Genomic DNA, 54,401 nt, shown 5'->3' on the forward strand with positions numbered 1-54,401 from the left:
GTCCACCTGGCTGCGGTGGCTGCCGCACGGGATCGTGTGGCTGGCCGCGTTCGGGGTGCTGGCCGGCGGGCTGCCGCAGCTCCAGGAAGCGGCCGGGCTGACCTTCGGGTACGCCTTCGCGGTCGTCCTCGGCCAGAGCGGCGCGATGGTCCTCGCCCTGTGGCGGCCGGTCCTGGCGTGCTGGCTGTCGCTGGTGGCGACCGTGCTGGGGGCGGTGGCCGTGCACCACCTGCTGGTGGGCACCGCTTCGGCGCAGGGGTTCAGCTGGCCCTGGACCGTGGCCGGGGCGGCCGCCCATCTGTTCGTCCTGCTGCTGCTCGCCCTGCGGGTGCCGGGCCGGGTCGCCGCCGAGGCGCTCGCCCTCACCGCGCTGGTCACCTACGTCCTCCAGGGCCTGTGGGGCGCCCAGGACTACCAGTCCACCGGCGTCCTCGCCCTCACCCTCTGCGCGGTCGCCGTGGTGCTCGGCACCGCCCTGCGCGGGCGCCGCGAGGCCCGTACCGCACTCGCCGAGCAGACCACCCTCACCGCCGAGGAACGCGCCCGCCGCACCGTCCTGGAGGAGCGCAGCCGGATCGCGCGCGAGCTGCACGACGTCGTCGCCCACCACATGTCCGTCATCTCCATCCAGGCGCAGGTCGCCCCGCACCTCGTCGAGAACCCGCCGGACGAGCTGGTGGAGAACCTCGCGGGCATACGGGAGAACGCGCTGGAGGCGCTCACCGAACTCCGCCGCGTCCTGGGCGTCCTGCGCTCCGAGCAGCCGGCCGGAGCGGAGTCGGCGCACGCCCCGCAGCCCACCCTCGACCGGCTGGACGCCCTGGTGGAGAACACCCGGGCCGCCGGCCTCACCGTCACCACCGAGCAGACCGGCGAACGCCGCCCGCTGCCGCCCGGCGTGGAACTGTCGGCGTACCGGATCGTGCAGGAGGCGCTGAGCAACGTACTGCGCCACGCGCCCGGCGCCCACGCCCGCGTCCACCTCGACCACCTCCCGCACGGCCTGCGCGTGGAGGTCGTCAACTCCCGCCCGGCGCACCCACCCGCGTCACCCTCCCCCGGCGCCGGGCACGGCCTGCTCGGCATGCGGGAGCGGGCGGCGATGCTCGGCGGCACCCTGACCGCGCACCGGCTGCCGGACGGCGGCTACGGGGTGACCGCCTTCCTGCCCGCCCACTCCACCACCACCCTCGAGGACGAGGCATGACCACCCCACCCATCCGCGTACTGATCGCCGACGACCAGCAGATGGTCCGCCAGGGCTTCACCGTGCTGCTCAACACCCAGCCCGACATCGAGGTGGTCGGCCAGGCGGTGGACGGCCTGGACGCGGTGGCCAGGGTCGCCGAACTCGCCCCGGACGTCGTCCTGATGGACATCCGCATGCCGGAACTGGGCGGCATCGAGGCCACCCGCCGCATCACGGCGGCGGACCCCGGCATCCGCGTCCTGGTGCTGACCACCTTCGACCTCGACGAGTACGTCTACGAGGCCCTGCACGCGGGCGCCTCCGGCTTCATGCTCAAGGACGCCTCCGCCGACCAACTGGCCGAGGCGGTCCGGGTGGTCGCCGCCGGGGACGCGCTGCTCGCCCCGAACATCACCCGGCGGCTGATCACCGAGTTCTCCCGGCTGCGCGAGCGGCCGCGCACCCCGCTGAAGGAGCGGGTCGGCGCCCTGACCGAGCGGGAGACGGAGGTGCTGGCGCTGATCGCGCAGGGCCTGTCCAACGCGGAGATCGCCGGCCGTCTGGTCGTCGCCGAGCAGACGGTGAAGACGCATGTGGGCCGCATCCTGGTGAAGCTGGGCCTGCGCGACCGCACCCAGGCGGCGGTGTTCGCGTACGAGACCGGACTGGTGCGGCCCTCGGGGTACTGACCCGGGTAGTACTTGAGGGGGACGGGCGAGGACCGTCCTCGCAGCGGACGACGGGAGGCCGGCCGTCCCCCTACGGTTCGGTGTGTGACCGAGACGCCCCAGACGACCCAGATACCGTCCGCGCCGGCGGGCAGCCCGGAGGTCCGGCTCGCCGCGAACGCGCTGCGCGGGCTGCGGCAGGATCTGATCCACGACGCCTTCGCCTACCGTCCGCTGCCCCGGACGGCCGCCGACGGCCCGCTCGCCCGCCGGCTGCCGGGGCGGCTGCGGGAGTACGCGGGGTGGACCCCGCACGCCGTGGTGGCGGCGGCCGGACTGCTGGCGATGGCGATCGCGTTCGGCGCGACGACCGGCGGCGGAGTCCTGGAACTGCTCTACGCCGGGCTCGCCCTGGTCCCCGTCCTGCTCACCCTGGCGCGGCCCGTGGGCGCGTTCTGGATCTCGCTGGCGGCGGCACCGGTCACCGTGCTGTTCGCCGAGGAGTGGGACGAGTGGCCCTGGTCGCCCGGCAGTTTCGCCTGCCACCTGACCGTGCTGACGGTGGTGGCGCTGCGCACCCGGCCCCGGACGGCGGCCTGGATGTGGCTGCTCACCGCCGGCTACAGCGTCGGCGCCGACACCCTGCTCGGCGCGAACTACTACAACTCCAACAGCGGCCCGCTGCTGGTCGTCACCGCACTGGTGCTGCTGGTGGTCGCCGTACGGCACGTACGCCGCGAGGCCGCGCAGGAGGTGACCGCGCAGCGGACGGTAACGGCCCACGAACGTTCCCGCCGCACCCTGCTGGAGGAGCGCACCACCATCGCCCGCGAGCTGCACGACGTGGTCGCCCACCACATGTCGGTGGTCGCCATCCAGGCGGAGGCGGCGCCGTACCGGGTGGAGAACCCGCCGCCGGAGCTGGAGCGGGCCTTCGCCACGATCCGCGAGAACGCGGTGGCGGCCCTCACGGAACTCCGCCGCGTCCTCGGTGTCGTCCGCGCCGAGGACTACGAGGCGCCCGACGCCCCGCAGCCCACCCTCGCCGACCTGGACGCGCTGCTGGCCAATGTGCGGGACGCGGGCCTGACGGTGGAGAAGGCGGTGACGGGCGCGGTGCGCGAACTGCCGCCGGGCGTCGAACTGTCGGCGTACCGGATCGTCCAGGAGGCGCTGAGCAACACGCTGCGGCACGCGCCGGGCGCTTCGGCCCGCGTCGAGGTCTCCTACGTCCTCGGCGGCCTGGGCCTGCGCGTGGTCAACACCCCGATCCCCGAACTGTCCCTGCTCAAACCGTCGCCGGGCGCCGGGCACGGGGTGACCGGTATGCGGGAACGGGTGCAGATGCTGAACGGCGAGATGACGGCCGGCCCGACCGGCGAGGGCGGCTACGAGGTGACGGTGTTCCTGCCGGTGCCCCTGGCGACCGAGGGCGAGTCATGACCATCCGGGTACTGATCGCCGACGACCAGATGATGGTGCGGGAGGGTTTCTCGGTCCTGCTGAACGCGATGCCGGACATCGAGGTGGCCGGCGAGGCGGTGAACGGCCGCGAGGCGGTCACGAAGGTGGCCGAACTCTCCCCCGACGTCGTCCTGATGGACATCCGCATGCCGGAGCTGAACGGTATCGAGGCGACGCGGGAGATCGTGGCGTCCGGTACGGCGTCGAAGGTCCTGGTGCTGACCACCTTCGACCTGGACGAGTACGTGTACCAGGCGCTGCGCGCGGGCGCCTCGGGCTTCCTCCTGAAAGACGCCTCGGCCCGCCAACTAGCCGATGGGGTACGGGTGGTGGCGTCCGGCGAGGCGCTCCTCGCCCCCTCCGTCACCCGCCGTCTGATCACCGAGTTCGCCAAACTCTCCGCGGCCCCGCGCGTGATGCCGGCCGCCCACGCGGCGTACGGCGACCTGACCGAACGGGAGACGGAGGTACTGGTCCTGATCGCGCAGGGCCTGTCGAACGCGGAGATCGCCGCGCGGCTGGTGGTGGCGGAGTCGACCATCAAGACCCATGTCAGCCGCGTCCTGGTGAAACTGGGCCTGCGCGACCGCACCCAGGCGGCGGTCTTCGCCTACGAGGCCCGGCTGGTGACGCCGGGGTGACGTGAGCATTCGGTGGGGGAGTGTCACTGGTGCGCTCGGGTGAGCGGGTTGATGACGTTCGGGGGTGGGGTGCTCAGGGCTTCGGGTTACTGGGCGAGCTCGCACCATACGTATTTTCCTCGATTGCCGAACCGGGAGAGCGGCTGCCAGCCCCAGAGGTCGGAGCACGCCTGCACGAGGGCGAGCCCTCTGCCGCCCTCTTTGTCGATCCCGGTCACGTCCGTCGCGGTGGGCGGCGGTTCGGGATCGGCATCCCACGCCCCGATCCGCAACACCCCACCCGCCCACCGCACCCGCAGCGCAGCGGGCCCCTTGGTGTGCAACACGGCGTTGGTGACCAGCTCAGTGGCCAGCAACTCCGCGACATCGACGAGCCCGATCAGCCCATGGACAGTCAGGATCAGCCGGAGCGTGCGCCGACTGACGGTGACGGCGCGATGGTCGTTGGGGATGTGGAGGGAGTACTCCCACGGCTCGGTTTCGGGCATGGCTGAGCTCCGTTCGGTCAGTCCGGTGGGTGGGAGGGGGCGGTGTCATTGCCGCAGCCGTCATGGCAGGACGGGGCGGTGCGCTTCCGGTACCCCGGCGTTCCGCAGCGTGTGCGGCGCGTCACTGACGGTACGTACTAGTTTTAGGAATGCGCAAGTGGGTCGCGTACTCTGAACCTGAACGGGTCACGTCCGCAGGAGGACTTCATGCCGCCGAGACGGCAAATGACGGCACGACAGATTCGCTTGGGTGCCGAGCTACGGAAACTGCGGGAGGCCGCAGGGTACAAGGCCCGCGAGGCCGCGCAGTTGTTGGGTGCCGACTCGGTTCAGATGAGTCAGATCGAGGGCGGAGTCGTCGGCGTGAGCGAGACGCGCGTGCGGCGGCTCGCTGCCCTTTACTCATGCACGGACCACGCGCTGATCGATGCCCTCGTGAAAATAGCGACCGACCGTACGCGGGGGTGGTGGGACGAGTACCGAGGAGTTCTTCCCCAGGTGAACCTGGACTTGGCCGAGGCGGAACACCATGCGACGTTCCTGCGTGAAGTGGTGATCACGCACGTACCCGGTCTGCTCCAGACACCGGACTACGCGCACGCGGTCTTCAGGTACATGCGTCCGGAACTGCCGGAGAGCGAGCGGGCTGCCCGCGTGGAGCACCGAATGAAGAGACGTGTGGTCATCGAGGGTGATGACCGGACCGAGTACGAAACGGTCATTCATGAGTTCGCCCTGCGCATCCGCGTCGCTGACCGGCGGACGGCCGTGTCACAGCTGCGACTCATCTTGGAGGAGATCGAGAGGGGGAACGTCGCAGTGCGGGTCATCCCGGTCGAACGCGATGGTTTCGGCGGTGCCGATGCGTCGATGATCTACACGGGTGGCCCGGTCCCGAAGCTCGACACCGGGATCCTCGATTCTCCGACGGGAACCTTGTTCATCGATGCGGACGCCCAGTTGAATCGGCTTCGAACGCTGTTCCGTACGGTGAAAGAATCATCATTGGACCCCTCGGAGTCCCGTGACTTCATTCACCGACTGACGAAGGACCTCTGATGACCTGGCGCAAGTCCACGTACTCCGGCGGCGGCGAGGGCAACAGCTGCGTCGAGATCGCAGTGCTGTCCACACGTATAGCCATCCGTGACTCCAAGACCCCGGCCCGAGCCACTCTCACCTTCCCTGCCCGCTCGTTCAGCGCCTTCATCGAGTCTGTCAAGCCGGGAAGAAACTTTGACGAACTGGCGTAAGTCCACGTACTCCGATGGCGGCGACGGCGACATGTGCGTCGAGATCGCAGAGTCCCCCACCCGCATGTCCGTCCGCGACTCCAAGGTCCCGGCCCGCGCCATCCTCTCTTTCCCTGCTACTGCCTTCACCGCCTTCATCGAGTTCGTGAAGCGAGAGAAGGAGCTTTGATGAACTGGCGTAAGTCCACGTACTCCGGGGGCGGCGAGGGCAACACCTGCGTCGAGATCGCCGCACTCCCCTCCCGGATAGCCATCCGTGACTCCAAGGCCCCGGCCCGAGCCACCCTCTCCTTCCCCGCCACTGCCTTCACCGCCTTCGTCGAGTCCGTGAAGCGTGGGGAGGGCGACCGGTAAATCGGTGGAGATGTCAGCCCGGGGGATCTATATTCGCCGGGTTCGAGATCCGTACGTCCCAGAAGAGGTGTGTTCGATGACGGTTCGCCGGCTGTCCCCCGTAACCGCTCTGACCTCATCGAACCCAAGGGACCCGCACCGTGGATCTGCCACGTATCTTCACTGTCCGCGAAAGTAGCCACCGCATCCACAACCCGTTCAGCCCCGGCAAGCTCGCCACCCTCGGCGAGGCGCTGCGACTGGCGCCCGGCACCCGGGTGCTGGACCTCGCCAGTGGGTCGGGCGAGATGCTGTGCACCTGGTCCCGGGACCACCGGGTCACCGGGACCGGCGTCGACATCAGCACGGTGTCCACCGAGCAGGCCCGCGCCCGCGCCGTCGAACTCGGCGTCGCCGACCGGGTCCGCTTCGCGCACGGCGACGCCGCCGGGTATGTCGCGGACGAGCCGGTCGATCTCGTCGCCTGCCTCGGGGCCTCCTGGATCGGCGACGGCCTGGCCGGCACCGTCGAGTTGCTGGGCCGCAGTCTCCGCGACGGCGGCCTGATGCTGGTCGGTGAGCCGTACTGGCGCCGGGAGGTGCCGGACGAGGAGGCGGCCAGGGCCTGCCACGCCCACCGCAAGGACGACTTCCTGCCGCTGCCGGAGCTGGTCGAGCGGTTCGGTGGCCTCGGGTACGACGTCGTGGAGATGGTGCTGGCCGACCAGGACAGCTGGGACCGGTACCGGGCGGCACAGTGGCTCAACCTGCGCCGCTGGCTGGACCAGAACCCCGGGGACGAACTGGCCGCCGAGGTACGGGAGGAACTCAGCACCGAGCCGGTCCGCTACACGCGGTACCAGCGGGAGTACCTCGGCTGGGGAGTCTTCGCCCTGATGCGTCGCTGATCAGGCCGCCGGGGCCAACAGGTCCGCCGGGATGCCGCCGAGGTCGGGGGCGTAGAAGTTCCTGATCTCGGCCTCCCAGGCGGCCACGCCGACGCGGTCGGCGCCGTCCGGGCCGAGCGCCTCGAAGAGCGCCTCGATGTTCGGCAGGTCGAAGCCGACGCCCCGCAGCATGCCGGTGAACACCGGCCGGCTGACGGTGCCGCTGCCGTCCAGGTCACCGAGCCGGGCGAAGCCGGCCGCGAACTCGGCGACCGCCTCGTCGAAGCGCTCCGGGGACAGGACGCACGCCTGGAACTCGTCGTAGCTGATCCGGCCGTCGCCGTCGGCGTCGAGTTCACCGACCAGGGCGTTCCAGTAGCGCGTGAAGCCGGCCCGCATGGCCTGCTGCTGGGCCTCGCCGGCGCCGGGCGCGGCCGCGGCGACCCGGTTGCTCATCAGGTCGAAGTCGGCGGACTCCAGCACCCCGTTGCCGTCGGCGTCGAACAGGGTGAACACGAGCCTCACACGGTTGACCGCTTCGTCACGCATGGATGCACAGCCTTTCGTCAGGATGGGACCAGGCCACTGTGGGGGTCGCGGGAACCGGTTGTCCCGGGGACGACCGGCGGGTCAGCGGAAAGGGTGAAAACAGTGCCGCCCCGGCATGGAACCGGCGCGCACGGCGCACTGGGCACGCCGGCAACGCCCCGTTCGGTCCCCGCGCGCCCTACCGGCGGTCACGGCCCCCCTCAATGATGAGCGGACCGCGAGAAATCCCAGGAGGTCACCGTGTTGCTGCTCATATCCCCGGACGGCGTCGAGGAGGCCCTCGACTGCGCGAAGGCGGCGGAGCATCTCGACATCGTGGACGTCAAGAAACCCGACGAGGGCTCGCTCGGCGCGAACTTCCCGTGGGTGATCCGGGAGATCCGCGACGCGGTCCCGGCGGACAAGCCGGTGTCCGCGACCGTGGGGGACGTGCCGTACAAGCCCGGCACGGTGGCCCAGGCGGCGCTCGGCGCGGTGGTGTCCGGCGCCACCTACATCAAGGTCGGGCTGTACGGCTGCACCACCCCCGACCAGGCCATTGACGTGATGCGCGGAGTCGTGCGGGCGGTGAAGGACCACCGGCCGGACGCCCTCGTCGTCGCCTCGGGATACGCCGACGCGCACCGGATCGGCTGCGTCAACCCGCTCGCCCTGCCCGACATCGCCCACCGCTCCGGCTGCGACGCGGCCATGCTGGACACCGCGGTCAAGGACGGGACCGGGCTGTTCGACCACGTACAGCCGGACGGCTGCGCGGAGTTCGTGCGGCGGGCCCACGACGCCGGCCTGCTCGCCGCCCTCGCCGGCAGCGTGAAGGTGGCCGACCTCGGCGCGCTGACCCGGATCGGCACGGACATCGTGGGAGTGCGGGGCGCGGTCTGCGACGGCGGTGACCGCAACGCCGGGCGGATCCGGCCGCACCTGGTGGCCGCGTTCCGCGCGGAGATGGACCGGCACGCCGGGGAGCGGGCGGCGGCCGCGGTCACCCCGGCATGACCGCGGGGCGGCCCCAAAACCGCAGCTTCGCCGTCGTCGACCCGGCCACCGGCGAGACCTTCGACGAGGCCCCCGACCAGCACCCCGACGACCTGGACGCCGTCGTCGCGCGGGCGCACGCGGCCTGGCGCGGCTGGCGGGCCGACCACGGCGCTCGGAGCGCCGCACTGCGTGCCGCCGCCGACGCGGTGGCGGCGGCCGGCGCGGAACTCGCCCCGCTGCTCACCCGGGAACAGGGCAAACCGCTGGCCGAGTCGTACCAGGAGGTCGCCCGTACGGCGGCCCGGCTGCGCTACTTCGCCGAACTGGCCCCGCGGCCGCGGACCATCACGGACGGCAGACCCGTGCACAGCGAGATCCGCTGGCGGCCGCTCGGGCCGGTCGCCGCGATCGTGCCGTGGAACTTCCCGCTCCAGCTCGCGTCCGCGAAGTTCGCGCCCGCCCTCGCGGCCGGCAACACGATGGTGCTCAAGCCGTCCCCGTACACACCGCTGGCCACCCGGCTGCTGGTGTCCGTCCTCGCCGGCGCCCTGCCCGAGGACGTCCTGACCGTCGTCACCGGCCGCGAACCGCTCGGCGCCCGGCTCGCCTCCCACCCGGGCATCCGGCACGTGACCTTCACCGGTTCCGGCCCCACCGGACGGGCCGTCGCGCGCGGCGCGGCGGACTCGCTGGCCCGCGTCACCCTGGAGCTGGGCGGCAACGACGCGGCCGTCCTGCTGGCGGACGTGGCGGTGGAGCGGATCGCGGACCGGTTGTTCTGGGCCGCGTTCCGCAACTGCGGGCAGGTCTGCATGGCCGTCAAACGCGTCTACGCACCGGCCGGGCGGTACGCCGAGGTGGTCGAGGCCCTCGCGGAGCGGGCGAAGCGCGTCGTGGTCGGGGCCGGCCTCGATCCGGGGACCGAACTGGGGCCGGTCAGCAACGCCGCCCAGCTGGCCCGGGTCGAGAGCCGTACGGCGCGGGCGCTGGCGGACGGCGCCCGTGCGGTGGCCGGCGGGCACCGGCTGGACCGGCCGGGTTACTTCTTCGCGCCGACCGTCCTCGCGGACGTACCCGCGCACAGCGCGGTGGTGACGCAGGAGCAGTTCGGACCGGTGCTGCCGGTACTGCCGTACACGGATCTCGACGCGGCCGTCGACGCGGCCAACGGCACCGGGTTCGGGCTGGGCGGCTCGGTGTGGGGGACCGACCTGGACCGGGCCGAGGAGGTCGCCGGGCGGCTGGAGTGCGGCACGGCGTGGATCAACCACCACGCCGAGCTGTCCCTCGCCCAGCCCTTCGCCGGCGTCAAGGAGAGCGGCGTCGGGGTGGCGGGCGGGCCGTGGGGGCTGTACGGCAACCTCCGGCCGTTCGTCGTGCACCGTCCCCGGCCGGAGGCGTGAGAGCGTGGCGATGCGGTTCGGCGCGGCGGTACTGCGCGCGTACGACGCCGAGTTCGGCGTCGAGGAGGTGCTGCTGCACTCGGGGCCGGCCGCCGACGAGGTGCTGGTCGAGATCGCCGGCTGCGGGATGTGCCGGACCGATCTCGCGGTCCGGCGTTCGGCGGGCCGCTCCCCGCTGCCGGCGGTGCTCGGGCACGAGGGCGCCGGGGTGGTGGTGGAGACCGGCGGGCCGGGCACCGGCCTGGGCGCCGGCGACCACGTGGTGCTGAGCTTCGACTCCTGCGGCCGCTGCCGCAGCTGTCTGAACGCCGCCCCCGCCTACTGCGACACCTTCGCCCCGCTCAATCTCTTCGGCGGGCGCGCGGAGCACGCCGCCCGGTTCACCGACGCGGCGGGTGGCGCGCTGGCGCCCCGGTGGTTCGGCCAGTCCTCGTTCGCCCGGTACGCGGTGGTGCCGGCCCGCAACGCCGTACGGGTCGACCCGGCGCTGCCGCTCGAACTGCTCGGGCCGCTCGGCTGCGGGTTCCTCACCGGCGCCGGCGCGGTCCTGCACTCCTTCGCTGCCGGACCCGGTGACACCCTCGTGGTGCTCGGCGCGGGCGCGGTCGGACTGGCGGCGGTGATGGCGGCGACCGCCGCGGGCGTGCTGAGCGTGGCCGTCGACCGGCACCCGGAACGGCTCGCCCTGGCCGAACGGTTCGGCGCGACCCCGCTGCCCGCCGCCGCGCCCGACCTGCCCGGCCGCATCCGGCGGCTGACCGACGGCGGCGCGTGCTACGCGCTGGACACCACCGCCGCCGCCCGGCTGATCAACGACGCGCTGCACGCGCTGCGCCCGACCGGCCACCTCGGTCTGGTGGCCCGGCTGGGCACCGCGCTGCCGCTGGAGCCGGGGGCGCTGGACCGGGGCCGGCGGATCTCCCACATCTGCGAGGGGGACGCGGTGCCGGGGCTGCTGATCCCGCGGCTGACCGGACTGTGGCGGGCCGGGCTGTTCCCGTTCGACGAGCTGATCCGGACGTATCCGCTGGCCGCCGTCAACGAGGCCGAACGCGACTGCGAAGCGGGCCGCGTGGTCAAACCCGTACTGATTCCGGACCCGTACTGATACCGGACCCGTACTGATACCGGAGGGGAAGAGCTGGTGAGCACAACGCGCGAGACACAGGAGGAGGGCGTGGACGGCGGGGTGGGGGTGACCGCGCTGCTGGTCGCCGCCGCCCGGGCGATCGAGACGCACCGCCCCGACGCCCTGGCCCGGGACGGCTACGCGGAGCACTTCGTGCGCGCCGCACCGGCCTGCGCCGGCTGGCCGGTCCGCCCGGACCAGGTCCCGGACGGGGACGCGGACCCGTTGTGGGGACGGTTCGCGCGGTACTTCGGGCTGCGCACGCGGGTCCTCGACGACTTCCTGCTCCGCTCCGTGCACACGAGCGGCGCCCGCCAAGTCGTGCTGCTCGGGGCGGGGCTGGACACCCGGGCCCTGCGGCTGGACTGGCCCGCCGGGTGCGTGGTCTTCGAGATCGACCGGGCCGGCGTACTGGCGTTCAAGCACCGGGTGCTCGACGGACTGGCGGCCACCCCGAGGGCCGCGCGGGTGCCCGTGCCGGTCGATCTGCGCGCCGACTGGGTCGGCGCGCTCGCCGGGGCCGGGTTCGACCCGGCCGCGCCGAGCGTCTGGCTGGCCGAGGGGCTGCTGTTCTACCTGTCGCCCGCCGCCGAGACGGGTCTCATCGACAGCGTGGACCGGCTGAGCGCCGCGGGGAGCGCGCTGGCGTACGAGGTCAAGCTCGACAAGGACCTGCTGGCCCACCGCGACAGCCCGCTCTACACCGCGACCGCCCGGCAGCTCGGCATCGACCTGCTCGGCCTGTTCGACCGGGAGCCGCGGCCCGACTCCTGCGGTGACCTGGTGGCCAGGGGCTGGTCCACCTCGGTGCACACCCCCTACGACTTCACCCGCCGGCACGGCCGCGGCCCGCTGCCGGAGGAGAACGACGCGCTGGGCGGCAACCGGTGGGTGTTCGCGGACAAGCCCTGACCGGGCCCCCGGCCGAACCCCTGGCCACCGTGTGACGGCCCGCCCTTACTTCAGATGCCGCCCGAAGAACCGGTCCCCGTCCTCCAGTTCGAACCACGGGGTGCCGGTGTGCCCGCCCAGGTTGGCGTGCAGCGTCTTCTCCTTGCTGCCGAAGGCGTCGAACAGGTCCAGGGCCCGCTGCCGGGGATTGCCCTCGTCGTCCCACTGGAGCAGGAACAGCAGCGGGACGGTGACCTGCCGGGCCTCGGCCCGCTGGGCGCGGGGCACGTAACCGCCGGCGAAGAAACCGGCGGCCGCGATCCGGGGATCGGTGACCGCCAGCCGGATGCCGAGGGCGGTCCAGCCCGAGTAGCCGACCGGGCCGGCGATGTCGGGCCGCGCGAGGAGGGCGTCCAGGGTGGTCCGCCACTCCGGGGCGGCCTGCTCGACCAGCGGGCCGACGAGGGACTCGAAGATCTCGTCGACCGGTTCGCCGGCCCGCATCGCCCGCCGCAGTTCGGCACGGGCCTGCTCGGCGGCGGCCGAACGCGGCCGGTCACCGCACCCGGCGGCGTCGATGGTGGCCACCGCGTAGCCGTGGGCGGCGCAGAACCGGGCCCGCGCCACCAGCCGGGCGTCCCGCTTGGGCAGGCCGTTGTTGTGGGCCATCAGGATCAGCGGGGCCGGCCCGGACGCGGCGGGCGTCCACAGGGTGCCGGGGATCTCGCCGAGGGTGAACTCGCGTTGCAGGACGCCGTCGTCGAGGCGTTGTTCGGAAGTGAAGCGCATGGTCGTGCCTTTCGGGAGAGCGCTGCGAACGGCGCTCCCGGACGACCTATCGCCCGACCGTGACCCCGGAGGGGAGCACCCACGTCGATACTGCGTCCACGGGTACCACCTCCTCGTCTCTCGCACGGCCACCGGAAAGGTAGCAGCGGGCGGGGCGGTCGGCCAACGGGTTTTCCGTTGCCCCCAGGCCACGCAGGCCGGCCCCGCTGGGCACCGCCCCCCTCGGCGCCGTATCGTCCGCCCATGACGGCACCATCCGACCTCGCGTTCGACCCGTGGGACCCGGCGTTCCTCGCCGACCCCTACCCCGCCTACGCCGAACTCCGCGCCCGGGGGCGGGTGCACCACTACGCGCCCACGAACCAGTGGCTCGTCCCGCACCACGCCGACGTGTCCGCGCTGCTGCGCGACCGCCGCCTGGGCCGCACGTACCGGCACCGCTTCTCGCACGAGGAGTTCGGCCGCACCCCGCCGCCGCCCGCGCACGAGCCGTTCCACACCCTCAACGACCACGGCATGCTCGACCTGGAGCCGCCGGACCACACCCGGATCCGGCGGCTGGTGTCGAAGGCGTTCACCCCGCGCACCGTCGAGCGGCTCCAGCCGTACGTGCGGAACCTGGCCGGCGACCTGGTGGCCCGGCTCGTCGCGGCCGGCGGCGGCGACCTGCTCACCGACGTCGCCGAACCCCTCCCGGTCGCCGTGATCGCCGAGATGCTGGGCATCCCGGAGGCGGACCGGGCCCCGCTGCGCCCCTGGTCCGCCGACATCTGCGGGATGTACGAGCTGAACCCGTCGCCGGAGACGGCGGCCCGCGCGGTGCGCGCCTCCGTCGAGTTCTCCGACTACCTGCGCGAGCTGATCGCGGCCCGCCGCGAGCACCCCGGCGACGACCTGGTCTCCGGTCTGGTCGCCGCCCACGACGAGGACGACGACCGGCTCACCGAGCAGGAGATGATCTCGACCTGCGTGCTGCTGCTGAACGCCGGTCACGAGGCCACCGTGAACGCCACCGTCAACGGGTGGCGGGCGCTGTTCCAGAACCCCGAACAGCTCGCCGCGCTCCGCGCCGACCACTCCCTGGTCCCCACCGCCGTGGAGGAGCTGATGCGCTACGACACCCCGCTCCAGCTCTTCGAACGGTGGGTTCTGGACGACATCGAGATCGACGGCACCGTGCTGCCCCGGGGCGCGGAGGTGGCGCTGCTCTTCGGGTCCGCCAACCACGACCCGGCGGTCTTCGCGGCGCCCGGCCGCCTCGACCTGACCCGCCGCGACAACCCGCACATCTCCTTCAGCGCCGGCCTGCACTACTGCATCGGCGCCCCGCTGGCCCGGATCGAACTGGCCGCGTCGATGACGGCCCTGCTCGAACAGGCCCCCACCCTCGCCCTCGCCGCCGAACCCGAACGCAAGCCGAACTTCGTCATCCGGGGGCTGGCGGGGCTCGAGGTGGAGGTCAGGTGACCACCGCGGCCGCCCCCGCTCAGCCCACCACCGCGTCCCGCCCGCGCAGTCCCGCCAGCCCCGCGCCCACCAGCAGCACCGCGATACCGAGGAGGACGGCGACCGGGCCCCAGGTCAGGGTCCCGCCCGGCAGCTTGGGAAGGTGGCCGTAGGGGGACAGGTCCAGGACGGGCCGCGGCAGGTTCAGCGCCGGGCCGATCCAGCCGAGCAGCAGCACCGCCCCGGCCACCCCCCAGGCGGCCGGCGCCGCCCGGGGCAGCAGACCGTGCAGCAGGACCGCCGTGCCGCCGACCACCCACACCGCCGGCACCTGCACCAGGCAGGCGGCCAGGACCGGCCCGGGGTCGTGGCGGTAACCGAGGGCGTAGCCGAGACCGGCGAGCAGCAGGACGAGCACCGTGCCGCCGAAGGCGATCACCAGGTGGCCGGCCGCCCACCGCAGCCGCCCCACGGCCCCGGCGAGCACGGGCTCCGCCCGCCCGGAGGTCTCCTCGGCGGACAGCCGCAGCACCGACGACACCACGTACAGCGCGGCGACCAGCCCCAGAATCCCGGTCATCGCGGCGACGAACGTGTCGGTCAGCGCGCCCGGCCCGCCCAGCCGGGCCAGGATCTCGCGGCTGCCCGCGTTGTCGGCGAGCAGCTTCGCCGCGCCCTCGGTCATCCCGCCGAAGACGGCCCCGGCCAGGAAGAAGCCCGCGCTCCAGCCCAGTACGCCGCCCCGCTGCAACCGCCAGGCCAGCGCACCCGCCGTACCGAGCCGGCCGCAGGCCGGTCCCGGCCGGGTCGGCAGGAAGCTCATGCCGACGTCCCGGCGGGCGGTCAGCCGGTACGCCACGGCCGCCTGGAGCAGCACCGCCGCGGCGATCGGCGCCAGCACCCACCAGCGCTCGCCGGCGAACGCGCGCAGGTGCTCCGGCCAGCCCAGCGGGGACACCCAGGTGAGGGGTGACGAGCCGTCGGTGCTCGCCGAGTCGCCGGCCGCGCGCAGCACGAAGGCCGCGCCCAGCACCGCCGCCGTCAAGCCCCGGGCCAGCCGGGCGCTCTCGGTGAGCTGCGCGGCGATCGCGGCCGTCGTGGCGAAGACCAGGCCGGTGCCCGCGGCGCCCAGCCCGAAGGCGACCGCGCCGGCTACGCCCTGCCCGGACAGTCCGACCGCCAGCAGCAGCGCGAGGACCGCGCCTGCGACCGCCGCCGCCAGCAGCGCGGCGGTGAGCGGGGCCAGACGGCCCACCATCCCGGCCCGGACCAGTTCGTCCCGGCCGCTCTCCTCCTCGTCCCGGGTGTGCCGGACGACGATCAGCAGGCTCATCACGGCCGCCGCGGCGGCCACGTACACGCCGACCCGCCAGGCCGTCAGCGCGCCCAGCGAGTCGCCGAGGAGCGGGCCGACCAGGGCGCGCAGGGAGGAGTTGGCGGCCACCTGCCGGACCAGGTCGGCGCGTGCGGCGGCGGTGCCGTACACGCTGTCGAGGGTGCTCGGCATGGAGAGCGCCAGCAGCGCGTTCACGCCGGCCCAGACCGGGATCAGCACCCGGTCCCGGCGCAGCGCGAAGCGCAGCAGGGTGCCGGTGCCGGCGAAGGCGGTCATCGGGTCGCCGCCTCGTCCTGGTAGTGCCGCAGGAACAGTTCCTCCAGCGTCGGCGGCGTCGAGGTCAGCGACCGCACCCCGGACTCGCCGAGCGAGCGGAGTACGGCGTCCAGGTGGGCGGTGTCGACCTGGAGGCGGACCCGGTGGCCCCGGATGTCGAGGTCGTGCACGCCGGGCAGCCGGGACAGCCCGTTCGGCTCGCCGGCCAGCTCGGCGGTGACACTGGTCCGGGTCAGATGCCGCAGCTCGGCCAGCGAACCGCTCTCCACCGTCCGGCCCTTGCGGACGATGCTGACCCGGTCGCACAGCTCCTCGACCTCGCCGAGGACGTGGGAGGAGAGCAGGACCGTGCGGCCCCGGTCGCGTTCCTCGCGCACACAGCGCCGGAACACCTCCTCCATCAGCGGGTCGAGGCCGCTGGTCGGCTCGTCCAGGATCAGCAGGTCGACGTCCGCGGCGAACGCGGCGACCAGGGCGACCTTCTGCCGGTTGCCCTTGGAGTAGGTACGGCCCTTCTTGGTCGGGTCCAGTTCGAAGCGTGCCATCAGCTCCGCGCGGCGCCGCGGGTCCAGACCGCCGCGCAGCCGGCCGTACAGGTCGATGACCTCGCCGCCGGAGAGGTTGCGCCACAGGGTCACGTCGCCGGGGACGTACGCGATGCGGCGGTGGGCCTCCACCGCGTCCGCCCAGGGGTCGCGGCCGAGGACGCGGGCGGCTCCCGAGTCGGGGCGCAGCAGGCCGAGCAGCACCCGGATGGTGGTGGACTTGCCGGCGCCGTTGGGACCGAGGAAGCCGTGCACCTCGCCGGTCTCGACGGCCAGGTCGAGGCCGTCCAGCGCGTGCGTGCGCCCGAAGGACTTGTGGAGCCCCGAGACGCTGATTGCCTTCGTCATGATTCGGAACGTACGCTGCATTCAGAAATTTGTGAAGTTAAGGAACCGTCAAGGTTGTGAGAGATGATCGAGAGATGATCGAAAGATGACGGAACCAACCGAGGAGACGACGGGCCGCGACCCGGAGGCCGTGTCACGGTTCGTGGAGGGCTTCGCCGCGCAGCTCGTCGAGGCCGGCATGCAGCGGATGCCGGCCCGGATCTTCGCCGCCCTGCTGGCCTCCGACGCGGGCACGCTGACCTCGGCGGAACTCGGCGAACAGCTCAAGGTCAGCCCGGCCGCCGTCTCGGGCGGCGTGCGCTACCTCGCGCAGCAGCACATGGTGGCGCGCGAACGCGAGCCCGGCTCGCGCCGGGAGCGGTACCGGGTGCACAGCGACCAGTGGTACGAGGCGCTCACCAGCCGGGAGGCCGTCCTCAAGCGCTGGGAGGCCGCCCTCGGGGAGGGCGTCACCAGCCTCGGCGCGGACACCCCGGCGGGCCGGCGGATGTCCGAGACGCTGGCCTTCTTCGAGTTCATCGACGGGGAGATCGCGGCGATGATGGAACGGTGGCGGGTGCACCGGGAGGAACGCTTCGGGTGACGGGCTGAGCAGCCCCCTCAGGCGCGGGTCCGCTCACCGCGCCGGCAGCGTCAGCCCCCAGGCCGATTCCCGTACCGTCCAGGTCCGGGTCCCCACCGGGCCCGACTCCACCGCGTCCGCCCGGTAGCGGAAGTGCGCTCCCGAGACGGTCACCGTCCGGCCGCGGGCCGTCAGCGGGGCCGCCGCCGCGCCGACCGACAGCGGCCGCACCTCCACCTCGGCCGTGCCCGGGGCACCCGGCGTCAGGGACACCCCCTGGACCGGCTGGTCCAGGTCGACCAGCGTCACCCCGTCCACCTCCACCCGCAGCCGGGCCGGACCGGGGGCCGGCGCCGCCGCGGACCGGGCCGCCGGACGCGGATGCGCCAGCGTCCGGACCAGGGACTGGCAGGTGCGCAGCCAGGGCCGGGCCGGCGGCTCGGTACCGGCGGTCCGGCCGTCCGCCGCCCCGCTCTCCCCGTAGGTTCCCCCGTACCGGGTCTCCCCGGGCCGGGCGTCCCCGTACCGGGCGGCCACCGGGGGAAGCGGCGGGATGCCCACCGCGCCCAGCACCACCCCGTCGCTGTCGTCGACCAGCAGGTCGAGCCGGTGTTCCGTGCCGTCCAGCACCGCCCGCGCCGCCGCCACCGCACCGGTCGGCACCCCGAGCGCGCGGGCCAGCGCCAGCTGCGAGCCGACCGGCACCAGCGACAGCGCGCATCCGGCCAGCTCCCGCCGGCGGTGCAGCAGGGCCACCGTGCGCAGCAGGGCCCGGTCGTCGCCGACCACCACCGGCCGCCGCGAACCGCGCCGCCCCAGCACCCGGGCGAACTCCTCCGGATCGTCCGGCAGACACACCTTGGTATGCGCCGCACCCGCTCTGAGCACGTCTTTCGCGATCCGGACGGACTCACCGTCCAGGCGCCGGGCGACCGGATCGACGACCACCAGAAGCTGATCGGGCGTCGCGGAACAGCTCGCGGAAGAGCTCGCGGAAGTCGCCACCTCGGCCATGCCTCGCTTCCTCGGGTAGCATCTTTGTGCAAGAGCCCCTTGCGCGATTGCGCCAGGGGCTTCGTCTATTCCGGGGCATCCGGTCCGACGGGTTGCGGCCGACGAAGGTCGCCGGTGTACGAGCCATGACTCGTGTGTACGAAGCACGAACCATGAAGCGTATGCCCTCGACCTTGGACATGCCCCGCCCGGAAGGGGTGTACGCGCGTGCCCGCACTTGTGCTGCTCGGTGCTCAGTGGGGTGACGAAGGCAAGGGAAAGGCGACGGACCTGCTCGGTGGCTCCGTCGACTATGTGGTGCGCTACCAGGGCGGCAACAACGCCGGCCACACGGTAGTCGTGGGCGATCAGAAGTACGCCCTCCACCTGCTCCCTTCCGGGATTCTCTCCCCCGGCTGCACGCCGGTCATCGGCAACGGAGTCGTCGTCGACCCGTCGGTCCTGCTCTCCGAGCTGAGCGGTCTGAACGAGCGTGGCGTCGACACGTCCAAGCTCCTGATCAGCGGCAACGCTCACATCATCACGCCGTACAACGTCACCGTCGACAAGGTGACGGAACGCTTCCTCGGCAAGCGGAAGATCGGTACCACCGGGCGCGGCATCGGCCCGACCTACGCCGACAAGATCAACCGCGTCGGCATCCGGGTCCAGGACCTCTACGACGAGTCGATCCTCACCCAGAAGGTCGAGGCGGCGCTCGAGGTCAAGAACCAGATGCTCACCAAGCTCTACAACCGCCGGGCGATCACCGCCGACCAGGTGGTCGAGGAGCTGCTGGGCTACGCGGAGCAGCTCCGCCCCTACGTCGCCGACACCGTCCTGGTCCTCAACCAGGCGCTGGAGGACGACAAGGTGGTCCTCTTCGAGGGCGGCCAGGGCACCCTGCTGGACATCGACCACGGCACGTACCCCTTCGTCACCTCGTCCAACCCGACCGCCGGCGGCGCCTGCACCGGCGCCGGCGTCGGCCCGACGAAGATCAGCCGGGTCATCGGCATCCTGAAGGCGTACACCACCCGGGTCGGCGCCGGCCCGTTCCCGACCGAGCTGTTCGACGCGGACGGCGAGGCGCTGCGCCGCATCGGTGGGGAGCGCGGTGTCACCACCGGCCGGGACCGGCGCTGCGGCTGGTTCGACGCGGTGATCGCCCGCTACGCGACCCGGGTCAACGGCCTCACCGACTTCTTCCTCACCAAGCTCGACGTGCTCACCGGCTGGGAGGAGATCCCGGTCTGCGTGGCGTACGAGATCGACGGCAAGCGGGTCGAGGAGCTGCCGTACTCGCAGTCCGACTTCCACCACGCCAAGCCCGTCTACGAGACGCTGCCCGGCTGGTCCGAGGACATCACCAAGGCGAAGTCCTTCGACGACCTGCCGAAGAACGCGCAGAACTACGTCAAGGCGCTGGAGGAGATGTCCGGCGCGCCGATCTCCGCGATCGGCGTGGGTCCGGGCCGGGACGAGACGATCGAGGTCAACTCCTTCCTCTGAGCCGTCCCGCCGCGACCGCGTTCGGCCCCCTTCGACGGGCGCCGGGCGCGGTCGCGGTGTCGTATCGGAGCATGACCGTCTCCTGTCAGGGTCCCTACGGCGCCGACGGCGCCCCCGGAGACCGCGCGGACTGCGGTGACCCGGCCCGGTTCGAGGTCGCCCGGCACGGGCTGGGGCCGCTGCGGGTGTGCCCCGTGCACCTGGGCCCGGCGCTGCTGCTGGCGGCCGGGGTGCGGTGGCCGCCGGGGGTCTCGCTCATCGGGTGACGGGCGGCGATGGGGCATAGCCTGAAGGGGACGAAGAAGGTGATGGCCATGCGCGTGATGCTCAAGGCGACGCTGGACACCGAGAAGGCGAACGAGCTGATCCGCAGCGGAAAGATGCCCGAGGCGATGAAGGGCGCCCTGGACCAGCTCAAGCCGGAGGCGGCGTACTTCGGGCCGCTCGGCGGGCGGCGGACCGCCCTGCTGGTCTTCGACATGGCGGACAGCTCGGACCTGCCCGCCAGCGGGGAACCGTTCTTCACCCAGTTCAACGCCGAGGTCGAGGTCTTCCCGATCATGAACGGCGAGGATCTGGAGAAGGGCCTGACACAGATCGGCCGGAGCGCCGGCTTCAGCTGAACACGATCATCGACCCCTGCGCCAGGCTCCGGGTGGCCGCCGCGTGCAGCCCCAGCCACACGTGCCGCTCACGGGCGAACGGGCTCGGGTCGTACGGGGCCGGCGCGGCCGGTTCCTCCAACTCGGTCGGCCCGGCGGGCGGTCGGGGAGCCGCCGGGGGGTTGGCCGGGTCGATGCCGAGGGCCGGGGCGACGGACTCCAGTTCGCGCAGCAGGGCGTGTGCGGAGCCGAGCGGGCCGCCGCCCGCCAGCAGTTCGTCGTTGGCCAGCGGATGCGGGAAGTCGACCGGGACGTAGGCGCCGGCGTGGTCGTAGTGCCAGACCAGGTGCGACTGCTGGGCCGTCGCCTCGAACATCTCCAGCAACTGCTCGTAGTCGCCGCCGAGTTCGTCGACCGGTGTCACCGGCAGGCCGCACAGCTGGAGCAGATGGGCGCGGCGCAGGAAGTGCAGCGCGTCGTAGTCGAAACCGGCCACCGGGGCGACCTCGCCGGACAGGCCCGGCATGTACGCGAACACCGGTACCGGCGGCAGCCCGGCCTCGGCCAGCACCTTGTCGTACTGCGCGAGTTCCTCGGCGAAGGGGTTGTCCGGGGTGTGGCACAAGATGTCGACGAGCGGTACCAGCCACAGGTCACAGGCCAAAAGAGAACTCCTCACACAGCACGGTGGTGCGGGACAGCACGGTGGTGCAGGCAGAGTAGTAGGTGCGGCGGCAGGGCGGCTCCCCGGCCGGGAAAGGTGCTCCGGCCGGGGCCCTCGTGCCCAACCCATACCCAGGCGTGCGCCCCCCACCCCGGGCCGCGGGTCATCCGGCGAAGAGCCGCGCCACGACCGTGAGCGAGTGCGTGTTGTACGCCAGGACCAGCGAGCGGGCCGCCTCGGCGTCCCGCCGGACCAGCGCGTCGACCAGTTCGGTGTGCCCGGACCACAGGGTGCCGCGCAGATCACCGACCCGACGCAGGTGCTGCACCGTGCACACCCAGCTCTGCACCCGCAGCCGGTGCAGGAAGTCGGACAGGTACGGGTTGCCGAACAGCACCGCCAGCTCCCGCCAGAACCGCAGGTCGTAGCCGATCAGCACAGTCAGGTCGCCGGCCTGGGCGGCCCGCTGCGCCTCCTCGCCGCGCCGCCGCACCCCCGCCAGCGCCGCGGTCAGCCGCTGCTCGTCGCCCGGCGCGGCGGCCTCCCGGTGACCGGCCGCCAGCGCGTGGAACATCCCGTCGGTGACCAGGCAGCGGGCCTCGACCATGCCGCGGAAGTCGGCGGCGGAGTACTCGTGGACCCGGAAGCCGCGGTGGTGGTCGGCGTCCAGCAGCCCCTGCGCGGACAGGTCCACCAGCGCCTCGCGCACCGGCGTCGCGGAGACCCCGTACTGCTCGGCGATCTCCTTGACGGTGAACTCCTGCCCCGGCTGGAGCCGTCCGGCCAGTACCTCGTCGCGGAGCGCGTCGGCGATCTGCTGCCGCAGGGTGCTGCGCGTCACGGCACCGTTGCCGCTGGGGCCGGGCATGGTCGGGCGTCTCCTCGTCACGTGGGGGCGGCGTGCACGTACAGCACGTACATATGTACGAGAATATGTACGAGCACGCCACCTTACGCGTTCACGGGTGCCTCACGCGGTGTACGTGTCGGTGTACGTGTCCGCCACGGACAGTGCCGTGTCCAGTGCCGCCAGCCCCTCCTTCAGTTCGGCCTCGCTCACGTTGCACGGCGGCACCACATGGGTGCGGTTCATGTTGACGAAGGGCCACAGCCCGTGCGCCTTCGCGGTGGCGGCGAACGCGGCCATCGGGGCGTTGGCCTGCCCGGTCGCGTTGTACGGCACCAGCGGCTCGCGCGTCTGGCGGTTCCGTACCAGCTCCAGCGCCCAGAACATGCCGGTGCCGCGCACCTCGCCCACGCTCGGGTGCCGCGCGGCCAGCTCCCGCAGCGCGGGCCCGACCAGGTCGGCGCCGAGCCGGGCCGCGTGCTCGACGATGCCCTCTTCCTCCATCACGTTGATGGTGGCGACGGCGGCGGCGCAGGCCAGCGGGTGCCCGGAGTAGGTCAGGCCGCCCGGGTAGGGCCGCTCGGCGAAGGTCGCGGCGATCTCGGCGGAGATCGCCACCCCGCCGAGCGGCACGTATCCGCTGTTCACGCCCTTGGCGAAGGTCAGCAGGTCCGGTACGACGCCGAACAGGTCGGCCGCGAACCAGGTACCGGTGCGCCCGAACCCGGCCATCACCTCGTCCAGCACGAAGACGATCCCGTACTTGTCGCAGATCTCCCGCACCCCGGCCAGGTAACCGGCGGGCGGCACCATGATCCCGGCCGTGCCCGGGATGGTCTCCAGGACGATCGCGGCGACGGTGGCCGGTCCCTCGAAGACGATCGTCGTCTCCAGGTGCTCCAGCGCCCGCGCGCACTCCTGCTCGGCCGTCTCGGCGTAGAAGCGCGAGCGGTAGAGGAACGGCGCCCAGAAGTGCACCACCCCCGCCGTGCCGGTGTCGGACGCCCAGCGCCGCGGGTCCCCGGTGACGTTGATCGCCTGCTGGGTGCCGCCGTGGTACGAGCGGTACGCGGCGAGCACCTTCGGCCGCCCCGTGTGCAGCCGGGCCATCCGCACCGCGTGCTCGACGGCGTCCGCGCCGGCGTTGGTGAAGAAGATCTTGTCGAGGTCGCCGGGGGTCCGCTCGGCGATCAGCCGTGCCGCCTCCGAGCGGGCCTCGACGGCGAAGGCGGGCGCGAACGTCGTCAGCCGCGCCGCCTGCTCCTGGATCGCGGCGACGACCTTCGGGTGCTGGTAGCCGATGTTGGTGAAGACGAGGCCGCTGGTGAAGTCGAGGTAGCGGTTGCCGTCGTAGTCCCAGAAGTACGACCCCTGCGCGCCGGCGACGGCGAGCGGGTCGATGAGGTCCTGCGCGGACCAGGAGTGGAAGACGTGCGCGCGGTCGGCGGCCTTGACGGCGGCGCCGGTCCGGGGGTCGGGCCGGTCGTTCTGAGGGATCATGCGGCCGAGGGTAGGCGGCGGGCGGACGGGGACGGTATCGGCGTCGTGTCTGCGCGCCGGGCCGTTCCACGACAGGCTGTCGACCACCGTACGTCCCCACCGGTGCACCAGCTGTTACGGAACCGTCGACACCGTGCGACCGTTCCCCTCTCAACCCCGCACTATCCTCGGCCTGTTGCTCACACTCAGGGAAACTCGGGGGCGCGACGATGGAGAAGCTCGCGGCGGGTGATCCGCACCGGGTCGGCGACCACCGGCTGCTGGCCCGGCTGGGCGCGGGCGGCATGGGCCGGGTGTACCTCGCCCGGTCGGACCGGGGCCGGACGGTCGCGGTGAAGCTGGTGCGCGCGGAACTGGCCCGGCAGGACGAGTTCCGGGAGCGGTTCCGGCAGGAGGTCGCGGCGGCCCGGCGGGTCGGCGGGTACTGGACGGCACCGGTCCTGGACGCGGACACGGAGGCCGCCGTGCCCTGGGTCGCCACCGGGTACGTCGCCGGGCCCAGCCTCCAGCAGGTGATCGGGCACGATCACGGGGCGCTGCCCGAGCGGTCGGTCCGCATCCTCGGCGCCGGGCTCGCCCACGCGCTCCAGGACATCCACGCCGCCGGGATCGTGCACCGCGACCTCAAACCGTCCAACGTGCTGATCACCATCGACGGCCCCCGTGTCATCGACTTCGGGATCGCCCGCGCGCTGGAGACCCGGACCGCGGCGGGCCTCACCCACACCGGGGCGCTGGTCGGCTCGCCCGGCTTCATGGCACCCGAGCAGGTCCGCGGGGAGCCGCTCACGCCGGCCTGCGACGTCTTCTGCCTCGGCTCGGTCCTGGCCTACGCGGCCACCGGCACGCTGCCGTTCGGCACCGCCGACAGCGGGGTGCACGCCCTGATGTTCCGCATCGCCCAGGAGGAACCGGACCTGACCGGGGTGCCGGAGGGGATCGCCGACCTGGTCGGCGCGTGTCTGCGCAAGGACCCGGCGGCCCGGCCCGCGCTGGGCACGGTCCTGGCCCGCACGGGCGCGCAGGACATCGTCGCGGACGGCCGCTCCCGTGATCCGTGGCTGCCGGGAGCGCTGGTGGCCCAGTTGGGGCGGCATGCGGTGCGGTTGCTGGACGCGGAGGATCCGGTGGGGGAGGCGGGGGCGCCGGTGCGGGGGCAGTCCGGGGCGGGGGTGCCGGTGTCGGGGCCGTCCGTGTCGGGGGCGTCCGGGGCGGGGGTGCCGGTGTCGGGGCCGTCCGTGTCGGGGGCGCCGACCGGTGGCGGTGTTCCGGTGGATCACCTTCCGACGGTGGTCGCGGGGGAGGGGCCGCCTGTGCCGCCGCCCGCGCCTGTGCCGCCGCCCGCGCCAGCAGCCGCGCCCGCGCCCGCGTCGTCGATCACTGGCAGCGTGCCCGCGCCCGCACCCGCGCCCGCGGCCTCGCCCTCGCGCGTGGCTGCGTACGACCAGCCGCAGCCGCAGCCGCAGCCGCAGCCCCAGCCGTATCCGTACCCCCAGTCACCGCAGTCGCCGTTCCGGCGGGGGCCTTCCACCGTGCTGTTGGTGGTGATCGCCCTGGTCGTCGCGCTGGCCGCTGGGGGCTCGGTGTACGCGCTGATGAACGGCGACGGTGACGGGACCCGGGCCCACGACGGCGCCCCCGCCCCGACACCGACCGTGGACGTGTCCGATACGTCCGAGGCCACCGATCCGGCCACCACCGACGACCGGCCGACCACCCCCGCGGCGGACGACGGCGCGGTCCCGGCCGGCTATCTGGGCACCTGGACCACCACCATCGACAACGCCACCGGCACCCACCAGCGGCGGCTGACCATCGAGCAGGGCGAGGTGGGCGACACGGTGCTGTCCCTGGTCGCCGACGGTGACGGGTACCACTGCGTGTTCCGGGCCGAACTGGCGGTCGACCCCGGTGGTGACGGGCCGGTGCGGTTCGGGCCGTCCGAGGTGACGGTCGGGGAGCCGAGCGAGTCCTGCACCCCGGGTTCGTCCTCCGAGGCCACCCTGCTGCCCGATGGCAGCCTGGAGCGCGTCCTCACCAGCGACGGGAAGAAGCTCACCTTCTCCCGCGAGTGAGCAATCACGACCCCTCTGCTCACACCCCGCTCGAATGAGCGGTTGGTGAACAGCGGGCGAACTGTTGCTCACGCGCGTGAACTTCGTACGACGGGGACGGTGGAAGGCGCTCGCACAGCCATACGGTGACCGGACGACAGATCCGGATGACACTCATCGGCGGGGGCCCAGGGTGCAGTGGCTGAGCGCGGAGAACCTGATCGCCGTGGCCACGGCGGTCCTCGGCATCGTCGCCTCGGGTGTCATGCTCTGGTTCGAACGCCGGGTGCCGCGCCGCAAACGGGTCGGCTACCGCGTCCAGATGGACAACCCGATCGGTGACGACGCCCGCTCCGGCCGCCTCAACCGCCGCCTCGGTCTGTTCGACGAGACCCCGGGCATGACGGACGCCACCCTGGTCCTGCTGCGCGTGGAGAACGACGGCTCCCAGAGCATCGACCGCGACGACTACACGGGCCCCGAACTGCACGGCCTGACCGCGGTCTTCACCGACCGCACGATCCGCGGCGTCTCGGTGACCCAGCCGTCGGCCACCGGCCATCTGATGGACCACTTCACCGCCGCCCGCGGCTTCGGCTACGAGGGCAACACCCTGCGCGTGCCCCGCGTCCCGCTCAACCGCGGCGACCACTTCAAGCTGCTGGTCCTGCTCTCCGGCGGCGACGTGGGCCGGGAGATCCGGCTGACCGGCGGCCTGCGGGACGGCGAGGTCCACCCCAACCGCAGCGCGACCCCGGACGACACCCCGCCGCTGTTCGGCCGCGCCGCCCGGCTGATCACCATCATGCTCACGGTGTGCGTGGTCACGCTGGCCGCGATCGTCGTCGCCCAGGACGACACCCGCCCCCCGATCGGCTGCGCGGGCGGCCGGCTGACCCTCATCGGCTCCACGGCCTTCGCCCCCGTCCTGCGGGAGGCGGCCGAGAAGTACGAACGGGACTGCGCGGACGACGAGCCCGAGATCAGGGTGGACCCGCACGGCTCCACCTCGGGCGTACGGGAGCTGGCGGCGGCCGGCGAGCAGACGAAGAACGGCTCCCCGCCGCTGGTGGCCCTCTCCGACGGCCCCAAGCCGAGCGGCCTGCCCGACCTGCGGGAGAGCCGGGTGGCGGTGTCGGTCTTCGCCCTGGTCGTCAACGACGACGTACGGCTGCCCGCGGACAACCTCTCCACCGCCGACGTACGCCGCCTGTACAGCGGCGAGATCACCAACTGGGCGGAGGTCGGCGGCCCCGACCTGGCGGTCCGGCTGGTCAGCCGGGACGCCGACTCCGGCACCAGACAGGTCCTCCAGCGCCGGGTGCTGGGCCGCGGGGAGGTCGCCAACAGCTCACTGGACTGCGTCCACAAGGACGACCCGTCGATCGGCTTCGTCCGCTGCGAACTCGACTCCACCGACCAGGTGCTGTCGACCGTCGCCGAACTGAGCGGCGCGATCGGTTACAGCGAGCTGAACCTGGCCGCCCGCGTGGACGGCGTACGGCTGCTGCGGCTCGACGGCGACCCGCCGTCCGTCGACGCCATCGAGCACGGTACGAACGACTACCCGTACCGCGAGATCGAGTACGCCTACACCTACGGCCGCCCCCCGGCCGACTCCCTGGCCTCCAGCTTCCTGACCTACCTGACCAGAGGCAACGGCCAGGACATCACCCGCACCCACGGCCACGTCCCCTGCTACACCCCGGAGGGCCTCACCCTCTGCGCCGAGTGACCGGGGAGGGGGTCTGCTGGAAATGGATGACAGTTCGCCCTGAAGTGTCATCCATTTCCAGCAGACCCACCTTGCCCCCGGGCCCGGGGTCACCGAGTCTCGGGCGGCCGCTGCCGGGGCATGTTCGGCCGAGCGCTGCCCGACGGCACTCCGAACCGCGCCTGCGCCACCGCCCCCTCCAGCCCCCGCCCCCCGGCGCCCCCGCCCACCTGGATGCCCAGCGGCGCGGAGCCCGTCCGGAACTCCACCATCCAGTCCGCCGTCTCCGCCCGCACCAGCTCCGTCAGGTCCTCGGAGAACCTCCGCAGCACCAGCAGACACCGCTCCGCCGCCTCCCCCGCCGTGCCCTCCGCGGGCCCCAGCACCTCCCGCACGCTCTCCGCCGCCCAGTCGAACTGGAGCACCTGGAGCCGCCGCTGCACCGCCTGCGCCGTGGCCACGTCCCGCATCCAGCCGGACGTCATCCCGAAGTACCGGTCGCCGGCCACGCACGCCACCCCGAGCAGCAGCGCCAGATACCCCCAGGCCGCCACCCCGCCCACCACCCCCGTCAGGTCCAGCAGCGGCAGCGCCGCCCCCGCGACCGCCCCCGCCGCCGCCCCGCCGCGCAGCACCCGCGCGCCCCGCCGCTTCCACGCCCGGTCCGCGAGGTACCACGCCGCCGTCTCCAGCGCCCCCCGCTCCACCCACCGGTACAGCTCGTCCAGCCGCTCGGCCGGCAGCCCCCAGTCGCCGAGCGGAAAGGCCCGCCCCGTCAGGTCACCCGGCTCATCCCTCTGACCCACCCGGCACTCCCCACTGATCAAGCGATCACGACACGTGACGACCGGACCCCTTCCTACCCCCGGAAGGGTGGCGAAAGCCCTGGTATCACCACTTTTCCGCCCGGAAGAGGTCACTGATCAGGCCCCGGAATCGCCGCCTCTCACTCGAAAGAGTGCTGGGGCGAGGGCCGCCCGGACCACGTAGGCTCGTGCCGAACGGAAAAACTCAGCGCGAACGCGGCGACAGGAGCTGATCGTGATCCCCGGTGGTGGCCAGCCCAACATGCAGCAGCTGCTCCAGCAGGCCCAGAAGATGCAGCAGGATCTGGCGCGGGCCCAGGAGGAACTGGCGCGGACGGAGGTCGACGGCCAGGCCGGCGGCGGCCTGGTGAAGGCCACCGTCACCGGCTCGGGCGAGCTGCGCGGCCTCGTGATCGACCCCAAGGCGGTGGACCCCGAGGACACCGAGACCCTCGCCGACCTGGTCGTCGCCGCCGTCCAGGCGGCCAACGAGAACGCCCAGACCCTCCAGCAGCAGAAGCTCGGCCCGCTGGCCCAGGGCCTCGGCGGCGGCGGCGGCATCCCGGGCCTGCCTTTCTGACCTTTCTAAGAAGGCCCCCGGCCCTTTACCGTACGCACTGAAGGAACCCCAGGAAGGACGGCAGTCCGTTGTACGAAGGCGTGGTCCAGGACCTCATCGACGAACTGGGGCGGCTGCCCGGCGTCGGTCCCAAGGGCGCGCAGCGGATCGCCTTCCACATCCTCCAGACGGAACCGACCGACGTACGGCGTCTGGCGCACGCGCTGATGGAGGTCAAGGCGAAGGTCCGGTTCTGCGTGACCTGCGGGAACATCGCGCAGGAGGAGCAGTGCAACATCTGCCGCGACACCCGCCGCGACCCGGCCGTCATCTGCGTGGTGGAGGAACCGAAGGACGTCGTGGCCATCGAGCGCACCCGTGAGTTCCGCGGCCGCTACCACGTCCTCGGCGGCGCGATCAGCCCGATCGACGGCGTCGGCCCCGACGACCTGCGCATCCGCGAGCTGCTGGCCCGCCTCGCGGACGGCACGGTCACGGAGCTGATCCTGGCCACGGACCCGAATCTGGAGGGCGAGGCGACAGCGACGTACCTCGCCCGCATGATCAAGCCCATGGGCCTCAAGGTCACCCGCCTGGCCAGCGGCCTCCCGGTGGGCGGCGACCTGGAATACGCGGACGAGGTGACCCTCGGCCGCGCCTTCGAGGGGAGACGACTCCTAGATGTCTGACGCCACGCTGCACGCGACGAACCAGAACCCGGACGACTTCGCGGTCCAGATCGCCGACCAGGTGGAAAGTTTCCTGGTCGCCGTCACGGAGGTGGCCAAGGGCGACGAACCGGCCTCGGCGGTCCCCTTCCTCCTCCTGGAGGTCTCCCAGCTGCTGCTGGCCGGCGGCCGCCTCGGCGCCCACGAGGACATCGTCCCGGACGACCGCTACGAGCCCGACCCGGGTCCCGAGCTGGACGTGGACGACCTCCGCGAGAACCTGGCCCGCCTCCTCGAACCCATCGACGTCTACTCCGAGGTCTTCGACCCGTACGAGCCCCGCAAGGCCCCCGTCCCGGCCCGGATCTCGGACGATCTGACCGACGTCATCACCGACCTGCGCCACGGCATGGTCCACTACCGGGCCGGCCGCACCACGGAGGCCCTGTGGTGGTGGCAGTTCTCCTACTTCTCCAACTGGGGCTCCACCGCGTCGGCGGCCCTGCGCGCCCTCCAGTCGGTGGTCGCCCACGTCCGCCTCAACCAGCCGCTGGCCGCCCTCGACGGCCTGGACACCGACGAGGACCTCGGCGACGAGACCCTGGAGGCGGAGGCCGGCCAGGTCATGGTGGAGGAGATCGCGGGCCCACTGGGCCTGCGCCCGGTCAAGTAACTCAAACAACCCCGCACACCCCCTTCACCACAGTCGTCACCCCGCCCGCCAGCGCCAGCCCGAGCACCAACCCCCGAGCCCGCCGCTCCGACAGCCGCCCGGACAACGCCCGCCCGATCACCATCCCCACGACCAGGGCACCCGCGACCCACGCCCACTGCGCGCCGCCGAGCCCCGGTGTGCCGTGGGCCGCGACGGAGAAGACGTTGACGACGACGCCGTAGAAGAAGGCGTTCGGTATGAACTCCCGCGCCGTCCACCCCGCGTTGACCGCGTAGAGCGACATCGGCGGCCCGCCCACCCCCGCCGCCGAGTTCATGATCCCGCCTATCGCCCCCGCCGCGACCGCGCCCTTCGTCCCCCGCAGGGCGTGCACCCGGGCCCCACCCATGACCAGCAGCACGGCGACCGTCACCAGCGCGCCCATGACGACCATCAGGGCCGGCTCGGGAAGGTGCCCGGTCAGCCACGCCCCCACCGGCACGGTGCACGCCGCCGCGACACACAACGGCACCATCGCCCCCACCCGCACCCGCCGCCACCCCTCCGCCAGCCCGATCAGGCAAATCACCCCGGACGCGCAGTTGGCGAGCACCACCCCCTCGGCGGGCCCCAGCAACAACACCAGGGCCGGCACGGCGACCAGGGCGAACCCCATCCCGGTCAGCCACTGCACCGACGCCCCGAGCAGCACGGTCCCGGCCAGCAGTACGTCATCCATCAGCATCAGCCGATCATCCCAGCGCCGCCCGCAACCGCACCGGGCACACGTACGGGGCGGTCGCCGTGGGCCCGCTGTACCACCGCAGCGGCCAGGTGTTCCCCGCGAGCGCCGGAACGCCGATGTACGTGACGGTCCCGGTCGCCCGCCCCAGCAACTGCACCCCGAGCGGCCAGTCCCACCCCCCGAGCGCCCCCGGCGCCAACAGGAAGTACACCCACCGCCCCCCACTCGCCTCGCACACGATCGGCCCCGCGTCCTCACCGGTGACATCGATCAGCCAGTCGGCGACCAACTCCCCCCGGATGCCGTCGATCCGCACGGCATCGAAGTGCACCCCGGCGACGTGGAGTCGGAGGCCGGTGAGGGGGACCCAGTTGGGACGGGGGTGAATTGCGTTCGTCATGACCCCAGGTTGGCCATCACCTGCCTACGCTCGGTAGTGACGCGAGGGTTACACACCGTGGTGTACCGATCGGAGGTGCGTGCTGTGTCCCAGCCGCCTGTCATGTGGCGCTTCACCGGCAACCAGCTGAAGCGCTGGCGCACGAGAGCGAACATCAGCCGAGTCCAGCTGGCCGCCGCCACCAACTACTCCCCGGACACCATCAAGTCCATGGAACAGGGAGTCCGCATGCCGACGGCCCGAGTCCTGGACGTGGCCGACGAGTTGTGCGACGCGGGGCAGTTGCTGAGCGCGGCCAAGGAGTACCTGAGCAAGGAGAAGTTCCCGGCGCGGGCACAGGAGTACATGGAGCGGGAGAGCCAGGCGATCAGTATCTGGTGGTACGAGGTAGCGCTCATTCCCGGGCTGTTGCAGACGGCCGCGTACGCACGGAAGCTGATCAGCGACCGTCTGCCGCCGCAGGACGACGAGACGGTGGAGGAGCGGGTGGCGGTCCGGCTGGAGCGACAGGCCATCCTCACCGGGCGAAAGCCGCCGGTGGCGTTGTCCTTCGTCCTGTACGAGGCGGCGTTGCGGAGCCCGCTGGTCGACCAGGAGCAACTGGAGCGGCTGTTGGAGGCGGCGCGTCTGCGGAACGTCGTGATCCAGGTGTTGCCGTTCGACCGGGCGTTCAGCAACGCGCTGGAGGGCCCCATGGTGCTCATCGAGACGCGCGACCATGAGCGTTACGCCTTCGCTGAAGGGGCGTTCGCCAGCGAACTATCGGCCGATCCAGGGGTTGTCGGCCGTGCCACCGAGGCGCTTAGCATGATCCGTACGCGGGCCCTCGACCCCGATGAGTCGGTCCGTTTCATCGAGCGGATGGTGAAGAGCCGTGAGTGACCAGATGAAGTGGGTCAAGTCGAGCTACAGCGACGGTGAAGGTGGCGCCTGCGTGGAGGTCGCCCGTTCGACCGCCGTCCACATCCGCGACTCCAAGAACCGCCCCGGCCCCGAACTCCGCGTTACGGCATCCTCCTGGTCGGCGTTCATCGCCGCAGTTCAGCCCGGGGCTTGAGCCTCGGGCTTCGAGCCCTTCCCATGGGTTCCTGGTCTGGTTTGAGATACCCAACCAACCAAGTCTGTACGTCAATTAGGGCGACGTAGCTCGTAAGAGTGACGTTCCGTGGTCAGCTTGCGCCGGTGCGTGACAGCGCTCTAGGTTCACGGCATCTGACCAGCAATGAGTCGGCCCCGCGGTGCGCCAACACCAAACGGGGCCTGACCGACGGAACGAAACGCGAGTTCGCCCGTGGCTTACGCCAACCCTATTCCTGTCCTGCCCTCCCCGTCCCACCCGATGGCCAATCCGGGTTACGGGAAACGCCCCGCCGGTGACGAAGCCCCGCACGCCGACCCGGACTTCGCACACTTGCGCCCCCGGGACCGAGAGCTCGCCGTCTTCATCGACCACCTCGACGACGGCCACGCGATGGGCTACAAGGCAATCGCCGCCGTACACCCCCGCTACGGCCAGCAGGCCGTCCGTACGTCGCTGCGCGGTCTGGACGAGGCCGGACACCTGCGGCACATCCGGGAGCACCTCACCGTCGAGGACGGCTCCATGCGCTGGGTGACGCGCACGTACTGGTCGCGGACGCGCAGGCCGGACGAGTGGTGGGAGACGTTCGCCAGGGAGCGCAAGGGCCGGATCGTCACCGAGGACTACGCGAGGGGCCTGGCCAGGACGGACGAGCCGGAGCCGGAGCCAGAACCCGCAGCCCCCGAGCCCGAACCCGAGGCTCAGGAAAGCGTCGCCTACCTCACGCTCACCGAACTCCGCGACACGGACCCCCGTATGCCCTTGTCCGAGGGCGACTGCAAGTCCCTGGAGTCGCTGGCCGCCGAGTGGCTGGCGCGCGGCTCCACCCCGGGACAGATCACCCGGGCCCTGACCGAAGGACTCCCGCCGGCCGTGAGCAACCCCGGCGGGTTCGCACGTAAACGACTGGAGAACAAGATGCCCCCGAGCAAGGCCAGGATCCGCCAGAAGCCGGCCCCGCGCAGGGCCCGCGTCACGCGTGTCGTGATGGCCTGCGTCACCTGCGACGCGGACGAGCGGACGGTGAGGATCGACGGCGGCATGTGCCCGGACTGCCGCGCCGAGTACGAGGCCGACCTCGCGGCCGAGGCGGCCGGGACGCTGGACGCCGGATACGTCCCGGACACCTTCCTCGCCGACCCGACCGCCGTGTACGAGATCGTCGACGTCCCCCTCCGCGCGGCCGAGGTACGGGCCGGCATCCGCCCCCGCTCGGAAAGGACGCGATGAGCGTGCCGCGGCCCCAACTGTGCGTCGAGGACTTCGAGGAACTGGCCCGCCGCGCACCGGAGACGGTCTGGCTGGAGTACCTCGACGGCCGACTCGCTGTGCGGCGAGGGCCGGACGGCAACCGCAGCGAGGCTCTCGCCTGGCTCCAGAGACAATGGGCCGAGGCGGGCGGCACCTGGCTCTACCCGTACCGCGGGCTGTGCGCGGGTCGGTGCGGCGGCAGGCCGGATGAGGCCGGACGGCGTGCTCGCGCCCGCAGGCGACTTCCGGGGGCACGGCGACTGGTCCGCCGGCGTCGGCGTACTCATGACGGTGGAGATCACCTCGTACGACGAGGAGGCGGATCGACTCATCCGCGAGGTGAGGCCGGACGCCTACGCCGCGGTGGGTATCCCGGTCCACTTGGTCATCGACCGTGCCGACCGCTCGACGACCGTGCTCAGCCAGCCGGAGGGCGGCCGCCACCGAAGGGGAGAACGGCTCCCCTTCGGAGCGACGGTCCGCATCCCAGGCCCCGTCGACATCACCCTCGAAACCGAGCCCCTCAACGACCTCTTGTGAACCTGTGACACACGGCACGTTCCGAGTGCCCGAGGAAAACCCTGGGCATGAGCCTGCCTGGACGACCGGGCGGGCCGTAGGTCTCACCATGCGATATCGCAGGGGGGAAATTCGGACGCTCGTTAGACTGAGCCGACCGCAGTACATACACGTACGTGCGGAAAGAGACGGATTGAGCGAGGAGCGCACGTGGGCCTTGTCGTGCAGAAGTACGGAGGCTCCTCCGTAGCCGATGCCGAGGGCATCAAGCGCGTCGCCAAGCGGATCGTGGAAGCGAAGAAGAACGGCAACCAGGTGGTCGCCGTCGTTTCCGCGATGGGCGACACGACGGACGAGCTGATCGATCTCGCCGAGCAGGTTTCCCCGATGCCTGCCGGGCGTGAGCTCGACATGCTGCTGACCGCCGGAGAGCGGATCTCCATGGCCCTGCTGGCGATGGCGATCAAGAACCTGGGCCACGAGGCCCAGTCGTTCACCGGCAGCCAGGCAGGAGTCATCACCGACTCGGTCCACAACAAAGCCCGGATCATCGACGTCACGCCGGGCCGCATCAAGACCTCGGTGGACAAGGGCAACATCGCCATCGTGGCCGGCTTCCAGGGCGTCAGCCAGGACAGCAAGGACATCACCACGCTGGGCCGGGGCGGCTCCGACACCACGGCCGTGGCGCTGGCGGCCGCGCTGGACGCCGACGTGTGCGAGATCTACACCGACGTCGACGGCGTGTTCACCGCCGACCCGCGCGTGGTGACCAAGGCGAAGAAGATCGACTGGATCTCCTTCGAGGACATGCTGGAACTGGCCGCCAACGGTTCGAAGGTGCTGCTCCACCGGTGCGTGGAGTACGCCAGGCGGTACGACATCCCGATCCACGTCCGGTCCAGCTTCAGCGGACTCCAGGGCACCTGGGTGAGCAGTGAGCCGCCCGTTCGCAAGACGCAGCAGCAAGGGGAGCAGCAGGTGGAGCAGGCCATGATCTCCGGTGTCGCGCACGACACCTCCGAGGCCAAGATCACGGTCGTCGGCGTGCCCGACAAGCCGGGCGAGGCGGCCACGATCTTCCGCACGATCGCCGACGCCGAGATCAACATCGACATGATCGTGCAGAACGTGTCCGCCGCCTCCACGGGCCTGACGGACATCTCCTTCACCCTCCCCAAGAGCGAGGGCCGCAAGGCCATCGACGCCCTGGAGAAGAACCGCTCCGGCATCGGCTTCGAGTCGCTGCGCTACGACGACCAGATCGGCAAGATCTCGCTGGTCGGCGCCGGGATGAAGACCAACCCCGGGGTCACCGCCGACTTCTTCAAGGCGCTCAGCGACGCGGGCGTGAACATCGAGCTGATCTCGACCTCCGAGATCCGCATCTCGGTCGTCACCCGCAAGGACGACGTCAACGAGGCCGTGCGCGCCGTGCACACCGCCTTCGGCCTGGACTCCGAGAGCGACGAGGCCGTGGTCTACGGAGGCACCGGCCGCTGATGGCCGAAAGTGAACGGTCCCCGCGGGCCGGGCGGCCGACGCTCGCCGTCGTCGGCGCGACCGGCGCCGTGGGGTCCGTCATGCTCCGGATCCTGTCCGAGCACGCGGACATCTGGGGCGAGATCCGCCTGATCGCCTCCCCGCGCTCGGCCGGCCGCAAGCTGGCCGTGCGCGGCGAGGAGGTCGAGGTCGTCGCGCTCACCGAGGACGCCTTCGACGGCGTCGACGTCGCCATGTTCGACGTGCCCGACGAGGTCGCGGCCCAGTGGGCGCCGGTCGCCGCCGCCAGGGGCGTGGTCGTGGTCGACAACTCCGGCGCCTTCCGGATGGACCCGGACGTGCCGCTGGTCGTGCCCGAGGTCAACCCGCACGCGGTGCGGATGCGCCCGCGCGGCATCGTCGCGAACCCCAACTGCACCACGCTCTCCATGATCGTGGCGCTGGGCGCGCTGCACGCCGAGTTCGGCCTGCGCGAGCTGGTGGTCTCCTCGTACCAGGCGGTGAGCGGGGCCGGGCGGGACGGGGTGGAGACGCTGCGCCGCCAGCTCTCCCTGGTGGCCGGTACGGAACTCGGGACCAACCCCGGTGACCTGCGGCGGGCGGTCGGCGACGACACCGGTCCGTTCCCCGAGCCGGTCGCGCTGAACGTCGTACCGTGGGCCGGGTCGGTGCGGGAGGACGGCTGGTCCTCGGAGGAGATGAAGGTGCGGGACGAGTCCCGCAAGATTCTCGGGCTGCCGCGGCTCCCGGTCGCGGTGACCTGCGTACGGGTCCCCGTGGTCACCACCCACTCGCTGACCGTGCACGCCCGCTTCGAGGGCGAGGTCACCGTCGGCCGGGCCCGCGAGATCCTGGCCACCGCACCCGGTGTGGTCCTCTTCGACAATCCCGCCGCCGGCGAGTTCCCCACTCCCGCGGACGCGGTCGGCACCGATCCCACCTGGGTGGGCCGGGTGCGGCGGGCGCTGGACGACCCCACGGCGCTCGAACTCTTCGTGTGCGGAGACAATCTGCGCAAGGGCGCGGCGCTGAACACCGCGCAGATCGCGGAGTTGGTCGCGGTCGAGCTCGTGTGAGGCGCCCGGCGGGGGGCGGAAAAATCACCGGTCGTTTCACGTGAAACATTTGTAGGATCCGTGTAAGCGGTGTGATCCGGTCGTTGGTCCGGATCTATTGATCAATGACCGGGTGCCGTCAGAAGATTTTCCTCCCCGCCCTTCGCAACCACGCGGAAGGCGGGGAGCGTCTTTGCGGTCACCTCATTTCGGGGCCCGGGGGGCGCCGAGGCGCGGACGTGGGGACGTTCGCGCCCTAGGGGACATAGGGGAAGTGCGGGACGCATGACGGCGATTGAGGCACCATCGGGGGCGCTGCCGGACGCGAGAGCGAACGAGGCGAGCGGGGCGAGCTGGGCGAGCAGGGCGAGCGGAACCAGCGGGACGGGTGGGGCGAACAAAGCGCTCGGCGCGTACAACCCTCAGGGGGCGACGCGTGTCCAACTGGCGTGGCAGAGGTACTCGACTTGTCCCCCAAGCTCTTCGAGCAGGGGGTACCCCCGGCGGCGATACACGGCACGGCCCTACGGCCGCCCCGTCGGCTCGCGCGTCCTCGCGCGGCCGGTGGCATGCCGGTGATCGCGCCCATGCCCGCAGCCCAGCCCGCACCCCTGCCGACGCAGCGGGACGGCGCCGAGGACGTGGCGGCGGCGGGGACCACCGTCGACCACCTCACCGAGACGTACCGCACGCACTACCGGTCGCTGCTCGGCCTGGCCGCGCTGCTGCTCGACGACACCGCCTCCTGCGAGGACGTCGTGCAGGAGGCGTTCATCCGGGTGCACTCCGCGCGCAAGCGGGTCCGTGACCCGCAGAAGACGCTGGCGTATCTGCGGCAGACGGTGGTGAACCTGTCCCGGTCTGCGCTGCGCCGCCGGATCATCGGTCTGAAGCTGCTGTCGAAACCGATGCCCGACATGGCGAGCGCGGAAGAGGGCGCCTACGACCAGCTGGAGCGCGACTCCCTGATCAAGGCGATGAAGAATCTCCAGCGCCGCCAGCGCGAGGTCCTGGTGCTCAGGTACTTCGCCGACATGACCGAGGCGCAGGTGGCCGAGACGCTCGGCATATCGCTGGGCTCGGTCAAGGCGTACGGTTCACGCGGCATCGCCGCGCTCAGGCTGGCCATGGAGGCGCCGGCATGAGTGACGGCACCGGTGCGTCGCACGGACCGGACGGACAAGAGCGGAAGCAATCGCACGCTGGGAACGGAACTGTGAACCACGGCCCCGACGGACTCGATGAGGGTCAGGAGAGCCAGGAGAGCCAGGAAAGTCAGGGGAGCGCGCCCGACGACGACGCCGGGGACGGGCTCGCGCCGGACGAGGCGGCGCTGCGCCGGCTGCTGCACCAGGCCGTTCAGGAGGTGGAGCCCCGCGACGGCGCCCTGGAGCACCTGCGCCGCGCGGTCCCCGCCCGGCGGGCCCGCAAGCGCCAGGCCGCGGTCGGCATGGCCGCCGCCGCGCTCTTCATCGGCACCGCCATCCCCGCGCTGGTGCACGTCTCCAACTCGACCGGCCCGGGGGCCGACCCGTCCGTGGCCGGCAACGCCTCCCAGGCCCAGGGCGGCGCCGGCCAGGGCAAGAACCCGGCCGGCGGACAGAGCGCCACGGTCGGCGCCGCCGAGCAGGGCAAGGGCAAGGGGGAGGCCGGCCGCGAGGAGAAGGAGAAGGACAAGGAGACCGCGGCCGGCGGCGGATCGGCCACCGGCGCCGACCCGTCCACCAGCAGCGGCACCGGTACGGCGGTCTGCGCGGCGGACCAACTCGGCAGCGCGGTCGGCTCCAGCGCCGCACCCGACTCGACCGGCGTGGTCTACGGCTCCTTCCGGGTCAGCAACGTCTCCTCGGCCGGCTGCACCGTCGGTGGCCCGGGCTCGGTCGCCGTGAGCGCGCTGGGCGCGGCGGACGCCACCAGGATCGGTACCGCGCGGCACGTCGCCGGGGACCCGGCGACCGGACTGCCGGACCCCTCGCTGGAGGCCGGGCAGCTGCTGCTGGAGCCGGGCGGGGCGTACGAGGTGCGGTTCGCCTGGGTGCCCTCGGCGACCTGTCCCACCACCGGCGGCGGGGACACCGGCGGCACCGGCGACCCCTCACCGGACCCGTCGCCCACCGAGACCGGCACCGGCGGCACGGACACCGCGAGCACCACCACCGGCACCACGGCCCAGCTGATCGTCGCGGACGCCCCGGCGGACGGAAGCGTGGCCGTGACCTACACGGCGCAGACGGGTTCGGGCACGGCGACGGCCACGGTGTCCAACGCCTGCGCCGGGACCGTGTACTGGACGGGTGTGCTGGCGGGGTCTTAGAGGGGGCTCAGCGGCTGCTTACGGGCAGCTCGTGGTCATGCTCGTCGTCGGGTTCCGGCCCGTCCGACGGGGTCAGCCCCAGTTCGGCGTCGCGGGCCAGCTCCGCCTCGCGGCGCAGCAGCCGGAACCACATGAAGACCACGAAGCCGACGAACGCGAACCACTCGGCGGTGTAGCCGAGGTTCTGGAACGCCTTCAGGTCCAGGCCGGAGTCCTGTGTCTCGCTGAGCGGCACGGCCCGCATCCCCGAGTCGCCCTGGTTGAGGGTGACGTACGCGTCGTACACGTCGTACGGCACCAGGTTCACCAGCGAGGCCGCGCTGATCACGGCGGTCTGGCCGGCCGGGAGGCCGCCGCGGGCGCTCACCCCGTTGTCGCCCGGTGTCTCGGACGCCTGGAGCGCGCCGGTGACGGTGACCTCGCCGGTGGGCGGGGCCGGGGCCTTCGCCGGATCCGCGTCGCCGGGCAGCCAGCCGCGCACCACGGGCAGCGCCTCGCCGGAGTCGGTGCGCAGCAGCGTCAGGACGTAGTAGCCGGCGCGGTCGTCCAGCGCGCGGTCGGGAACGAGGAGCTGATCGGCGTACCGGCCGGTGACGGTCGTCTGGTGGTTGACGGTCGCCTTGTCCACCGGCAGCAGGTCCGCCAGTGGCCGGGCGGCCTGGGTCCTGGCCGACTCGGCCAGCTTGTCGGCGGTGTGGTGGTCGTCCACCCGGTCCTCGAACCGGCTCAGCTGCCAGGAGCCCATGAAGACGCAGAAGGGGATCGCGAGCACGACGAAGACGTTGATCCCCCACCAGCGGGGCGTCAGCAGAAACCGGTACACGCCCTCAACCGTACGGCTTCGGGTGCGCGGGCCCGGTCGCGGGGTGGCGGAGCGGCGGGGCGCGGGCCGGGAGTTATCCACAGGGTGGGGGCCGGATCTGCGCGGGAGCGGCGGGGCGGGGCAGTATGGGGCCATGACTGAGAGCAACGGGTCCATGCCCGACTGGGAGAAGCGGTTCCGGGCGCCGAGGGTGTCCCTGCCGGACTGGGCGGAGGACGCGCCGGACCGCTCCCTGTTCGTGTCCAATGCGACGGGTACGTACGAGCTGTACGCCTGGGACCGGTCCACCGGTGCGCAGCGGCAGGCCACGGACCGGCCCAACGGCACGACGGACGGGGTGCTCTCGCCGGACGGCGCGTGGATCTGGTGGTTCGACGACAAGGACGGCGACGAGTTCGGCGTCTGGCGCCGCCAGCCCTTCGCGGGCGGCGCGGACGAACTGGCGGTGCCGGGCCTGGACCCGTCCTACCCGGCGGGCCTCGCCCTCGGCCGCGACGGGCGCACGGCGGTGATCGGCCGCTCCACGGACGAGGAGGGTACGACGATCCACCTGGCGCGCGGCGAGGAGCCGCCGGTGGAGATCTACCGGCACCGCGAGTCGGCGGGCGTCGGCGACCTCTCCCACGACGGCTCGCTGATCGCCGTCGAACACACCGAGCACGGTGACGCGATGCACTCGGCGCTGCGCGTGCTGCGCCCCGACGGCACGAAGGTCGCCGAGCTGGACGACACCGAGGGCGGCACCCGGGAGCTGGGCCTGGAGGTGCTGGGCTTCGCCCCCGTCGACGGCGACAGCCGCCTCCTCATCGGCCACCAGCGCCGGGGCCGCTGGGAGCCCCTGGTGTGGGACGTGGCGACGGGCGAGGAGAGCGACCTGGCGCTGGAGCTGCCGGGCGACGTCGGCGCCGAGTGGTTCCCCGACGGTTCCGGTCTGCTGATCGTGCACAGCTTCGAGGCCCGCAGCGAGATGTTCCGCTACGACCTGGCGGAGCGCGAGCTGATCGAGATCCCGACTCCGGCCGGCATGGTCTCGGGCGCGACGGCCCGCCCGGACGGCAGCGTGGAGTACCTGTGGTCCTCGGCCGCCGAACCGCCGGCGGTGCGCTCGACGGCCGGCCGGGTGGTGCTCGACCCGCCCGGGATGAAGTCGCCCGGCTCGGTCCCGGTGGAGGACGTGTGGGTGGAGGGTCCGGGCGGCCGCATCCACGCCCTGGTCCAGAAGCCGGCGGGGACGACCGGCCCGCTGCCGACGGTCTTCGACATCCACGGCGGCCCGACGTACCACGACAGCGACTCCTTCGCCGCGGGCCCGGCCGCCTGGGTCGACCACGGCTACGCGGTGGTCCGGGTCAACTACCGGGGCTCCACCGGCTACGGCCGCGCCTGGACCGACGCCCTGAAGCACCGGGTCGGCCTCATCGAACTGGAGGACATCGCCGCGGTCCGCGAGTGGGCGGTCTCCTCCGGCCTCGCCGACCCCGCCCGGCTGATCCTCACCGGCGGCTCCTGGGGCGGCTACCTCACCCTGCTCGGCATCGGCACCCAGCCGGACGCCTGGGCCGTGGGCATCGCGGCGGTCCCGGTCGCCGACTACGTCACCGCGTACCACGACGAGATGGAGGCGCTGAAGGCCCTGGACCGCACCCTGCTGGGCGGCACCCCCGAGGAGGTCCCCGACCGCTTCGAGGCGTCCTCCCCGCTGACGTACGTCGACGACGTGCGGGCGCCGGTCTACATCTCGGCGGGCGTCAACGACCCGCGCTGCCCGATCCGCCAGATCGAGAACTACGTCAAGCGCCTGGAGACCCGGGGCGCCACCCACGAGGTCTACCGCTACGACGCGGGCCACGGCTCCCTGGTGGTCGACGAACGCATCAAGCAGCTCAAACTGGAACTCGCCTTCGCGGAGCGGCACTTGCCCCGTCGGTGACCAGGCCGGGGGGCCAGGGGGCGGAGCCCCCCCCTGGCGGGGGGCACGGCGGGGGGCCGGGTCAGGGCGCCGAGCCCGGCACACCGGCCCCCCGCCGTGCCCCCCGCCGCCCCAACAACTCCGCCAGCCCCCGCCGAGTAGCCGCCAGCACCACCCGGTCCGTCCCCCGCAGGACATACGTGTCGGGCAGATCCCACACCAGCCCCGGCGCCTCCGTCCCGCCCGTACCGACCCCCACTCCCCGACCGCCGGCTCCGGAGGCCGCCGTGTCGAGCGCCAGCACCCGCCACGCCCCCGCCCGGAACGCCTCCCCGACCGTCCGCCCCTCCAACTGCGGATGCCCCGCCACCCGTACCGCCGCGAACAACAGCACCCGCCGCTCGACCGGGATCGCCCCCAGGATCTGCCGCCCCATCATCGCCCCGGCGAACGCCGGCGCCGCCAGATGCGTCACGCTCCGGCTCCGGGTCAGCGCCCCGGGATGCGCGGCCCGCAGCGTCCGGTACACCGCCGTCGCGAAGTCGTCGTCGTACAGCCGCAGCACCACCCGCAGATCCGCCCGCACCGACCGCGCGTACAGCACCGCCTCCAGATTCGTCGTGTCCACACTGGTCAGCGCGAGCAACGAGTGCGCCCGGTGGATCTTCGCCGCCTCCAGCACCCCCTCCTGCGTGACGTCCCCCAGCACCACCGGCACCCGCAGCCGCCGCGCCGTCGCCATGCCGCGCGCCTCGGGGTCGGACTCGACGCACACCACGGGGATGTGCAGTTCCCGCAGCCGGGTCAGCACCCGGGTACCGATCTTGCCGAGGCCCAGCAGCACCACATGCCCGCCGAGCCCGCGCGGCGGCTTGCGCAGCGTCGTCGCCGTCCGGAAGGTCCCCAGTGCCTCGAGGACCGCCGCCAGCAGCACCGGCAGCAGCAGCAGCCCCATCAGCCCGGTGAGCAGTTGCAGCACCTGCTCCCCGGTCGTCCCCTCCAGCGCGGGCTCGTTGATGGCGAACAGATCCAGCAGCGTCACATACGTCGCGTGCAGCGGATGCTCCCCGGTCACCAACGTCAGCGCCACCGCGAGCGCGACCACGCAGGCCGCCAGCCCCGCGATCGACCAGCGCAGCCGCCGCGAGAACAGCGAGGCGAACGGCGGCACCACCCCGCCCCGCGTGGACAGCGCGGGCCCGGAGTACGACACCTGCTCCAGTACGACGGTGCCCCGTCCCGTCGCCCGCGCCACCGCCGCCGCGTCCGGCAGCAGTCGCGGTCCCTGGTCGCCGCTCTCCTCCGAACCGTCGGCGCCGGCCGGGTCGTTGCTGGTCGCCGAGAGCAGCGCCAGCGTGCACAGCCCCGGGTCGGCCACCTCGCCGGGCCGCGGCGGCTGCCGTTCCACCGCGCGCAGCAGCAGTCCGTCCGTCTCCACGATCTTGCTGGTGCCGACCAGCGCGGTCGCGGCCAGCGCGGGCGCGGCGGTGTCGGCGTCCGAGAGCACGGTGGTGGAGGCGTCCAGAGCAGGGGTCCGGGCCTCGCCCGTCGCCAACGCGGCGGCCTGGTCGAGGAGTTCCTCTATGTGCTGGCCCAGGCGCCGGTTGTACAGCCGCAGCACCAGGCGCAGCCGGGGGTTGAGCCGGCGGGCGGTGAGGGCGGCGCGGATGTTGGTCTCGTCGTCGTCATAGACCAGGGCCAGCGCGGCGGCCCGGCCCACGCCCGCCTCGGCGAGGACGTCCTCGGTCGGCTCCCCGGCCTCGACCTCCAGACCGTTCCCGCCGTTCCCGCCGCTCCCGCCGTCCCCTCCGTCCGGGCCGGCACCGGTCCGGTTGACCGCCGCGTTCACCAGGTCGAGAAACGCCGCGGAGGCGGCGCGGGCGCGGCCCACCACCGGCTGGCGCACCCGGCGCCCGGAGGGCGGCACGACGAGCGTGACCTGTTCGCCGTAGACCCCGCGCAGTTCGGCGGCGAGCCGGTGGGCCAGCCCGTCGTCGCCGCAGACCACCATGTGCGCGGCCGGCCCCCTCTGTTGGCCCTGCTGGCTCTGCGGATTCTGCTGCGGAAGGTTCGGAAGACTCGCCACGAGGGAACAGCCTGCCCGCTGCGGACGTACGGTGCCACCAAGGCGTTAAGAAGGCGTCAAGACGCGGCATGGAAGACACCGGAACCTTGCCGGAATCCGGCAATGACGGCCCGCGCCGCCCCATGCCAGAATCCACCGCACCGGAGGTCGGCGGCGGGGCGAGAGGGGGCGGCACGCATGGCCTGGTTTCTCGGCCTTGGCATCACGGGGGTCGTGCTGCTCGCCCTGTCGCTGATCTTCGACGGCGTACTGGAAGGCGTCCTGGACGGCGCGCTCGACGGTGCGCTGGGCGGCGTTCTCGACGGTTGGCTGTCGCTGCCGGTGATTGCCGGATTCATGTCGATGACCGGTTTCACCGGCGCCATCGTCCTGGGCAGCGGCTGGTCCGGACCCGGGGGCGCCGCCGGCGCCGGGGCGCTGGCCGGAGCGGGCGCGGGCTGGCTGACGTACCGGCTCAGCCGGGCGTTGATGCGGGACCAGAGTGCCGTCACGCCGGCCGCCGACGATCTGCTGGGCACCCCCGGCAAGGTGGTCACCGCCATCCCCGCCGACGGTTTCGGCGAGGTGCTGCTGCACCTCGGCGGTCAGCCGCTGAAGTGCGCGGCGCGCAGCGCGGAGCCGGTGGCGCGCGGCACCCGGGTGTGGGTGGCGGCGGTCCCGACCTCGACATCGGTGGTCGTCCGCCCGGCGGACGGCTGAACAACTCTTTCTCACTCAACAGTTCCTGCGATACGGGGGCACAGCCATGAGTCCTGTCCTGATCGCGGCACTCGGAGTCGTCGTACTCCTGGTGCTGCTCGCACTGGTCGTCGTCAGCCGGTACAAGGTGGCCGGGCCGAGTGAGGCGTTCATCGTCACCGGCCGGCGCGGCAAGAAGGCCACCGATCCGGAGACCGGCCGGATCTTCACGGACAACAGCGGCCAGAAGGTCGTGGTCGGCGGCGGTGTCTTCGTGGTGCCGTTCGTGCAGCAGAAGTTCACCCTCGACCTGTCCTCGCGGCACATCCCGGTCGCCGTGCGCGGCGCGGTGACCCTGCGCGGCGTCAAGGCGCACCTGGAGGGTGTCGCCATCGTCAAGGTCGGCGGCACCGAGGACGCGATACGCGCCGCCGCCCAGCGGTTCCTGATGCAGCAGGACGGCATCGTCGGCTTCACCCAGGAGGTGCTGTCCGGCGCGCTGCGGGCGATCGTCGGCCGGATGTCGGTGGAGGACGTCATCCGGGACCGGGCGGCGTTCGCCGGGCAGGTGGCGGAGGAGGCGGAGGCCAGCCTCTCCGGGCAGGGCCTGGTCCTTGACGCCTTCCAGATCCAGGACATCACCACCGAGGGCTCCTACCTGGAGGACCTCGGCCGTCCCGAGGCCGCCCGGGCCAAGCAGGAGGCCGACATCGCCGAGGCGGTGGCCCGGCGGGCCGCCGAACAGGCCCGGCTGAAGGCCGAGGAGGAGATCGCGGTCGCCGAGCGGACCCTCTACCTGAAGCAGGCCGAGATCAAGGCCGAGACCGACCAGGCCGCCGCCCGCGCCAACGCCGCCGGTCCGCTCGCGGAGGCCGCCCGGCAGCAGGACATCCTCGCCGAGCAGGAGAAGGTCGCCGAGCGCCAGGCGGCGCTGAAGGACCGCCAGTTGGACACCGAGGTGCGCAAGCCGGCCGACGCCGCGCGGTACGAGGCCGAGCAGGAGGCCGAGGCCCGCCGGGTGTCCCGGGTCAAGCAGGCGGAGGCCGAACGGGCCGCCGAGATCGCCGCCGCCCAGGCCGAGGCCGAGCGGGCCCGGCTGACCGGTGAGGGCGAGAAGCAGCGCCGCAGCGCGCTGGCCGAGGCACAGGCCATCGAGGGCCTCAAGCAGGGTGAGGCCGAGCGGGCCCGGCGGGCGGCGATCGCGGAGGCGGTCCGGCTCGAGGGCGAGGCGGAGGCCGCGGCGATCGGCGCGAAGGGCGCCGCCGAGGCGGAGGCGATGGAGAAGAAGGCGGACGCGTTCGGCCGGTACGGCGACGCGGCGGTGCTCCAGATGCTGGTCGAGGTGTTGCCGCAGGTGGTGGCGAAGGCGTCGGAGCCGCTGTCCGCCGTCGACAAGATGACGGTGATCTCCACCGACGGCGCGAGCCGGCTGTCCCGCACGGTCGCCGACAACGTCGCCCAGGGCGTGGAACTCCTCAACTCCACCACCGGCATGGACCTGGCCGCACTCCTGAAGAACATCACCGGCGGGAAGACCGGCGACCCGGCCCCCGACCCGGCCCCCACCGCCAACGGCAAGGTCGAGATCACCGGCTGACCTACCCTGAAGGCACCGACGGCGACAAGGCGCCGACGGCTTCGAGGACATGGACGCAGTGCGACGGGGGTGGGCCGGGATGGCGGGGACGGCGGCGGACCGGGCCGGGACGGAGGCGGCGCAGGCGTACCTCGACGGGTACGCCGGCATCCTCGCGGACGCCGCCGCCACCGGCCGCCGCCTGACCCGGGAGGAACTCGACTCGCGCCGCGTCCTGGGGGAGCGGGCCGCGGAGGCCGGGGTGAAACTGCGCGCCCTGGTCGTCGCCCACCTCGACACCACCCGCACCGACTGGCCGGCCGGGCCCGGCGTCACCCCCGACAGCGTGCTGGCCGCGGCCACCCAGGCGGTGGACGCGCTCGCCGAGGGCTACGAGCGGGCCCAGCGCCTGGCCGTACGGCAGGAGGAGGCGGCCCGCCGGGAGTTCATCGACGACCTGCTCTACGGCCGCAGCGACCTGGGCCGGGTCGCCGAACGCGCCGAGCGCTACGGCCTGCGGCTGGCCTACGAGCACGCCGTCGCGGTGGCCCGCGGTCCCGCGGCGTACGACGAGGGCGACCCCGTTCCCCGGGAGGTGGAGCGGGCGCTGATCGGCCGGTTCGGCGACCGCCGCATCCTGCTCACCACCAAGGACGGCCGCCTGGTCTGCGTCGCCCCCGGCGACCAGCAGGAGATCCTCACCTTCTTCGCCAAGCTGGCGCACGCCGCCACCGACGGCGGCCAGGTCGCCGTCGGCCGCTCCCAGCCCGGCGCCGCCGGGGTCGTACAGTCCTACGAGGAGGCGCTGAACACCCTGGACCTGGCCGAGCGGCTCGAACTCGACGACCCGGTGCTGCGCGCCGCCGACCTGCTCGTCTATCCGGTCCTCACCCGCGACCGGCAGGCCATGGCCGACCTGGTGGCCACCACCCTCAGCCCGCTGCGCGAGGCCCGCGGCGGCGCCCAGCCGCTCCTTGACACCCTCACCGCGTACTTCGAGTCCGGCTGTGTGGCGGCGGAGGCGGCCCGGCGTCTCTCGCTGAGCGTGCGCGCCCTCACCTACCGGCTGGAGCGCATCCACCGGATCACCGGCGCCGACCCCTCCGACCCGGTGCACCGCTACACCCTCCAGACCGCGGTGATCGGCGCCCGCCTGCTGGGCTGGCCGGCCAACCCGTTGTGAAGTGCTTTTGTGAAGGAGAACGAACGGCATGGCGAAGAAGCCGGTCCGCGCGGCGGTCGGAGACATCTGGATCACCTGCCAGATCTGTGGCGGCGAACACTTCCGCGACCGCTCCGTACTGCTCAACAGCTCCGGCGCGGAGTTCATGAAGCTGGCCTGGGCCAACGAGTCGGCGACCGGCCTGATCTGCTGGCAGTGCGGGTACGTCCAGTTGTTCGCGAACCAGGACATTCAGCTGTACCGCGGGGACAAGTAGGGGGAACAAGTGACCGAGCGGTCGTACGATGCGCGGGGCTGATGTGTCCTGAGTGACCGCTCGGCCCTCTCTGATCCTGTGCTTTTCCGTGTCTTCCGTGTCTTCCGTGTCTTCACTGTGACGTCCCGTGGGGGGAAATTTTCGTGAGCCGTCGTACGACGCACGCGTACAGACCGCTGAACATGAAGCGAAGAGCGTGGCTGACGCTCGGCGCGGTGGTCCTGGGCGGCGGGGGCGTGGTGACGTACGCCGCCGCCAGCCCGTCCGCCGACGACGGGCCGCAGGCCCGGTCCAAGCGGCCGGTGAAGGTCTACGACCTCGCGCTGAAATCGGCCGGGAGCGACCGGCGGAGCCTGCCGCGCACGGAGACCAAGCAGTTCTCGCTGCTCGGCGTCTCCTGGACGGACGCCGACCGGGAGCTGAACGGCAGCATCCAGGTGCGCACCCGCGACGCCGACAGCGGCACGTGGACCGGCTGGCGGACCCTGGAGACCGGCGTCGACCCGCTGGAGGCCCCGGAGGCCGACTCGGAGGAGCGCGGCGCGACCGAGCCGCTGTGGACCGGCCCGTCCGACGGCGTCGAGGTCCAGGTCGTCCACGAGGACGGCTCCACCGACGCCGGCCTGCCCAAGGGGGTCCAGGTGAACCTGGTCGACCCCGGGGTGGTGACCGCGGCGGAGACCAAGGCGGAACCGGCGGCCTTCGCGGCGGACGTGTCCGCCGACCCGACGACTGCCGCCGAGCCCACGGACTCGGCGACTCCGGCCGACTCGGCGACTGCTACCGACGCAGTGACTCCTACCGACGCTGCCACTCCTACCGACGCAGTGACTCCTACGGACTCGGCGACTCCCACCGATCCGGTCACTCCCGCCCCTCCGGCCTCCTCCGTCCCGCAGCCGCCCGTCGTGTCCCGCGCGGGCTGGGGCGCCGACGAGTCGATGAGCCCCGAGGCACCGGAGTACAACGCGGACGTGAAGTCGGTCTTCGTCCACCACACGGCCGGCACCAACAACTACTCCTGCGCCGACTCGGCCGCCCTGGTCCGCGGCATCTACGCGTACCACGTGCAGACCAACGGCTGGAAGGACCTCGGCTACAACTTCCTGGTCGACAAGTGCGGCACCGTCTTCGAGGGCCGCAAGGGCGGCATCGACCAGCCGGTCCTCGGCGCGCACACCTACGGCTGGAACCGCGAGTCCGCCGGCATCGCCGTACTCGGTGACTACACCTCGACCGGCGCCTCCGCGGCCACCCTCACCGCGGTCGCCCGGGTGGCGGCCTGGAAGCTCGGCCAGTACGGCGCCGACCCGTCCTCGACGGTCAAGCTCACCTCGGGCGCGACCCAGAAGAACTACTTCGGCACCAGCTTCACCGCGGGCAGCCAGTACACCTTCAACCGGATCTCCGCGCACCGCGACGGCTTCAACTCCGAGTGCCCCGGCAGCTCGCTGTACGCCCAGCTGCCGAAGATCCGCACCCTGGCGGCCGGCCCGGTGCAGAGCCTGAAGGTCACCGCCCTGGAGGGTACGGGCCAGAACGGCTCCACGTACTACACCAAGGGCTCGGTCAAGGTCCGCTGGACGACCAGCACGCCCGGCACGCTCATCAAGAACTTCCAGGTCATGGTCGACGGCAAGACGGCCGCCACGGTGTCCGGCACGACGGCCGCCAAGACCGTCACCCTGGCCGCCGGCAGCCACAGCGTCGCCGTCCGGGCGGTGCACCAGTCCGGCCGGACCACGACGACCGCCACCTCGAAGGTGGTCACCGACACCACCGCGCCGACCTTCACCACCACCCCGAAGATCTCCCTGCGCACCGGCACCGTCAACACCACCGCCGTGCCGGTCACCCTCGGCTGGAAGGCCGCCGACAGCGCCGCGCTGCGCCAGGTGAAGCTGCTGGCCCCGACCACCGCCACCTTCGGCCCGACCACGACCTCCTCGGCCCGGACCGCCAAGTCGGGCACCGCCGCCACCTGGTCGATGCGGGCCTACGACTGGGCCGGCAACTACCGCACCTCCTCGCCCGCCTACACACCGGTGATCCAGCAGGAGAGCGCGGCGAAGAAGTCCGGTACCTGGAGCACCCGTTCCTCCTCCAGTTACCTCGGCGGGAAGTCGTACTCCAGCGCGTCCAAGAGCGCGAGCCTCACCTGGACGTTCACCGGCCGCTCGGCGGCGTGGGTGGTCTCCCGTGCCTCGTCCTCCGGCAAGGCGTACGTCTACGTCGACGGCGTCAAGACCGCGACGGTCGACCTGAAGTCCGCCACCACCAAGTACCGGCAGGCGATCTGGACGAAGTCCTGGTCGAGCAGTGCCAAGCACACGGTGAAGATCGTGGTCGCCGGCACCAGCGGCCGCCCGACCATCACCACGGACGGCCTGGTCTATGTGAAGTAGGACCGCCACAACCGAACCGCGCGCCTTCCGTTCTCGTCTCTACCGTCACATCGGCACGTCAACCAGAGGTGCCCATGACACGAATGAGGCTATGGATGACCATAGGAAGGATCTCCAGACGGTGTCGATGACACACAGAGGAAGGCGTGCGGGCTGGCTGGCGGCGGCCGCGCTGACGGCGACGGCGGCCGCGGGTCTCACGGGCTGCTCCAGCGAATCCGACTCCGCCGAGGGCGACAAGGCGTCGGCGAGCACCTCGTCGGCGGCCTCCGCCTCGGCGTCCGCCCCGGACGCCGGCTCCGAGGCCGCCGCCCCCGCCGACCAGACCACGCCCGAGAGCACGGTCGCCGCGTGGGTCGCCGCGGTCGTCAAGGGCGAGGCCAAGGACGCGTGCCTGCTGATGGGGGAGGCGGCCTCCGGGTCGACCCCCGCGCAGACCGGCAGCGAGGAGACCTGCGCCGACGACTCGACGCAGGGCAAGCAGATCCAGCAGAGCGTGACGCAGTTCAAGGAGTCGTTCACGCCCGACCCGCCCACGACCGACCCGAAGGTGGAGGTCGCCGAGGCCGCCGACGCCGCCGGTGACAAGGCGGTGTTCCCCGCCGACCAGGTCACCATTGACGGCAAGACCCTCGAAGAGGTCATCGTGGCGAACTCCACCGGGGTGGACGCGGGCACGCTGGACGTGAAGATCGAGGCCGGCAAGCTCGACGACGCCTGGTACGTGACCGACATGGACTTCAACATCGGCTGAACGGCCGTCGGGCCGGGACCCCGCACCGGGGTCCCGGCCACCGCACCGCACCGCCCCGCACCGCACCCGTTCGTCGTCTGTCGCGTCCGCCGCGTCACCTGCGCCAGAACAGATGGTGCGTCACTCCGCTCGGACTCGGTACGACCTCCAGATGGAACCGGTCGAGCAACTCCTCGGGCGACGACCACAGCCGCAGCCCGGACCCGAGCGTCAGCGGCGAGACGGCCACATGCAGGGTGTCGACGAGATCGGCGTCCAGGAACTGCCGAATCGTGCCGACCCCGCCGCCCAGCCGGACATCCCTGCCCCGCGCGGCCTCCCGGGCCCGTTCCAGGACGGCGGCCGGCGTACCGCCGACGAAGTGGAACGTGGTGTCGGACAGCGTGAACGAGGGACGCGTGTGGTGCGTCAGCACGAAGACCGGGGTGTGGAACGGCGGTTCGTCCCCCCACCAGCCGCGCCACTCATGATCTCCCCAGGGCCCGCGCTGCGGCCCGAACTTGTTGCGGCCCATGATCTCGGCACCGATGTTGCGCGCGAAGTCCCGGGTGAAGCAGTCGTCGAGACCGCGACTCCCGCCGGGCTCGGTCCGCGTCGGCCAACTGGCCGTGGCCCCGGCCCAGCCGAACAGCCGCTCGGGCCGGGGAAGCCCGAACGGCTCCTCGAGGCTCTGGTGCTCGCCCGCCCCGATCCCGTCCCGCGAGACGTTGAAATTCATCACTCTCAGCAACTGTTCCACGGTGTCCCCATCCGTTCCGTCCGACGTTCCGAGGCGGAGCACACTGCCGCTCCACACCAGAACGTCGAACGGGACGGCCCCGGATCGACCTAACCCACAGAACCCGTCTTCCGCACTCCCAGCCGGCCTGGCGCCCCCCCCCGTAACCTCCATAAGCCCCGTGCCCCGCCACGGCTATGTGACCGCCACCGCTGCCACCGCTGCCACCGCCCCGAGCGCCGCGGCGGTGCTCCAGGTGACGGCCTCCTCGCGGGTCACGTCGATCTCGCCGCTGAGCCAGCTGTCGATGATCCGCAGCGCCGCTCCGACCGCCGCGATCGCGGCGACCCGCGCCTGCCGGGAGCCGACGGATATCGCCTCGGCCCCCTGCGCGTCGAACCCCTTCTCCACGATCGAGGCGAGGTCGTCCAGGGATCGGGCGCGCCGCACGGCGACCGGACCGCCGGCGCTCTGCGCACTGGCGACGAAGCGCCCCTTGGCGGGAACCGACAGCAGGACGTCGAGCCCGCTCGAAACGGCCTGCCGGGCGAGTTCCTCGAGCGGTGCGTCGGCGGCGGTCACCACGGCCCGCACCGCCGCCCGCACCTCGCCGGTGATCTCGTCGAACAGCGCGCTCATCAGGGCGTCGACGTCCTCGAAGCTCTCGTAGAAGTAGCGGCGGGTGAGGCCGGCCCGCTCGCAGACCCGCCGCGCGCTCACGCCGCTCCAGCCCTCGGCCTCGAACACGGTGAGCGCGGCGTCGAGCAGGGCCGCCCGCCGCCGGGCGACGCGGTCTTCGGCCGGGGTGCCGCGGTACGGGCGGATCAGGGGCGACGTCGTCATGACCCCATGTTGACACACCCTGGTACCAGAAGTAGGTTTCTGATACCACCCGGCACCTACTTCTCGTCACGAGCGCCCAGGAATACAGGCACCCACCCATGACCGACCTGCGCGACAAGACCCCCCTGCACGGCAAAACCGCCCTCATCACCGGCTCGGCCCGCGGCATCGGCCGCGCCATCGCCCTGCGCTACGCCGCCCTCGGCGCCCAGGTGGTGGTCAACTACGCCCACGGCAAGGACGCCGCGGTGCGGACGGTGGAGGAGATCCGCGCGCTGGGCGCGGAGGCCCTCGCCATCCAGGCCGACGTCGCCGACCCGGCCGCGCTGGACAACCTCTTCCAGCAGTCCCTCGAAGCCTTCGGGAAGCTGGACATCGTCGTCGCCAACGCCGGCGTCGAGATCGTCGACCAGCCCATCAGCGAGGTGACCGAGGAACAGTTCGACCGCCTCTTCGCCATCAACGCCAAGGGCACCTTCTTCACCCTCCAGAAGGCCGCCCGCCACATCGCCGACCACGGCCGCATCCTCGCCATCGGCTCCAGCACCACCTGCCGCTCCTTTCCCGGCGTCGGCCTGTACGGCGCCAGCAAGACGGCCGCCCGGTACGCCGTGGAGGTGCTCGCCCAGGAGGTCGGCGACCGCGGCATCACGGTGAACTCGATCATCCCGACCGCGATCGAGGGCGCCGGGGTCTTCACCGACCTCGCCGCCGACCACCCGATGCGCTCCCTGGTCGCCGCCGTACGCCCCCTCGAAGGCCGCTTCGGCACCGTCGACGACGTGGCCGACGCCGCCGAGTACTTCGCCGGCCCCCTGGCGCACTGGATCAGCGGCCAGCACTTGCTGGTCAGCGGCGGCGCCCAGCAGTAGCCGACCACCCACCCCTCAGACACAGGAAGAGAACCACATGCCCCGCCGAACCCCCATCGACATCACCCTTCCCGACCTGCACGGGAAGCGCGCCGTGGTCACCGGCGCCAGCGACGGAATGGGCCTCGGCATCGCGACCCGGCTGGCCGCCGCGGGCGCCGAGGTCATCCTGCCGGTCCGCAACCCCCGTAAGGGCGAAGCGGCCCTCGCCAAGATCCGAGAGCAGGCCCCCGGCGCGGACGTGTCGACCCGCCCGCTCGACCTGTCCGCACTCACCACCGTCGCCGCACTCGGCAAAACCCTGCTCGACGAGGACCGGCCCCTCCACCTCCTCATCAACAACGCGGGCGTCATGACCCCGCCCGACCGGCAGACCACCGAAGACGGTTTCGAGCTCCAGTTCGGCACCAACCACCTCGGCCACTTCGCCCTGGTGGCCCACCTGCTGCCGCTGCTCCGGGCCGGCCGGGCCCGCGTCACCTCACAGGTCAGCGTCGCGGCGAGCCGGGGCGCGATCAACTGGTCCGACCTGAACTGGGAACGCTCCTACGACGGCATGAAGGCCTACCGCCAGTCGAAGATCGCGTTCGGCCTCTTCGCCCTGGAACTCAACCGCCGTGCCGCAGCCGGGAACTGGGGCCTCACCAGCAACCTCTCGCACCCGGGCGTCGCCCCCACCAACCTCCTCGCCGCCCGCCCCGAGGTCGGCCGCGACAAGGACACCCTGGGTGTACGCGCGATCCGCGCCGCCTCCAAGCGCGGCATCCTCGTCGGAACGGTGGAGTCCGCCAAACTCCCCGCCCTCTACGCGGCCACCTCCCCCGACGCCGGGCCCGGCGCCTTCTACGGCCCCAAGGGCCCCGGCAACCTGGGCGGCCCACCTGCCGAACAGAAGCTGTACACCCCCCTGCGCGACGCCGAGGAGGCCCAGCGCGTCTGGCAGGTCTCGGAAGAGCTGACGGGGGTGTCCTTCCCGCACTCCTCCTGACCGGCCGGGCGGCTCACCCGCGCGGCGAGGTGGACGACGACAGGAGATCGACGCCGCACAGGGCCGCGAGTTCTCCGGCGACGGACGTGAGCGGCTCGCGCAGCCCGGCCAGCTCGGCACGCAGGTCGGGGGAGCGGTTCCAGCGCCGCTCGTGTTCGACCGGGCTGACGTCCGGCGGCCGCACGGCCTCGTGCTCCTGGAGCGCCGGATGCCACGTCGTGAGGAAGGGACGCAGATACGCGTTGATCAGCCGAGCGGCGACACCGGGGAGCGTCAGCGGAGCAGCGGTCTCGGTGGCCACCCGGTGCAGCAGGTCGCGGGTCGTGGCGAACAGCGAGTGCAGCGACGACAGGGCCTCCCGCAGCGAGCCGTGGCCCTGGGGAAGCGGCTGGACACCGACCCGGGTGACCAGCTCGATCTGGAGGTCGAAGGCCGCGGCCCGCTCCAGCGGACCGGGACGGGTGCCGGCCGGGGCGGTGCCAGGGACACTCGGCGGCACCGCACGGTCCGGGCCCGCGGCCCGCTCGGCGGTACCCGGAACCAGCGTGTGCAGGAGCAGCCGCCGGAGATCCTCCTGCCGGGCCACGTCCGTGTCGTGGCGGTGCACGGCCCGGGCGAGCAGCGGATGAATGGTCCAGGTCCGCTCGCGCAGCGATTCGTGACGCAACGCGCCGGAGCCGCGCAGCGCCTCCA

Annotated in this window: 57 protein-coding genes (2 of these 57 cut by a window edge); 40 read left to right on the forward strand and 17 right to left on the reverse strand. The window is 72.3% G+C overall.

The window, feature by feature from the left end; translation table 11 throughout:
* The 4 genes from ACTT8P_RS01795 to ACTT8P_RS01810 form a co-directional block, all read left to right on the forward strand.
* Positions 1 to 1,207, forward strand: the 3' portion of a protein-coding gene (locus ACTT8P_RS01795) for a sensor histidine kinase (RefSeq protein WP_442829695.1). Its footprint begins 86 nt before the window's first position; 1,207 of the gene's 1,293 nt are visible here — the last part of the coding sequence; its start codon lies beyond the left edge, outside the window; the stop codon is at positions 1,205 to 1,207.
* Positions 1,204 to 1,878, forward strand: a complete 675-nt coding sequence (locus ACTT8P_RS01800; RefSeq protein ID WP_442829696.1) for a response regulator — start codon at positions 1,204 to 1,206, stop codon at positions 1,876 to 1,878. Before ACTT8P_RS01795 ends, ACTT8P_RS01800 begins: the two co-directional genes overlap by 4 nt.
* An 84-nt stretch (positions 1,879 to 1,962) precedes the next feature.
* On the forward strand, positions 1,963 to 3,300 hold the full coding sequence (locus ACTT8P_RS01805; protein ID WP_442829697.1) for a sensor histidine kinase: 1,338 nt from the start codon (positions 1,963 to 1,965) through the stop codon (positions 3,298 to 3,300).
* Positions 3,297 to 3,962 (forward strand): response regulator, encoded by a 666-nt coding sequence (locus tag ACTT8P_RS01810; RefSeq protein ID WP_442829698.1) that lies wholly within the window; start codon positions 3,297 to 3,299, stop codon positions 3,960 to 3,962. The genes ACTT8P_RS01805 and ACTT8P_RS01810 overlap by 4 nt, the downstream gene beginning before the upstream one ends.
* 86 nt (positions 3,963 to 4,048) lie before the next feature.
* Here ACTT8P_RS01810 and ACTT8P_RS01815 read toward each other — a convergent pair whose 3' ends face one another.
* The gene (locus ACTT8P_RS01815; RefSeq protein WP_442829699.1) at positions 4,049 to 4,450 is read right to left on the reverse strand and encodes an ATP-binding protein; all 402 of its coding nucleotides are present in this window, start codon (positions 4,448 to 4,450) and stop codon (positions 4,049 to 4,051) included.
* A 207-nt stretch (positions 4,451 to 4,657) separates the two neighbouring features.
* Here ACTT8P_RS01815 and ACTT8P_RS01820 point away from each other — a divergent pair, with 207 nt between their 5' ends.
* From ACTT8P_RS01820 to ACTT8P_RS01840, 5 genes are all read left to right on the forward strand, one after another.
* Positions 4,658 to 5,509, forward strand: a complete 852-nt coding sequence (locus tag ACTT8P_RS01820; protein WP_442829700.1) for a helix-turn-helix domain-containing protein — start codon at positions 4,658 to 4,660, stop codon at positions 5,507 to 5,509.
* On the forward strand, positions 5,509 to 5,703 hold the full coding sequence (locus tag ACTT8P_RS01825) for a DUF397 domain-containing protein (protein WP_442829701.1): 195 nt from the start codon (positions 5,509 to 5,511) through the stop codon (positions 5,701 to 5,703). The genes ACTT8P_RS01820 and ACTT8P_RS01825 overlap by 1 nt, the downstream gene beginning before the upstream one ends.
* A 31-nt stretch (positions 5,704 to 5,734) precedes the next feature.
* Positions 5,735 to 5,872 (forward strand): DUF397 domain-containing protein, encoded by a 138-nt coding sequence (locus tag ACTT8P_RS01830; protein ID WP_442829770.1) that lies wholly within the window; start codon positions 5,735 to 5,737, stop codon positions 5,870 to 5,872.
* Positions 5,872 to 6,057 carry a DUF397 domain-containing protein gene (locus tag ACTT8P_RS01835; RefSeq protein WP_442829702.1) on the forward strand — a complete coding sequence of 62 codons (186 nt, stop codon included), beginning with the start codon at positions 5,872 to 5,874 and terminating at the stop codon, positions 6,055 to 6,057. Before ACTT8P_RS01830 ends, ACTT8P_RS01835 begins: the two co-directional genes overlap by 1 nt.
* A 140-nt stretch (positions 6,058 to 6,197) precedes the next feature.
* The gene (locus ACTT8P_RS01840; protein WP_442829703.1) at positions 6,198 to 6,944 is read left to right on the forward strand and encodes an SAM-dependent methyltransferase; all 747 of its coding nucleotides are present in this window, start codon (positions 6,198 to 6,200) and stop codon (positions 6,942 to 6,944) included.
* Here the strand turns inward: ACTT8P_RS01840 and ACTT8P_RS01845 are convergent, their stop codons facing one another.
* Entirely contained in the window at positions 6,945 to 7,472 is a 528-nt protein-coding gene (locus tag ACTT8P_RS01845) for an EF-hand domain-containing protein (protein ID WP_442829704.1), read from the reverse strand.
* A gap of 240 nt (positions 7,473 to 7,712) precedes the next feature.
* Here ACTT8P_RS01845 and ACTT8P_RS01850 point away from each other — a divergent pair, with 240 nt between their 5' ends.
* From ACTT8P_RS01850 to ACTT8P_RS01865, 4 genes are read left to right on the forward strand one after another with little or no spacing between them, the layout of a single operon-like run.
* Complete coding sequence (locus tag ACTT8P_RS01850) at positions 7,713 to 8,468, forward strand: (5-formylfuran-3-yl)methyl phosphate synthase (RefSeq protein ID WP_442829705.1); 756 nt, start codon at positions 7,713 to 7,715, stop codon at positions 8,466 to 8,468.
* Entirely contained in the window at positions 8,465 to 9,853 is a 1,389-nt protein-coding gene (locus ACTT8P_RS01855; RefSeq protein ID WP_442829706.1) for an aldehyde dehydrogenase family protein, read from the forward strand. Before ACTT8P_RS01850 ends, ACTT8P_RS01855 begins: the two co-directional genes overlap by 4 nt.
* A 10-nt stretch (positions 9,854 to 9,863) precedes the next feature.
* On the forward strand, positions 9,864 to 10,961 hold the full coding sequence (locus ACTT8P_RS01860; protein ID WP_442829771.1) for an NAD(P)-dependent alcohol dehydrogenase: 1,098 nt from the start codon (positions 9,864 to 9,866) through the stop codon (positions 10,959 to 10,961).
* A gap of 33 nt (positions 10,962 to 10,994) precedes the next feature.
* On the forward strand, positions 10,995 to 11,894 hold the full coding sequence (locus ACTT8P_RS01865) for a class I SAM-dependent methyltransferase (protein WP_442829772.1): 900 nt from the start codon (positions 10,995 to 10,997) through the stop codon (positions 11,892 to 11,894).
* Between the two features lie 45 nt (positions 11,895 to 11,939).
* Here the strand turns inward: ACTT8P_RS01865 and ACTT8P_RS01870 are convergent, their stop codons facing one another.
* Positions 11,940 to 12,662 carry a dienelactone hydrolase family protein gene (locus ACTT8P_RS01870; RefSeq protein ID WP_442829707.1) on the reverse strand — a complete coding sequence of 241 codons (723 nt, stop codon included), beginning with the start codon at positions 12,660 to 12,662 and terminating at the stop codon, positions 11,940 to 11,942.
* Positions 12,663 to 12,905: 243 nt separating this feature from the next.
* Here ACTT8P_RS01870 and ACTT8P_RS01875 point away from each other — a divergent pair, with 243 nt between their 5' ends.
* Positions 12,906 to 14,129 carry a cytochrome P450 gene (locus ACTT8P_RS01875; protein WP_442829708.1) on the forward strand — a complete coding sequence of 408 codons (1,224 nt, stop codon included), beginning with the start codon at positions 12,906 to 12,908 and terminating at the stop codon, positions 14,127 to 14,129.
* A 19-nt stretch (positions 14,130 to 14,148) separates the two neighbouring features.
* Here the strand turns inward: ACTT8P_RS01875 and ACTT8P_RS01880 are convergent, their stop codons facing one another.
* On the reverse strand, positions 14,149 to 15,720 hold the full coding sequence (locus tag ACTT8P_RS01880; RefSeq protein WP_442829709.1) for an ABC transporter permease: 1,572 nt from the start codon (positions 15,718 to 15,720) through the stop codon (positions 14,149 to 14,151).
* Entirely contained in the window at positions 15,717 to 16,613 is an 897-nt protein-coding gene (locus ACTT8P_RS01885; RefSeq protein WP_442829710.1) for an ABC transporter ATP-binding protein, read from the reverse strand. The genes ACTT8P_RS01880 and ACTT8P_RS01885 overlap by 4 nt, the downstream gene beginning before the upstream one ends.
* 85 nt (positions 16,614 to 16,698) lie before the next feature.
* Here ACTT8P_RS01885 and ACTT8P_RS01890 point away from each other — a divergent pair, with 85 nt between their 5' ends.
* Positions 16,699 to 17,196 (forward strand): GbsR/MarR family transcriptional regulator, encoded by a 498-nt coding sequence (locus ACTT8P_RS01890; RefSeq protein ID WP_442829711.1) that lies wholly within the window; start codon positions 16,699 to 16,701, stop codon positions 17,194 to 17,196.
* Between the two features lie 33 nt (positions 17,197 to 17,229).
* Here ACTT8P_RS01890 and ACTT8P_RS01895 read toward each other — a convergent pair whose 3' ends face one another.
* Positions 17,230 to 18,189, reverse strand: a complete 960-nt coding sequence (locus ACTT8P_RS01895) for a diacylglycerol kinase (RefSeq protein ID WP_442829712.1) — start codon at positions 18,187 to 18,189, stop codon at positions 17,230 to 17,232.
* 207 nt (positions 18,190 to 18,396) lie between these two features.
* Between ACTT8P_RS01895 and ACTT8P_RS01900 the strand changes: the two genes are divergently transcribed.
* The 3 genes from ACTT8P_RS01900 (at position 18,397) to ACTT8P_RS01910 (ending at position 20,303) form a co-directional block, all read left to right on the forward strand.
* Positions 18,397 to 19,680, forward strand: a complete 1,284-nt coding sequence (locus ACTT8P_RS01900; protein WP_442829713.1) for an adenylosuccinate synthase — start codon at positions 18,397 to 18,399, stop codon at positions 19,678 to 19,680.
* A gap of 71 nt (positions 19,681 to 19,751) precedes the next feature.
* Entirely contained in the window at positions 19,752 to 19,946 is a 195-nt protein-coding gene (locus tag ACTT8P_RS01905; RefSeq protein ID WP_442829714.1) for a hypothetical protein, read from the forward strand.
* Positions 19,947 to 19,994: 48 nt separating this feature from the next.
* The gene (locus tag ACTT8P_RS01910; RefSeq protein WP_442829715.1) at positions 19,995 to 20,303 is read left to right on the forward strand and encodes a hypothetical protein; all 309 of its coding nucleotides are present in this window, start codon (positions 19,995 to 19,997) and stop codon (positions 20,301 to 20,303) included.
* On the opposite strand, the gene ACTT8P_RS01915 is transcribed toward ACTT8P_RS01910, so the two are convergent.
* The 3 genes from ACTT8P_RS01915 to ACTT8P_RS01925 all read right to left on the reverse strand — a co-directional run bounded on the left by ACTT8P_RS01915 (position 20,296) and on the right by ACTT8P_RS01925 (position 23,293).
* Positions 20,296 to 20,946, reverse strand: coding sequence for a hypothetical protein (locus ACTT8P_RS01915; protein ID WP_442829716.1), 651 nt, complete (start codon positions 20,944 to 20,946; stop codon positions 20,296 to 20,298). The genes ACTT8P_RS01910 and ACTT8P_RS01915 overlap by 8 nt on opposite strands.
* Before the next feature lie 163 nt (positions 20,947 to 21,109).
* Positions 21,110 to 21,814 (reverse strand): GntR family transcriptional regulator, encoded by a 705-nt coding sequence (locus ACTT8P_RS01920; RefSeq protein WP_442829717.1) that lies wholly within the window; start codon positions 21,812 to 21,814, stop codon positions 21,110 to 21,112.
* A gap of 102 nt (positions 21,815 to 21,916) precedes the next feature.
* Positions 21,917 to 23,293: an aspartate aminotransferase family protein gene (locus ACTT8P_RS01925; protein ID WP_442829718.1), complete on the reverse strand. Its 1,377-nt coding sequence runs from the start codon at positions 23,291 to 23,293 to the stop codon at positions 21,917 to 21,919.
* Between the two features lie 209 nt (positions 23,294 to 23,502).
* Here ACTT8P_RS01925 and ACTT8P_RS01930 point away from each other — a divergent pair, with 209 nt between their 5' ends.
* On the forward strand, positions 23,503 to 25,368 hold the full coding sequence (locus ACTT8P_RS01930) for a serine/threonine-protein kinase (protein WP_442829719.1): 1,866 nt from the start codon (positions 23,503 to 23,505) through the stop codon (positions 25,366 to 25,368).
* Between the two features lie 172 nt (positions 25,369 to 25,540).
* Positions 25,541 to 27,082, forward strand: coding sequence for a substrate-binding domain-containing protein (locus ACTT8P_RS01935; RefSeq protein WP_442829720.1), 1,542 nt, complete (start codon positions 25,541 to 25,543; stop codon positions 27,080 to 27,082).
* An 89-nt stretch (positions 27,083 to 27,171) separates the two neighbouring features.
* On the opposite strand, the gene ACTT8P_RS01940 is transcribed toward ACTT8P_RS01935, so the two are convergent.
* A complete protein-coding gene (locus tag ACTT8P_RS01940) occupies positions 27,172 to 27,867 on the reverse strand; it encodes an SLATT domain-containing protein (protein ID WP_442829721.1) in 696 nt (231 codons plus the stop codon).
* A gap of 235 nt (positions 27,868 to 28,102) precedes the next feature.
* Here ACTT8P_RS01940 and ACTT8P_RS01945 point away from each other — a divergent pair, with 235 nt between their 5' ends.
* From ACTT8P_RS01945 to ACTT8P_RS01955, 3 genes are all read left to right on the forward strand, one after another.
* Positions 28,103 to 28,447: a YbaB/EbfC family nucleoid-associated protein gene (locus tag ACTT8P_RS01945; RefSeq protein ID WP_442829722.1), complete on the forward strand. Its 345-nt coding sequence runs from the start codon at positions 28,103 to 28,105 to the stop codon at positions 28,445 to 28,447.
* A gap of 68 nt (positions 28,448 to 28,515) precedes the next feature.
* Positions 28,516 to 29,115, forward strand: a complete 600-nt coding sequence (gene recR, locus ACTT8P_RS01950; protein WP_442829723.1) for a recombination mediator RecR — start codon at positions 28,516 to 28,518, stop codon at positions 29,113 to 29,115.
* Complete coding sequence (locus ACTT8P_RS01955; protein WP_442829724.1) at positions 29,108 to 29,767, forward strand: DUF5063 domain-containing protein; 660 nt, start codon at positions 29,108 to 29,110, stop codon at positions 29,765 to 29,767. The genes recR and ACTT8P_RS01955 overlap by 8 nt, the downstream gene beginning before the upstream one ends.
* Position 29,768: 1 nt before the next feature.
* Here ACTT8P_RS01955 and ACTT8P_RS01960 read toward each other — a convergent pair whose 3' ends face one another.
* Both ACTT8P_RS01960 and ACTT8P_RS01965 read right to left on the reverse strand, forming a co-directional pair.
* Positions 29,769 to 30,494, reverse strand: coding sequence for a TSUP family transporter (locus ACTT8P_RS01960; RefSeq protein ID WP_442829725.1), 726 nt, complete (start codon positions 30,492 to 30,494; stop codon positions 29,769 to 29,771).
* A 7-nt stretch (positions 30,495 to 30,501) separates the two neighbouring features.
* Complete coding sequence (locus tag ACTT8P_RS01965) at positions 30,502 to 30,894, reverse strand: hypothetical protein (protein WP_442829726.1); 393 nt, start codon at positions 30,892 to 30,894, stop codon at positions 30,502 to 30,504.
* 102 nt (positions 30,895 to 30,996) lie between these two features.
* Between ACTT8P_RS01965 and ACTT8P_RS01970 the strand changes: the two genes are divergently transcribed.
* From ACTT8P_RS01970 to ACTT8P_RS02005, 8 genes are all read left to right on the forward strand, one after another.
* Positions 30,997 to 31,776 carry a helix-turn-helix domain-containing protein gene (locus ACTT8P_RS01970; protein WP_442829773.1) on the forward strand — a complete coding sequence of 260 codons (780 nt, stop codon included), beginning with the start codon at positions 30,997 to 30,999 and terminating at the stop codon, positions 31,774 to 31,776.
* Entirely contained in the window at positions 31,769 to 31,951 is a 183-nt protein-coding gene (locus ACTT8P_RS01975; RefSeq protein WP_442829727.1) for a DUF397 domain-containing protein, read from the forward strand. The genes ACTT8P_RS01970 and ACTT8P_RS01975 overlap by 8 nt, the downstream gene beginning before the upstream one ends.
* Before the next feature lie 282 nt (positions 31,952 to 32,233).
* Positions 32,234 to 33,205: a hypothetical protein gene (locus tag ACTT8P_RS01980; protein ID WP_442829728.1), complete on the forward strand. Its 972-nt coding sequence runs from the start codon at positions 32,234 to 32,236 to the stop codon at positions 33,203 to 33,205.
* 243 nt (positions 33,206 to 33,448) lie between these two features.
* Complete coding sequence (locus ACTT8P_RS01985) at positions 33,449 to 33,766, forward strand: hypothetical protein (RefSeq protein WP_442829729.1); 318 nt, start codon at positions 33,449 to 33,451, stop codon at positions 33,764 to 33,766.
* A gap of 189 nt (positions 33,767 to 33,955) precedes the next feature.
* Complete coding sequence (locus ACTT8P_RS01990) at positions 33,956 to 35,248, forward strand: aspartate kinase (protein ID WP_442829730.1); 1,293 nt, start codon at positions 33,956 to 33,958, stop codon at positions 35,246 to 35,248.
* Positions 35,248 to 36,324 carry an aspartate-semialdehyde dehydrogenase gene (locus ACTT8P_RS01995; RefSeq protein WP_442829731.1) on the forward strand — a complete coding sequence of 359 codons (1,077 nt, stop codon included), beginning with the start codon at positions 35,248 to 35,250 and terminating at the stop codon, positions 36,322 to 36,324. Before ACTT8P_RS01990 ends, ACTT8P_RS01995 begins: the two co-directional genes overlap by 1 nt.
* A gap of 548 nt (positions 36,325 to 36,872) precedes the next feature.
* The gene (locus tag ACTT8P_RS02000; protein ID WP_442829732.1) at positions 36,873 to 37,448 is read left to right on the forward strand and encodes a SigE family RNA polymerase sigma factor; all 576 of its coding nucleotides are present in this window, start codon (positions 36,873 to 36,875) and stop codon (positions 37,446 to 37,448) included.
* A gap of 71 nt (positions 37,449 to 37,519) precedes the next feature.
* The gene (locus ACTT8P_RS02005; RefSeq protein ID WP_442829733.1) at positions 37,520 to 38,617 is read left to right on the forward strand and encodes a hypothetical protein; all 1,098 of its coding nucleotides are present in this window, start codon (positions 37,520 to 37,522) and stop codon (positions 38,615 to 38,617) included.
* Between the two features lie 7 nt (positions 38,618 to 38,624).
* Here the strand turns inward: ACTT8P_RS02005 and ACTT8P_RS02010 are convergent, their stop codons facing one another.
* A complete protein-coding gene (locus ACTT8P_RS02010; protein WP_442829734.1) occupies positions 38,625 to 39,440 on the reverse strand; it encodes an SURF1 family protein in 816 nt (271 codons plus the stop codon).
* 133 nt (positions 39,441 to 39,573) lie between these two features.
* On the opposite strand from ACTT8P_RS02010, the gene ACTT8P_RS02015 reads away from it, so the two are divergent.
* Positions 39,574 to 41,370 carry a S9 family peptidase gene (locus ACTT8P_RS02015; protein WP_442829735.1) on the forward strand — a complete coding sequence of 599 codons (1,797 nt, stop codon included), beginning with the start codon at positions 39,574 to 39,576 and terminating at the stop codon, positions 41,368 to 41,370.
* A gap of 61 nt (positions 41,371 to 41,431) precedes the next feature.
* Here ACTT8P_RS02015 and ACTT8P_RS02020 read toward each other — a convergent pair whose 3' ends face one another.
* Positions 41,432 to 43,360 carry an NAD-binding protein gene (locus ACTT8P_RS02020; RefSeq protein WP_442829774.1) on the reverse strand — a complete coding sequence of 643 codons (1,929 nt, stop codon included), beginning with the start codon at positions 43,358 to 43,360 and terminating at the stop codon, positions 41,432 to 41,434.
* Positions 43,361 to 43,612: 252 nt separating this feature from the next.
* Between ACTT8P_RS02020 and ACTT8P_RS02025 the strand changes: the two genes are divergently transcribed.
* The 6 genes from ACTT8P_RS02025 to ACTT8P_RS02050 all read left to right on the forward strand — a co-directional run bounded on the left by ACTT8P_RS02025 (position 43,613) and on the right by ACTT8P_RS02050 (position 50,287).
* Entirely contained in the window at positions 43,613 to 44,134 is a 522-nt protein-coding gene (locus ACTT8P_RS02025; RefSeq protein ID WP_442829736.1) for a hypothetical protein, read from the forward strand.
* Positions 44,135 to 44,180: 46 nt separating this feature from the next.
* Positions 44,181 to 45,710: a flotillin family protein gene (locus ACTT8P_RS02030; RefSeq protein WP_442829737.1), complete on the forward strand. Its 1,530-nt coding sequence runs from the start codon at positions 44,181 to 44,183 to the stop codon at positions 45,708 to 45,710.
* A 79-nt stretch (positions 45,711 to 45,789) separates the two neighbouring features.
* On the forward strand, positions 45,790 to 46,872 hold the full coding sequence (locus ACTT8P_RS02035) for a PucR family transcriptional regulator (RefSeq protein ID WP_442829775.1): 1,083 nt from the start codon (positions 45,790 to 45,792) through the stop codon (positions 46,870 to 46,872).
* A 28-nt stretch (positions 46,873 to 46,900) separates the two neighbouring features.
* The gene (locus ACTT8P_RS02040) at positions 46,901 to 47,128 is read left to right on the forward strand and encodes a hypothetical protein (protein ID WP_442829738.1); all 228 of its coding nucleotides are present in this window, start codon (positions 46,901 to 46,903) and stop codon (positions 47,126 to 47,128) included.
* A gap of 182 nt (positions 47,129 to 47,310) precedes the next feature.
* Positions 47,311 to 49,533 (forward strand): N-acetylmuramoyl-L-alanine amidase, encoded by a 2,223-nt coding sequence (locus ACTT8P_RS02045; protein ID WP_442829739.1) that lies wholly within the window; start codon positions 47,311 to 47,313, stop codon positions 49,531 to 49,533.
* Positions 49,534 to 49,660: 127 nt separating this feature from the next.
* Entirely contained in the window at positions 49,661 to 50,287 is a 627-nt protein-coding gene (locus tag ACTT8P_RS02050; protein ID WP_442829740.1) for a hypothetical protein, read from the forward strand.
* 94 nt (positions 50,288 to 50,381) lie between these two features.
* Here the strand turns inward: ACTT8P_RS02050 and ACTT8P_RS02055 are convergent, their stop codons facing one another.
* Entirely contained in the window at positions 50,382 to 51,026 is a 645-nt protein-coding gene (locus ACTT8P_RS02055; RefSeq protein ID WP_442829741.1) for a dihydrofolate reductase family protein, read from the reverse strand.
* A 174-nt stretch (positions 51,027 to 51,200) separates the two neighbouring features.
* Complete coding sequence (locus ACTT8P_RS02060) at positions 51,201 to 51,848, reverse strand: TetR/AcrR family transcriptional regulator (RefSeq protein WP_442829742.1); 648 nt, start codon at positions 51,846 to 51,848, stop codon at positions 51,201 to 51,203.
* A gap of 98 nt (positions 51,849 to 51,946) precedes the next feature.
* Between ACTT8P_RS02060 and ACTT8P_RS02065 the strand changes: the two genes are divergently transcribed.
* Together ACTT8P_RS02065 and ACTT8P_RS02070 are read left to right on the forward strand one after the other, a co-directional pair.
* Positions 51,947 to 52,720 (forward strand): SDR family oxidoreductase, encoded by a 774-nt coding sequence (locus ACTT8P_RS02065; protein WP_442829743.1) that lies wholly within the window; start codon positions 51,947 to 51,949, stop codon positions 52,718 to 52,720.
* A 37-nt stretch (positions 52,721 to 52,757) separates the two neighbouring features.
* Positions 52,758 to 53,708, forward strand: a complete 951-nt coding sequence (locus ACTT8P_RS02070; RefSeq protein WP_442829744.1) for an SDR family oxidoreductase — start codon at positions 52,758 to 52,760, stop codon at positions 53,706 to 53,708.
* 13 nt (positions 53,709 to 53,721) lie between these two features.
* On the opposite strand, the gene ACTT8P_RS02075 is transcribed toward ACTT8P_RS02070, so the two are convergent.
* A protein-coding gene (locus tag ACTT8P_RS02075) for a hypothetical protein (protein ID WP_442829777.1) crosses the window boundary here: on the reverse strand, positions 53,722 to 54,401 show its 3' portion. Its footprint extends 25 nt past the window's final position; only the last 680 of its 705 coding nucleotides appear in the window; the start codon falls outside the window, past its right edge; its stop codon occupies positions 53,722 to 53,724.

The sequence above is a fragment of the Streptomyces sp. JW3 genome (genome assembly GCF_052216785.1).
Classification (GTDB): domain Bacteria; phylum Actinomycetota; class Actinomycetes; order Streptomycetales; family Streptomycetaceae; genus Streptomyces.

What these genes read in the sequence shown, in the direction of transcription:
- ACTT8P_RS02040 (WP_442829738.1), top strand. Translation starts at nt 46,901, where the DNA reads ATGGCGAAGAAGCCGGTCCGCGCGGCGGTCGGAGACATCTGGATCACC.
- ACTT8P_RS01800 (WP_442829696.1), top strand. Translation starts at nt 1,204, where the DNA reads ATGACCACCCCACCCATCCGCGTACTGATCGCCGACGACCAGCAGATG.
- ACTT8P_RS01995 (WP_442829731.1), top strand. Translation starts at nt 35,248, where the DNA reads ATGGCCGAAAGTGAACGGTCCCCGCGGGCCGGGCGGCCGACGCTCGCC.
- ACTT8P_RS01980 (WP_442829728.1), top strand. Translation starts at nt 32,234, where the DNA reads ATGGCCAATCCGGGTTACGGGAAACGCCCCGCCGGTGACGAAGCCCCG.
- ACTT8P_RS01860 (WP_442829771.1), top strand. Translation starts at nt 9,864, where the DNA reads ATGCGGTTCGGCGCGGCGGTACTGCGCGCGTACGACGCCGAGTTCGGC.
- ACTT8P_RS02035 (WP_442829775.1), top strand. Translation starts at nt 45,790, where the DNA reads ATGGCGGGGACGGCGGCGGACCGGGCCGGGACGGAGGCGGCGCAGGCG.
- ACTT8P_RS01815 (WP_442829699.1), bottom strand. Translation starts at nt 4,450, where the DNA reads ATGCCCGAAACCGAGCCGTGGGAGTACTCCCTCCACATCCCCAACGAC.
- ACTT8P_RS01960 (WP_442829725.1), bottom strand. Translation starts at nt 30,494, where the DNA reads ATGCTGATGGATGACGTACTGCTGGCCGGGACCGTGCTGCTCGGGGCG.
- ACTT8P_RS02045 (WP_442829739.1), top strand. Translation starts at nt 47,311, where the DNA reads ATGAAGCGAAGAGCGTGGCTGACGCTCGGCGCGGTGGTCCTGGGCGGC.
- ACTT8P_RS02030 (WP_442829737.1), top strand. Translation starts at nt 44,181, where the DNA reads ATGAGTCCTGTCCTGATCGCGGCACTCGGAGTCGTCGTACTCCTGGTG.
- ACTT8P_RS01890 (WP_442829711.1), top strand. Translation starts at nt 16,699, where the DNA reads ATGACGGAACCAACCGAGGAGACGACGGGCCGCGACCCGGAGGCCGTG.
- ACTT8P_RS01875 (WP_442829708.1), top strand. Translation starts at nt 12,906, where the DNA reads ATGACGGCACCATCCGACCTCGCGTTCGACCCGTGGGACCCGGCGTTC.
- ACTT8P_RS01880 (WP_442829709.1), bottom strand. Translation starts at nt 15,720, where the DNA reads ATGACCGCCTTCGCCGGCACCGGCACCCTGCTGCGCTTCGCGCTGCGC.
- ACTT8P_RS01855 (WP_442829706.1), top strand. Translation starts at nt 8,465, where the DNA reads ATGACCGCGGGGCGGCCCCAAAACCGCAGCTTCGCCGTCGTCGACCCG.
- ACTT8P_RS01955 (WP_442829724.1), top strand. Translation starts at nt 29,108, where the DNA reads ATGTCTGACGCCACGCTGCACGCGACGAACCAGAACCCGGACGACTTC.
- ACTT8P_RS02025 (WP_442829736.1), top strand. Translation starts at nt 43,613, where the DNA reads ATGGCCTGGTTTCTCGGCCTTGGCATCACGGGGGTCGTGCTGCTCGCC.
- ACTT8P_RS02070 (WP_442829744.1), top strand. Translation starts at nt 52,758, where the DNA reads ATGCCCCGCCGAACCCCCATCGACATCACCCTTCCCGACCTGCACGGG.
- ACTT8P_RS01905 (WP_442829714.1), top strand. Translation starts at nt 19,752, where the DNA reads ATGACCGTCTCCTGTCAGGGTCCCTACGGCGCCGACGGCGCCCCCGGA.
- ACTT8P_RS01845 (WP_442829704.1), bottom strand. Translation starts at nt 7,472, where the DNA reads ATGCGTGACGAAGCGGTCAACCGTGTGAGGCTCGTGTTCACCCTGTTC.
- ACTT8P_RS01830 (WP_442829770.1), top strand. Translation starts at nt 5,735, where the DNA reads ATGTGCGTCGAGATCGCAGAGTCCCCCACCCGCATGTCCGTCCGCGAC.
- ACTT8P_RS02060 (WP_442829742.1), bottom strand. Translation starts at nt 51,848, where the DNA reads ATGACGACGTCGCCCCTGATCCGCCCGTACCGCGGCACCCCGGCCGAA.
- ACTT8P_RS01820 (WP_442829700.1), top strand. Translation starts at nt 4,658, where the DNA reads ATGCCGCCGAGACGGCAAATGACGGCACGACAGATTCGCTTGGGTGCC.
- ACTT8P_RS01925 (WP_442829718.1), bottom strand. Translation starts at nt 23,293, where the DNA reads ATGATCCCTCAGAACGACCGGCCCGACCCCCGGACCGGCGCCGCCGTC.
- ACTT8P_RS02000 (WP_442829732.1), top strand. Translation starts at nt 36,873, where the DNA reads ATGCCGGTGATCGCGCCCATGCCCGCAGCCCAGCCCGCACCCCTGCCG.
- ACTT8P_RS01970 (WP_442829773.1), top strand. Translation starts at nt 30,997, where the DNA reads ATGTGGCGCTTCACCGGCAACCAGCTGAAGCGCTGGCGCACGAGAGCG.
- ACTT8P_RS01885 (WP_442829710.1), bottom strand. Translation starts at nt 16,613, where the DNA reads ATGACGAAGGCAATCAGCGTCTCGGGGCTCCACAAGTCCTTCGGGCGC.
- ACTT8P_RS01920 (WP_442829717.1), bottom strand. Translation starts at nt 21,814, where the DNA reads ATGCCCGGCCCCAGCGGCAACGGTGCCGTGACGCGCAGCACCCTGCGG.
- ACTT8P_RS01965 (WP_442829726.1), bottom strand. Translation starts at nt 30,894, where the DNA reads ATGACGAACGCAATTCACCCCCGTCCCAACTGGGTCCCCCTCACCGGC.
- ACTT8P_RS01825 (WP_442829701.1), top strand. Translation starts at nt 5,509, where the DNA reads ATGACCTGGCGCAAGTCCACGTACTCCGGCGGCGGCGAGGGCAACAGC.
- ACTT8P_RS01930 (WP_442829719.1), top strand. Translation starts at nt 23,503, where the DNA reads ATGGAGAAGCTCGCGGCGGGTGATCCGCACCGGGTCGGCGACCACCGG.
- ACTT8P_RS01810 (WP_442829698.1), top strand. Translation starts at nt 3,297, where the DNA reads ATGACCATCCGGGTACTGATCGCCGACGACCAGATGATGGTGCGGGAG.
- ACTT8P_RS01870 (WP_442829707.1), bottom strand. Translation starts at nt 12,662, where the DNA reads ATGCGCTTCACTTCCGAACAACGCCTCGACGACGGCGTCCTGCAACGC.
- ACTT8P_RS02020 (WP_442829774.1), bottom strand. Translation starts at nt 43,360, where the DNA reads ATGGTGGTCTGCGGCGACGACGGGCTGGCCCACCGGCTCGCCGCCGAA.
- ACTT8P_RS01910 (WP_442829715.1), top strand. Translation starts at nt 19,995, where the DNA reads ATGCGCGTGATGCTCAAGGCGACGCTGGACACCGAGAAGGCGAACGAG.
- ACTT8P_RS02015 (WP_442829735.1), top strand. Translation starts at nt 39,574, where the DNA reads ATGACTGAGAGCAACGGGTCCATGCCCGACTGGGAGAAGCGGTTCCGG.
- ACTT8P_RS02050 (WP_442829740.1), top strand. Translation starts at nt 49,661, where the DNA reads ATGACACACAGAGGAAGGCGTGCGGGCTGGCTGGCGGCGGCCGCGCTG.
- ACTT8P_RS01835 (WP_442829702.1), top strand. Translation starts at nt 5,872, where the DNA reads ATGAACTGGCGTAAGTCCACGTACTCCGGGGGCGGCGAGGGCAACACC.
- ACTT8P_RS01895 (WP_442829712.1), bottom strand. Translation starts at nt 18,189, where the DNA reads ATGGCCGAGGTGGCGACTTCCGCGAGCTCTTCCGCGAGCTGTTCCGCG.
- ACTT8P_RS02065 (WP_442829743.1), top strand. Translation starts at nt 51,947, where the DNA reads ATGACCGACCTGCGCGACAAGACCCCCCTGCACGGCAAAACCGCCCTC.